The following is a 56313-nucleotide window of genomic DNA, read 5'->3' as shown; positions in this document are numbered from 1 at the left end:
GAAGGCGCGGTTGACGGCACTGATGCGCTGGTCGATGTCGGTAATCAGCACGCCTTCGGCGGTGTTCTCGAATACGGTGGCGGCCAGCTGCAGTTTTTCCTGCATCAGGTGCCGCTCGGTGATGTCGCGGGCGATGGTCAGCATACAGTCGACGCCGGTAATCGGCAGGGGGCGGGCGGACAGCTCGCACAGGCGGATTTGCCCGTCGCTGCGGCGGATATGGCAAGTGAAGTCGCGAACAAAGCCGTCGCGGTTGAGCTGGTCGACCAGGCGCTTGCGCTCGTTGAGGTCGACCCAGATGCCCAGGTCCAGCGAGGTCTGGTCGATGGTCGGGTTGAGGTCGTAGCCGGTGAGGCGGCAGAAGCCTTCGTTCACTTCCAGCAGCAAGCCGTCGCTCTGGCGCGAAAGCAGCAGGCCGTCGGGCGAGGCATGAAAGGCTTTGGCGAATTTCTCTTCCGAGGTTTGCAGTTGCTGTTGGGTTTCCTTGAGCTGGTTGATGTCGCGTACCGCCACCACCAGCGCGGGGATGCCGTCGAGCTCGAAGGTTTCAGCCGAGGTCAGGCCAGTGAACAATTGCCCGTTGCTGCGGCGGAAGCTCATCTCCAGGTTGCGGATGCCGCCCTGGTGCAAACGCTCGAGTACCCGCGGGCCGCTGCCTTCGACGCCCCACAGGTTGAGCTCGGTGGCGGTGCGGCCAATGACCTGCTCCGGGGTCAGGCCGATCTGCTCTTCGAAGGCTTCGTTCACCTCCAGCAGGCAGCCATCGCTGTGGCGGGCGATCAGCAGGATATCCGGGCACTGCTGGAACACCGAGGCGAACTTCTGCTCGGACAGGCGCAGGGCGTCTTCGGTGCGCTTGGTTTCGCTGATGTCGATCATCAGCCCGCGCATTACCGGCTGGTGCCCGTGTTCGATCATGCTGACGATGTTGCGCACCCAGAGTGACTGGCCGTCGGCGCGGATTACCCGGTAATCCAGGCTGTGGTCGCGCCCGGCGGCGGCTTCGCTGTCACAGTAGGCCTGGGCCCAGAGTGCGTCTTCCGGGTGCAGGATGCTGCGCCAGAAACCGGGCCTTAGCCAGTCGGTCAATGGGTAGCCAAGCAGGTCTTCGGCATGCGGTGACACGTAGCTGTAGGTGTAGTCGTTGGCGTCGGCCTCCCAGGCGATGGCTGACAGGCTCTCGACCAGGCCACGGTAATGGTATTCGCTGCTGCGCAGCTCCTGCTCCAGGGCGATGCGCCGGGAAATTTCCGAACTAAGCCGGCGGTTGATGCGAATGACCACGGCCAGCACGGCCATCAGCACCAGCACCGCTGGCAGGCCATACACCAGCAGGTCGGACCAGAACAGCCGCTGGTCGACCACATTGCCCACCCAGCGCTGCTGGATCTGGCTGACCTCGCTGCTGCTCATGTCGGCCATCACTTTGTCGAGAATGCCGACCAGTACCTGGTTGTTGCGCGGAACGGCCATGGCCAGCTGGTAGCGGTAGGGTGTTTCGCCGCTGACGTAGAGGCCGTCGAGCTTGAGCTGGCGCAGGCTCCAGATGCTGGAGGCCAGGTCACCGACTACGGCGTCCACCTGGTCGGTAGCCAGGGCCTGCAGCGTTGAGCTGACATTGGGCAGAGCCACCAGGTTGAGGTCGGGATGGTGGGTGCGCAGCAACTCGTGTGGGGCGTAGTTTTCTACCACCGCGATTTTCAGGCCGTACAGGTCATCCAGGTTGCGCGGCTGTGCGCCGCCTTTATGGGCGAGGATAACGATGGGGAAGTCGAGGTATGGGCGGGTGAACGCCAGGTAGGCCTGGCGTTCGGGGGTGGACATGATGCCGGGCAGCAGGTCGATACGGTTTTCCCGCACCTGCGCCAGTACCTCGGTCCAGCTGCTGGGCTCGACCGGTTTCAGCGTTACGCCCAAGCGTTGCTGGATCGCGGCAATGTAATCGGCGGCCAATCCCTGGTAGCGGCCCTCCTGGTCGCGAAACTCGAACGGTGGCCAAGAGGCGTCCACGCCCAGCTTTAGCTGCGGGTGGGCAGCCAGCCAGGCGTTCTCCTCGTCTGTCAGGGTCAGGGCGCCGGCCGTTGTGTTCCACAAAATCAGGAGCAGCAACAGGATGGCCGGCTTCAAGGACATGGCGGCCTCGCTTTCAGGGGGTCTGAAGTCGAGTGTAGACTGGCATTGCTGCAGGTGTGCTGTGGAAGGTGGGGTCTTTTGTCAGATACAACAGGGCCTTGCGCAAATTCCGGGGCGGCGTGGTGGAGGGCACCGGCTTTGCCGGTGTTCGCGGCTGAAGCCGCTCCTACATGGGATTGCGCCTGCCTCCAGATATGTGTGGCTCAGAAGGCAGAAAAGAAAAACCCCGGCCTGGGCCGGGGTTTTGTCATCACTCGTCGAGGAAGCTGCGCAAGTGCTCGCTGCGCGTTGGGTGGCGCAGTTTGCGCAACGCCTTCGCTTCGATCTGACGGATCCGCTCACGCGTTACGTCAAACTGCTTGCCCACCTCTTCGAGGGTGTGGTCGGTGTTCATGTCGATACCGAAACGCATGCGCAGCACTTTGGCTTCGCGTGCGGTAAGGCCCGAGAGCACGTCGCGGGTGGCTTCTTTCAGGCTTTCGACCGTGGCCACGTCAATCGGGGACTGCATGGTCGAGTCCTCAATGAAGTCGCCCAGGTGCGAATCTTCGTCGTCACCGATCGGGGTTTCCATGGAGATCGGCTCTTTGGCGATCTTCAGTACCTTGCGGATCTTGTCCTCAGGCATTTCCATGCGCTCGCCCAGCTCTTCCGGGGTCGGTTCACGACCCATTTCCTGCAGCATCTGCCGGGAAATACGGTTGAGCTTGTTGATCGTTTCGATCATGTGCACCGGAATACGGATGGTGCGTGCCTGGTCGGCGATCGAACGGGTGATTGCCTGACGGATCCACCAGGTGGCATAGGTCGAGAACTTGTAACCGCGACGGTATTCGAACTTGTCCACCGCTTTCATCAAGCCGATGTTGCCTTCCTGGATCAGATCGAGGAACTGCAGGCCACGGTTGGTGTACTTCTTGGCGATGGAGATCACCAGACGCAGGTTCGCCTCGACCATTTCTTTCTTGGCGCGGCGGGCCTTGGCTTCACCGATCGACATGCGACGGTTGATTTCCTTGATCTCGGCAACGGTCAGGCCGGTTTCGGTCTCAAGGTCGATCAGCTTCTGTTGGCAAGCGACAATGGCAGCGTCCTTTTCACCCAGGGCAGCCGCCCATTTGGTGTTGCGCTTGGCCAGGTCACCGCTCCAGGTCTGGTCGGTTTCGTTGCTCGGGAACATGCGCAGGAAGTCGGCGCGTGGCATGCGGGCGTCACGGACGCACAGTTGCATGATGGCGCGTTCTTGCTGGCGCAGACGGCTCAGAGCGTCACGTACACGCTCGACCAGTACTTCGAATTGCTTCGGTACCAGTTTGATCGGCATGAACAGGTCAGCCAGGGCCTGCAGGGCCTCGATGCTTTCCTTATGGGCGCGACCGTTTTTCTTCAGAACCTTGTTGGTGGCCTGAAGCTGATCGTTGACCGCACCGAAACGCTGGGCTGCAACCACAGGGTCGGGACCGCTTTCGGCCTCTTCCTCGTCGTCACTGCCTTCACTTTCTTCGTCTTCGTCGTCCGACTCTTCCTTGGCCGCAGGGGCCTTGGCACCAGGGACCGGTACTTCTTCGGTCGGTGCGGCGATGTTGTCATCAGGGTCGATGTAACCGCTGAGAACATCGGACAGACGGCCACCTTCGGCGGTGACGCGGTCATATTCGCCGAGAATGTAGTCGACAGTACCCGGGAAGTGGGCGATAGCGCCCATCACTTCACGGATGCCTTCCTCGATACGCTTGGCGATTTCGATCTCGCCTTCGCGGGTCAGCAGCTCGACAGTACCCATTTCGCGCATGTACATGCGCACCGGGTCGGTCGTGCGGCCGATATCGGTTTCAACTGCCGCCAACGCAGCAGCGGCTTCTTCGGCCGCGGCTTCGTCGGTGTCGGCTTCCGCCAACAGAAGGGCATCCGCATCCGGAGCACTCTCGAATACGTTGATCCCCATGTCGTTGATCATGCGGATGATGTCTTCCACCTGTTCCGGATCTGAAATATCCTCAGGCAGGTGGTCGTTGACCTCCGCGTAAGTCAGGTAGCCCTGCTCACGACCGCGGGTGATCAACTCTTTGATACGAGACTGCTGTTGCGCTTTTCCGGACATAACACCCTATCCACTGAAGGTCTTGGCGGGCAAAAAACAAGCCGAGGATTATACCCGAGCATGGGCCTCACGCGCCAGATGAGGTCGGCGTTTGTGCGGGAACATTCCGGCTCAGCAGGGCGAGGAGCTGGGTTTTTTCCTCGCTGGTCAATTCGCTTTGACGTGATTTCCTGAGCAGTTGTTCCAGGCTGCGCTCGCGTTGGCGGGCGGACAAGCTAGTTATAGTGTCGAAAAACTGTTGTTCAAGGTTGTCGGCCACGATCAGCCATTCCTTTTCTGCCAGGGCCCGTAGCAGGCGGCCCTGTTCGGTACCATGCCAACGTGCGATCAACTGCATTGAGCTTAGCCCAGGATTTTTCTGTGCGGCTTCGATCAATGCCACCAACAGCTGGCTGTACAGGTGTTCTTCGTCGGCGAAGTGGCTGGCGTCTTCCACCTTGCCGGCCAGCAGCGGGTGGTGCAGCAGGGTTCGCAGGGCCGCCAGGGTAGGCGGTTCGACCGGTGCCGGCACGCGCGGCGGCGCTTCGTCACGTTGCTGCCAGGGTTTGCCGCCCTTGCGGTTCTTGTCCCACGGCTTGTCGCTCCACGGCTTTTTGCCGCCGCCCTTGTTCGGCTTCCACGCCTGCTCCTGCTGCACCGGCGCAAAGTCGTGCTGCGGCATGTCGCCGTAGTCGGGGGTGTAGCTGGCCATGGCGTCGTAGTCGTAGCCCGGGTCGTAATCCGGCACGCTGCTGGCCGCTGGCGCCTGCTGCGCCAGTTGTTCGACCTGCTGTGGGTCGAGGCCGGTGATTTCCTTCAGGCGGTTGCGCATCAACTGGCGCAGGTTGGCGCCGGGGATCTTTTCGATCAACGGTGCAGCCAGGGTTGCCATGTGCGCCTTGCCTTCCAGCGAGCGCGGGTCGGCTTCGACGCCCAGTTGCTCGAAGAAGTAGTCGGCCAGCGGTTGGGCGTGCTGGTTGATGCGGGCCATGAAAGCATCGGTGCCTTCGGCGCGCACCAGGCTGTCCGGGTCTTCGCCTTCGGGCAGGAACAGGAAGCGGGCGCGGCGGCCGTCCTGCAGGTTCGACAGGGTCGATTCCAGTGCGCGCCAGGCCGCCTTGCGCCCGGCCTGGTCGCCGTCGAAGCAGAACAGCACGCTGGGCACCACGCGGAACAGGCGCTTCAGGTGCTCTTCGCTGGTGGCGGTGCCAAGGGTGGCCACGGCATTGCGCAGGCCTTGCTGGGCCAGGGCGATGACGTCCATGTAGCCCTCGACCACGATGATTTCGTCGAGGTTGCGGTTGTGCTTGCGCGCCTCGTACAGCCCGTACAGCTCCTGGCCTTTGTGGAACACCGGGGTTTCCGGGGAGTTCAGGTACTTGGGCTTGTCGTCGCCGAGCACCCGGCCACCGAAGGCGATGATGCGCCCGCGGCTGTCGCGGATCGGGAACATCACCCGGTCGCGGAAGCGGTCGTAGCGCTTGCCGCTTTCGGCGTTCTCGATCAGCAGGCCGGCATCGATCATCACTTTCTGCTGCAGGGTATCGGCACCCAGGTGCTTGAGCAGGTTGTCCCAGCCAGGCGGAGCGAAGCCCAGGCCGAAGTCACGGGCGATTTCCCCGGACAGGCCGCGGCCCTTGAGGTAGTCCACCGCCGCCTTGCGGGTCGGGTGGCTGCGCAGGGCCTGGCGGTAGAACTCCGAGGCGGCATCCAGCAGCGGGTACAGCGGCGAGTCGGTAGGCTGGCGCGGCTTGTTGTCGCGGCGGCCTTGTTCGCGGGGCACTTCCATGCCAGCGGCGCGGGCCAGTTCCTCGACAGCCTGGGGGAAGTCCAGGTTGTCGTGGTCCATGACAAAGCCCAGGGCGTTGCCACCGGCGCCGCAGCCGAAGCAGTAGTAGAACTGCTTGTCGGGGCTGACCGTGAAGGAAGGGGTCTTTTCCTTGTGGAACGGGCAGCAGGCGGAGTAGTTCTTGCCGGTCTTTTTCAGCTGGACGCGCGAACTCACCACGTCGACGATGTCGAGGCGGTTGATCAGGTCGTCAATGAAGCTCTGGGGAATCAGCCCGGCCATGGCGGTCTCGTCATCTGGCAACTGGCAAGTCTAATCGCTCGCGCGCCGAATGGGGCGGGTGCCGCTTGGGGAGTTGCGAGGAAATGTGTGCTCGTCGCCAGCCCCTAAGGGCCCGTCAGTCTGACGTGCACATCTGGTCATACAGCAAGAAGGACCAGCTCTGACGTTTCAGGCAGGTTGCCCATGTGCAGTTCGCGTGAAGCTTGTGCAGGGCCTTGGGCTAGCTGCCCAAGTTTGAAACGACCACTGCCATCGCCCGGCGGTTAGCCGGGCAGGGCAGAAGCTTTGCGTTGAACGCCTGTATTAGTACAGACGAACGGCGCGGCGCTGTTCGCGCTGAACTTTCTTGGCGTGACGCTTAACAGCTGCAGCTGCTTTGCGCTTACGCTCTGCGGTCGGCTTCTCGTAAAACTCGCGGCTACGAACTTCAGCCAGTACACCGGCTTTTTCGCAGGAGCGCTTGAAACGACGCAGAGCTACGTCGAAGGGTTCGTTCTCTTTAACTTTGACGGCTGGCATCCAGGGCTACCTTAATTCATTACCGGGGTAGACGTGCTCCTGGCAAAACAAAGGTGTGCTGGAGAACGTCGGTTTTCAAGGGTTGCGGATGTTAACCCTTAGCAAGCCGGAATGCAAAGCCTCTGATCGAAAACCGCTGGTCGGCATCCGACACGGGGACTATCATGCGCGGCTTCGAATTCAGCCCCCACAAGGGACGAACCCATGCTAGTACTGGGATTGGAAACATCCTGCGACGAAACTGGCGTCGCATTATACGACAGTGAACGCGGTCTGCTGGCCGACGCATTGTTTAGCCAGATCGACCTGCACCGCGTGTTTGGTGGCGTGGTGCCCGAGCTTGCCTCGCGTGACCACGTCAAGCGCATGCTGCCACTCATCCGCCAGGTGCTGGACGAGGCTGGCTGTGTCGCCACCGAAATCGACGCCATTGCCTACACCGCGGGCCCCGGCCTGGTCGGCGCATTGCTGGTAGGGGCGTCCTGCGCCCAGGCGCTGGCCTTTGCCTGGGACATCCCGGCGATTGGCGTGCACCACATGGAGGGCCACCTGCTGGCGCCCATGCTGGAAGAAAACCCGCCCGAGTTTCCGTTCGTCGCTTTGTTGGTTTCCGGCGGCCACACCCAGCTGGTTCGGGTTGATGGCATCGGCCAGTACGAACTGCTGGGCGAGAGCCTGGATGACGCCGCTGGCGAGGCGTTCGACAAGACTGCCAAGCTGATTGGCCTGAATTACCCGGGCGGCCCGGAAATTGCGCGCCTGGCAGAGCAGGGCGTGCCTGGCCGCTTTGTATTCCCGCGGCCGATGACCGATCGCCCAGGCCTGGAATTCAGCTTCAGCGGCCTGAAGACCTTTGCCCTGAACACCTGGCAGCAATGCAAGAATGCTGGCGACGACGGTGAGCAAACCCGTTGCGACGTGTCCCTGGCATTCCAGCAGGCGGTGGTGGAGACTTTGACCATCAAGTGCAAGCGTGCCCTCAAGCAGACGGGCCTCAAGCGCCTGGTCATCGCCGGTGGCGTGAGTGCCAACAAGGCGTTGCGCGCCTCGCTGGAAGACATGCTGGCTAGCATCAAGGGCAACGTGTACTACGCGCGCCCGCAGTTCTGCACCGACAACGGCGCCATGATCGCCTATGCCGGTTGCCAGCGCCTGTTGGCCGGGCAGCAGCAGGACCTGGCGATCAGCGTGCAGGCACGCTGGCCGATGGAGCAGTTGCCGCCTCTGTAAGGGCGGCAGCGCAAGCTTTGGCCGTAAGGTTCAGAAGTGGCGCTCGCGCCCGGCGAACAGGTCGCGCAGGTTGCTGCGGTGGCTCCACACGATCAGTGCGGTAAGCACGGTGATCGGCAGCAGGGCTTCTGGCTCGCGCCAGGCCAGCAGTGGCAGGGTCAGCGGCGTGGCGATCAGTGCGGCCAGCGAGCTGGTGCGGGTGAGGTAGAAGATCAGCAGCCAGGCGCCAATGGCCAGCAGTGCGGCCGGGAAGTACAGGGCCATGAGCATGCCGGCGGCCGTCGCCACGCCCTTGCCGCCCTGGAAACGGAAGTACAGCGGGAACAGGTGGCCCAGCACCGCGCACACGCCAACCCAGGCCTGTTCGTGCAGGTCCAGCCCGGCAAGGCGGGCGAGCAATACGGGCAACAGGCCCTTGCACAGGTCGCCAAGCAGGGTCAGGATCGCCATCTTGCGGCCTGCCAGGCGTAGCATGTTGGTGGCGCCTGCATTGCCTGAACCGCTGGAACGCGGGTCCGGGCTGCCCGAAAGGCGGCTAAGGACAATGGCGAAGGACAGCGAGCCGAGCAGGTAGGCGAGCAACGCCAGTAACCAAAACATGCTAACTATTCCGGGCGAGGACGCCCTGATTCTAACGGCGCCAGTCGCCCTTGTCGTGCTGTGGAGAGAAGTGCTTGGACAGAGTGTTCATCGAAGGCCTGGAAGTCGATACCGTCATCGGTGCCTATGACTGGGAGCGGGATATTCGCCAGTGCTTGCGCCTGGACCTGAGCTTTGCCTGGGACAACCGCCCGGCGGCAGCGGGTGATGACCTGAACCTGGCGCTGGACTACGCCAGCGTGTCAGCGCGTATCCAGGCGTTTGCCGAGCAGGCCCGTTTTGAATTGGTGGAAACCTTTGCCGAACGCCTGGTGGCAGCCTTGATGGAAGAGTTCCACATCCCGTGGGTGCGGTTGAAGCTGACCAAGCCCGGTGCGGTACCGGCGGCCCGTGGCGGTGTAGGCGTGGAGATCGAGCGCGGATGTCTCTGAGCACGGTTTACCTGGGCCTTGGCAGCAACATCGACCGTGAGGCGCACCTGTGCGCCGGGCTTGACGCATTGGCCGGCATCCTCACCGACATGCGCTGTTCACCGGTTTTCGAAAGCCAGGCGGTGGGGATCAAGAGCGGGCCGTTCATCAACTTCGTGGTGACCGGGCAAACCGCGTTGCCGGTGATCGAGCTGGACCGTCGGCTGAAGTTCATCGAAGCCGAAAATGGCCGCTATGCACCTGATCGCAAAGGGTTGCCGCTGGATATCGACGTGCTGATGTACGACGACCTGCATGGCACCTTCGATGGGCTGGTGCTGCCCCGGGCCGAGATCTTGAAGAACGCCTTCGTGTTGTGGCCGCTGTCACTGCTGGCACCGGAGCTGGTGCATCCGGGGGCGGGCAAGAGCATGGCGCAGTTGTGGCAGGAAGCGCAGATCGACCAGGTGCTGGCCCCGGTGGCCTTTGAGTGGCGTGGGTTGCAGTTGACGCCAGCGTAAGCCTGTCCCGGCCCTTTCGCGGCTGAAGCCGCTCCCACAGGTACTGCCCAGGTATCTGGCTCACGCGGTCACTGTGGGAGCGGCTTCAGCCGCGAAAGGGCCGCTAGTGCTAACCGAGCTGGTAAGCCTCAAGCGCCTTCAGTCGCTCAGCTTTGAGCGCTTCACCCAGTGCCTGGCCCGTCAGCCCGGCCTGCACCAACGGCTTCACATCAACCGCCCGCGCCGCCGCCGCTGCACCACGCAGATAATCGGCCTGTGGGTAGCCCGCTTTGCCCACGCCCAGTGCAGCCATTTCACACGCGCTGAGGAAATCCTCGAAGCGCTGCGGTCGCCGGTACACATCAAACTTCTGCAGCAGCTCCAGCACGGCCGTAGCAGGTAAAGCCAGCGCCTGATCAGCCTGCGCCAGGCACTCACCCGTCAGCAACGCCAGTTCCTGGCACTCCCGTGGCGCCTTGAGGCGCTGGTTCACCGCCTTGATCGAGGCCGGGGGCAGTGCGTGCAACAGGCAGGCCCAGCGCACGTGCAGGGGCTGTTCGCGCAGCGCAGCCTGCTCCAGCGCTGCCAGGGCGTGGGTATCGTCATCAAGCTCTGGCAGCAACTCCTGCTGCGCCCCACAGGCCCGCAGTACCTGGAAGAACACCTGCGGTTGCGCTTCCATCAGCGCCCGCTCGATTTCCTTCCAGCTGCGTTCGGCGGTCAGGGCCTGCAACTCGCCCGAGGCACTGATCTGGCGCATCAGCACCAAGGTCTCGTCGGCAACCCGGAAGCCCAGCGGCGCATAACGGGCAGCAAAGCGTGCAACACGCAGTACGCGCAAGGGATCTTCGGCGAATGCCGGAGAAACATGGCGCAACACGCGTTGATCGAGATCGACTTTGCCCTGGTAAGGGTCGTAGACCATGCCCGCTTCATCCTCGGCCATCGCATTGATGGTCAGGTCGCGCCGTATCAGGTCTTCTTCCAGGGTCACGTCGGGGCTGGCGTGGAAAGTGAACCCGCCATAACCGCGCCCGCTCTTGCGCTCGGTGCGCGCCAGCGCATATTCCTCACCGGTTCTCGGATGCAGGAATACAGGGAAATCGGCACCGACCGGGCGATAACCCTCGGCAAGCATTTCTTCGACGGTGGCGCCAACCACCAACCAGTCGATATCGCTGACGGGGCGGCCGAGCAGGCGGTCGCGCACGGCGCCGCCAACTTTGTAGATGTGCATGTGCAACCTCTCCATAACTGCCGACAGAATAACCCGTCGGCAGCCATGGCGTTGCGCTAGAGGTGGTGGATGACCGCCAGGTCCATGCGCCCGTACTCGGCGCTTTCGCCGTGTTCGCCGCGTGGTGGCATGTGGTGGGTCTTCATCACCTGCTCGCCTTGCACGGTCTCCAGGTGGATATCGAAGCCCCACAGGCGGTGCAGGTGCTTGAGTACTTCCTCGGTCGAGTCGCCCAGCGGCTTGCGGTTGTGTTGCTGGTGGCGCAGGGTCAGCGAGCGGTCACCGCGGCGGTCAACGCTCCAGATCTGCACGTTCGGCTCACGGTTGCCCAGGTTGTACTGGGCCGCCAGTTGCTCACGAATGACCCGGTAGCCGGCTTCGTCATGGATGGCGGGCACCAGCAGGTCGTCACGCTGGTCGTCATCGAGGATGCTGAACAGCTTGAGGTCGCGCATCACCTTAGGTGACAAGTACTGCAGGATAAAGCTCTCGTCCTTGAAGCTGCTCATTGCAAACTTGATGGTAGAAAGCCAGTCACTGCCGGCAATGTCGGGGAACCAGTGGCGATCTTCCTCGGTCGGGTTCTCGCACATGCGACGGATGTCGGTGTACATCGCAAAGCCCAGCGCGTAGGGGTTTATGCCGCTGTAGTAAGGGCTGTCGAAGCCGGGCTGGAACACCACACTGGTGTGCGACTGCAGGAACTCCATCATGAAGCCTTCGGTGATCAGCCCCTCGTCGTACAGGTCGTTCATCAGGGTGTAGTGCCAGAAGGTTGCCCAGCCTTCGTTCATTACCTGGGTCTGGCGCTGCGGGTAGAAATACTGGGCGATCTTGCGCACGATGCGCACCACTTCGCGCTGCCAGGGTTCAAGCAGCGGGGCGTTTTTCTCGATGAAATACAGAATGTTTTCCTGCGGTTCGGCGGGGAACCGCCCCTCATCGCGCTCGCCGCCCTTGTCGGCGCTTTTGGGAATGGTCCGCCACAGGTCGTTGATCTGCCGCTGCAGGTGCTCTTCGCGCTCCTGCTGCCTGCGCCGCTCCTCTTCGGCAGAAATCGGGTAAGGCCGCTTGTAGCGGTCGACCCCGTAGTTCATCAAGGCATGGCAGGAGTCGATCAGGTCTTCCACGGCATCGATGCCGTGGCGCTCTTCGCACTGGGCGATGTACTGCTTGGCAAACACCAGGTAGTCGATGATCGAACTGGCATCAGTCCAGGTGCGGAACAGGTAGTTGCCCTTGAAAAAACTGTTGTGCCCGTAGCAGGCATGGGCGATCACCAGTGCCTGCATGCACATGGTGTTTTCTTCCATCAGGTAGGCGATGCACGGGTCGGAGTTGATCACGATCTCGTAGGCCAGGCCCATCTGGCCGCGGCTGTACGACTTCTCGGTGCTGAGGAACTGCTTGCCGTAGGACCAGTGGTGGTAGCCCAGCGGCATGCCGACCGAGGCGTAGGCATCCATCATCTGCTCGGCCGTGATTACCTCGATCTGGTTGGGGTAGGTGTCCAGGGCGTAACGCTCGGCCAGGCGGCTGATTTCCCGGTCGTAGGTCTGGATCAGTTCGAACGTCCACTCGGACCCGGTGGAAATGGGTTGGCGTCTCTGTGCTCTGGCGGTCATGTGGCTAACCTGCGCTGGAAGAGTTCACGGAAGACCGGGTAGATGTCGCCGGCCGATACCAGCTGCTGTTGGGCGAACGTGTCGGGGTAGGCTTCGCCGATGCGTTCGTACTCGTACCACAGCGCCTGGTGCTCACGGGGGGTGATCTCGACGTAAGTGTAGTACTGCACATGGGGCATGATCTGCTTTGACAGGATTTCGCGGCAGATCGGCGAGTCGTCGTTCCAGTTGTCGCCGTCGGAGGCCTGGGCGGCATAGATGTTCCAGTCGCTGGCCGGGTAGCGTTCGGCCATGATCTCCTGCATCAGCTTCAGTGCGCTGGAGACGATGGTGCCGCCGGTTTCCCGCGAGTAGAAGAACTCTTCTTCGTCGACTTCCCGGGCACTGGTGTGGTGGCGGATGAATACGACTTCGATGCGGTCGTAGTTACGCTTGAGGAACAGGTACAGCAGTATGAAGAAGCGCTTGGCGATGTCCTTGGTAGCCTGGGTCATCGAGCCGGAGACGTCCATCAGGCAGAACATCACCGCCTTGGAGCTTGGGTTGGGCTGCTTGACCAGCAGGTTGTACTTGAGGTCGAAGGTATCAAGGAAGGGCAGGCGGTTGATGCGCGCCTTCAGGCGCTCTATTTCCTGTTCGACTTCCTGGATGTCGGTGAAGTTATCCGGCTCTTCGACTTTCAGCCGGGCCAGTTCTTTCTGCGCCTCGCGCAGCAGCGCGCGGCTGCTGCCGGTCAGGGCGATACGCCGGGCATGGGCCGAACGCAGGGTACGCACGATGTTGATACGCGACGGGTTGCCCTCGTTGGCGATACCGGCACGTACGGTCTTGAAGGTGTCGGCACCGGTCAGGTGACGCTTGACCAGGTTGGGCAGTTCGAGGTCTTCGAACATGAATTCGAGGAATTCTTCCTGGGTGATCTGGAAGACGAACTCGTCCATGCCTTCGCCGGAGTTGCCGGCCTTGCCTCGGCCACCGCCACCACCGCCGCCACCTTGCGGGCGGGGGATGTGTTCACCGGCGGTGAATTCCTTGTTGCCTGGGTGCACGATGGTCTGTTTGCCCCCGCGACCATGGTGCAGCACCGGTTCGTCGATGTCGCGCCCGGGAATGCTGATCTGTTCGCCGTGTTCCATGTCCATGATGGAGCGGCGGCTTACCGCCTCTTCGACGGCTTTCTTGATGTGTTCGCGGTACCGCCGCAGGAAGCGCTGGCGGTTGACCGTGCTCTTGTTCTTGCCGTTCAGGCGGCGGTCGATAACGTAGCTCATGGTCCCTCCGGTAGCTGGGAGCAGCTGCAAGCCACAAGCCATAAGCTCCAAGCGGCAAGCTGCAAGTAAAAGCAGCCATCACTGCCGCAGATGTTGGCGCCTGACTTGCGCCGGCGCCAAACAGCTTGTGGCTTGCAGCTTGTAGCTTGTCACTAGGCAGCTTGTCGCTTTATTGCGATTTCCTGACCCGCAGGTACCATTCCGACAGCAAGCGCACCTGCTTGTCGGTATAACCACGCTCCACCATCCGGGTGACGAAGTCGTTGTGCTTCTTCTGGTCCTCTTTGCTGGCCTTGGCGTTGAAGCTGATGACAGGCAGCAGGTCTTCGGTGTTGGAGAACATTTTCTTCTCGATCACCACCCGCAGCTTTTCATAGCTGAGCCAGCTTGGGTTCTTGCCGTTGTTGTTGGCGCGTGCGCGCAGTACGAAGTTGACGATCTCGTTGCGGAAGTCTTTCGGGTTGCTGATGCCGGCCGGCTTCTCGATCTTCTCCAGCTCTTCGTTGAGGGCGATGCGGTTGAGGATCTCGCCGGTTTCCGGGTCGCGGTATTCCTGGTCCTGGATCCAGAAATCGGCGTACAGCACATACCGGTCGAAGATGTTTTGCCCGTATTCGCTGTAGGACTCCAGGTAGGCCGTCTGGATTTCCTTGCCGATGAACTCGATATAGCGCGGCGCCAGGTATTCCTTCAGGTAGCGCAGGTAGCGTTCACGCACCTCGGCCGGGAACTGTTCCTGCTCGATCTGCTGCTCCAGCACGTACAGCAGGTGCACCGGGTTGGCGGCGATTTCATGTGGGTCGAAGTTGAACACCTTTGACAGGATCTTGAAGGCGAAACGGGTCGACAGGCCGTTCATGCCTTCGTCGACACCGGCCGAATCGCGGTATTCCTGGATCGACTTGGCCTTCGGATCGGTATCCTTGAGGTTCTCCCCGTCGTACACGCGCATCTTCGAATAGATGTTGGAGTTTTCGGGCTCCTTGAGGCGTGAAAGCACAGTGAACTGGGCCAGCATCTTCAGTGTGTCCGGCGCGCAATGGGCCTTGGACAGCGAACTGTTGACCAGCAGTTTGTCGTAGATCTTGATCTCATCGCTGACACGCAGGCAGTACGGCACCTTGACGATGTAGATCCGGTCGATGAACGCCTCGTTGTTCTTGTTGTTGCGGAAGGTGTGCCACTCCGATTCGTTGGAGTGGGCCAGCAGGATACCGGTATAGGGAATTGCCCCAAGGCCTTCGGTACTGTTGTAGTTGCCTTCCTGGGTGGCGGTGAGCAAGGGGTGCAGGACCTTGATCGGCGCCTTGAACATTTCGACGAATTCCATCAGGCCCTGGTTGGCCCGGCACAGTGCGCCCGAGTAGCTGTAAGCGTCGGCGTCGTTTTGCGGGAATTCTTCAAGCTTGCGGATATCGACCTTACCGACCAGGGCGGAGATGTCCTGGTTGTTCTCGTCGCCGGGTTCGGTCTTGGCGATGGCGATCTGGTTGAGAATCGAGGGGTAGAGTTTCACCACCGTGAACTTGGAGATATCACCGCCAAACTCTTGCAGGCGCTTGGTGGCCCATGGCGACATGATGGTGTTCAGGTAGCGCCGTGAGATCCCATACTCTTCCTCGAGGATGGCCCCATCTTCGGTAGCGTTGAACAAGCCCAAAGGCGATTCGAATACCGGCGAACCCTTGATGGCGTAGAACGGTACCTTTTCCATCAGTTGCTTGAGCTTTTCGGCCAGCGACGACTTACCGCCACCTACCGGGCCCAGCAAATAGAGGATCTGTTTCTTCTCTTCCAGGCCTTGGGCGGCGTGGCGGAAGTACGACACGATCTGGTCGATGCACTCTTCCATGCCATGGAAGTCGGCAAAGGCCGGATAGCGGCGGATAACCTTGTTGGAAAAGATGCGCGACAGCCTGGAGTTGGTAGAGGTGTCGATCAGCTCTGGCTCACCGATTGCCAGCAACAGCCGTTCGGCCGCAGATGCGTAGGCGCTCTTATCTTGCTTGCATAGGTCAAGATACTCCTGCAGCGAGAGTTCTTCCTGGCGCGTAGACTCGAAACGTTGTTGGAAGTGGCTAAAAATACTCATGACGTCACCTCGCTCGATACGTGGAGACGACGCCGGATCAGTCAGCTGATGCTGGCATGCAACCGGGTTCGCCGATTGCTGTATACCCCCCAGAACACCCTGTAACGCTACCGATGACCCGCACGCCGGTGTACCGGCTCTCCCCTTTTTTGGATGGCCTGAGCTTAAGCGTAGTTGGTTATCTGCAAGGTCAAGGGGCGAGGTGGGTAGAAGTTACGAACGACCGTTCGTCAGATAAGCCGCAAGCCCGCACGTGGCGCGGGCTGCAGTAAAAATGAAAAAATTATTCGGCGTTGCCTTGGGCTGTCTCGGCCGGGTAGGTGGCGCGCCACAGTTCAAAGCCGCCGTCGACGCTGTAGACGTCGGAGAAACCCTGGTTGACCAGGTAGGCGGCTGCGCTCTGGCTGGAGTTGCCGTGGTAGCACACCACCAGGGTCGGGGCATCGAGGTCGGCATTGCGGATGAACTCGGCCACCGAATGGTTATCCAGATGCTGGGCGCCGGTGATATGGCCGGCAGCGAAGGCTTGCGGGTCGCGAATGTCGACGACTACCGCACCTTGCGCGCGCAGGGCCAGGGCCTGTTCGGGAGGGATGCGCTTGAATTCGCTCATGGGTACGGTTCTCTTCGGAGTAAGTCAGGGTTGGTCGTTCAGTGTAGTGGGTTGAGCCGGCGGGCGAACGGTGCCGTCGTCGGCGCAGTCGCAGCGGTGGTATTCGCCGCTGTCGACGTTGTACAGGGTCATGGCGCCGCCCCACACGCAGCCGGTGTCCAAGGCGATGACGCCAGGTTCATCGGCACGGCCTTCAAGGGCGGCCCAGTGGCCGAAGATGATCTTCACGTGGCGTGAGCGGCGGTCCTTGTGGGCAAACCAGGGCTTGTAGCCTTTAGGGGCGGTGCCAAGGCCTTCCTTGCTCTTGAGGTCGAGTTTGCCCTCGGCGGTGCAGAAGCGCATGCGCGTGAAGTAGTTGGTGATGACCCGCAGGCGCTCCACGCCGGTGAGGTTCTTGCTCCACTTGTTCGGCTCGTTGCCGTACATGCCGTCGAGGTAGGGCTTCAGACGGCCATCGTCGCGCAGCACTTGCTCCACTTCTTCTGCCAGCTTCAGCGCTTGCCCCAGCGTCCACTGCGGCGGAATGCCAGCGTGTGCCATGGCGATGCCCCTGGCCTCATCGTAATGCAGCAGCTTTTGCTGGCGCAGCCAGTCAAACAGCTGGTCGGCGTCCGGGGCTTCGATGATCTCGCGCAGGGTGTCGCTCTTTTTCAGGCGCTCGACGTTGTGCCAGGCGGCTAGCAAGTGCAGGTCGTGATTGCCCAGTACACAAACCAGCGACTGGCGGATCGAATACAGGAAGCGCAGGGTTTCCAGCGACTCGGGGCCGCGGTTTACCAGGTCACCGACCAGCCACAGGCGGTCGACGGCCGGGTTGAAGTTGACGCGTTCGAGCAGGCACTTGAGGGGCTGCAGGCAGCCCTGCAGGTCGCCGACGGCATAAGTGGCCATCAGTGCAGCGCCCCGGGCACCGCCAGGCGGAACGGGGCGATCTCGGCATCGAAGCGTTTACCGTCTTCGGCAAACATCTGATAGCTGCCCTGCATGGTGCCCACGCGGGTGCTGATGACCGCACCGCTGCTGTAGGTGTGGCTTTGGCCCGGGTCGATGTTGGGCTGCTGGCCGACCACGCCGGCGCCACGCACTTCTTCGACCTCGCCGTCACCGTTGGTGATCAGCCAGTGGCGTGACAGCAGCTTGGCCTTGAGCGAGCCGTTGTTCTGCACGGTGATGGTGTAGGCGAACGCGAAACGACTGTTTTCGGGGTCGGATTGTTCTTTGAGGAAGCGGGTCACGACGCTGACGTCGATTTTATAGCGGGGGTCGGACATGCAAGGGCCTTGGGCGAGCTGACGCAATAATGCAGTCTAGGCCATTGGCAGGGGGGAGGGCCAGCGGTGTAGGGCTTGGGGATATGTGTTGTCTGTGCCGGCCTATTCGCGGGTAAACCCGCTCCTACAAGGGACCGCACAGAATGTAGGAGCGGGTTTACCCGCGAAAGGGCCGGTACAGGTTAAATCAGGCGTGCTGCTGATCAGCCAGCTGGTCAGCCAGGCGCACAAAGGCTGCCAGGTCCAGCTGCTCAGGGCGCAGGCCGCCATCCACGCCCGCGGCTTCGATGGCGGCGCTGTCGAGCAGGCCTTTCATGGTATTGCGCAGGGTCTTGCGGCGCTGGTTGAACGCCTCGCGTACCACCTGCTCCAGCAATTTTGCATCCTTGGCCGGGTACGGCAGCACTTCGTGCGGCACCAGGCGGACGATCGCCGAATCCACTTTCGGTGGCGGGTTGAACGCACCTGGGCCCACGTTGAACAGGTGTTCCACGCGGCAGTGGTACTGCACCATGATCGACAAACGCCCCCAGTCGCCACCGCCAGGGCCGGCAGCCATGCGCTCGACCACTTCCTTCTGCAGCATGAAGTGCATGTCGCGGATAAGCCCGGCATGGCTGAGCAGGTGGAAGATCAGTGGGGTGGAGATGTTGTAGGGCAGGTTGCCGACCACCTTGAGGCTGCGCGCTGGCACCCCCAGCTGGTTGAAGTCGAACTTCAGGGCGTCGCCCTGGTGCAGGCGGAAATTGCCGCGGTCAGCGAACTTGTGCTGCAGGATCGGCACCAGGTCCTTGTCCAGTTCCACCACGTCCAGCTGTGCACCGCTGCCCAGCAGACCTTCGGTCAGGGCGCCCTGGCCCGGGCCGATTTCCAGCAGGTGTTCGCCGGCCTTGGCGTTGATGGCACGCAGGATGCGGTCGATGATGCCGGCGTCGTGCAGGAAGTTCTGGCCGAAGCGCTTGCGCGCCCGGTGTTGGTATTGCTCGTTCATGGTCGGTTCTCGGCCATCTGGTAGGCGGTTTCCAGCGCGACGCGCAGGCTACCGGTGTCGACCTTGCCGCTGCCGGCCAGGTCCAGGGCGGTGCCGTGGTCAACCGAGGTACGGATGATCGGCAGGCCCAGGGTCACGTTCACTGCAGCGCCAAAGCCCTTGTACTTGAGTACGGGCAGGCCCTGGTCGTGGTACATCGCCAGCACCGCGTCGCAGTGCTCCAGATATTTGGGGGTAAACAGGGTATCGGCCGGCAGCGGCCCGCGCAGGTCCATGCCTTCGGTGCGCAGGCGGGCCAGGGTCGGCTCGATGATGTCGATTTCTTCGCGGCCCAGGTGGCCGCCTTCACCCGCATGCGGGTTGAGGCCGCACACCAGGATGCGCGGGTTGGCAATGCCGAACTTGTCGCGCATGTCGGCATGCAGGATACGGGTAACGCGCTCGACGCGCTCGGCGGTGATGGCGTCGGCAATGTCACGCAGCGGCAGGTGCGTGGTCACCAGTGCCACGCGCAGGCCACGGGTGGCCAGCATCATCACCACTTGCGCGGTGTGGGTCAGTTCGGCGAGGAATTCGGTATGCCCGGAGAAGGCGATACCGCTTTCGTTGATCACGCCCTTGTGTACAGGGGCAGTGATCATCCCGGCGAAATGCCCGTCCAGGCAGCCTTGGCCGGCACGCGTCAGGGTTTCCAGCACGAACGCGGCGTTGGCTTTGTCCAGCTGGCCCGGCGTAACCGGGGCTGCCAGAGGGGTATCCCACACGTACAGGCTACCCGCTGGCGCCGGCTGCTCGGGCCATTGGCCCGGGGCTACCGGCAGCAGGTTGACGGCCAGCCCCAGCTGCGTGGCCCGCTCGGCGAGCAGGTCACGGCTGGTGATGGCAATCAGGGGGTGGGGCTGGGCGTCTGCGGCGAGCAGCAGGCACAGGTCGGGGCCTATGCCGGCCGGCTCGCCGGGGGTGACGGCGAAGCGCAGGGGCTTCACTGGGCGGCCTGGTCAGCGCCAGGCAGCTTGATTTCAACGTAGGCTTCGTCGCGAATCTGGCGCAGCCAGGTTTGCAGCTCTTCGTCGTACTTGCGGTTACGCAGCACGCTCAGGGCCTGCTGTTCGCGCGCCTGCTCGGTGCTGTCGGTGGCGCGGCGGCCCAGCACTTCCAGTACGTGCCAGCCGTACTGGGTCTTGAACGGCTTGGTCACTTCGCCTTGCTGGGCGTTGGCCATCTGCTCGCGGAACTCCGGTACCAGGCTGTTCGGGTCTACCCAGTTGAGGTCGCCGCCGTTAAGCGCCGAACCCGGGTCTTCCGAGAAGCTCTTCGCCAGCTCGCCGAAGTCTTCGCCGTTCTTGATGCGGTCGTACAGGCGCTCGGCCAGTTGCTCGGTGGCCGCCTCGCTGCGGATCTCGCTTGGCTTGATCAGGATGTGGCGCACGTGCACTTCATCACGCAGCACGTTCTCGCTGCCACCGCGCTTCTCTTCCAGCTTGAGGATGATGAAACCGTTGGGGATGCGGATCGGCTGGGTGATTTCACCCACCGGCATGCTGCTGAGCATCTTGGCGAAGTCGGGTGGTAGCTGGGCGGCTTTACGCCAGCCCATCTCGCCGCCTTCCAGGGCGTTCTCACTGGCCGAGTTGGCAATCGCCATCTGGCCGAAGTCCGCACCTTGCTTGAGCTGCTGGTAGACATCGCCGACCTTGCGCGCAGCCTTCTGGATGTCGTCCGAGTTGGCCGCTTCCGGTGTCGGGATGAGGATGTTGGCCAGGCGGTATTCTTCCGACATCTGCATCTTGCCCATGTCGGAGTTGAGGAAGTTCTTCACTTCCTGCTCCGACACCTGGATGCGCTCGGCCACGCGGCGCTGGCGCACGCGGCTGATGATCATCTCGCGCTTGACCTGGTCGCGGGCGTCGTCGAACGACAGGCCGTCGTGGGCCAGGGCGGCGCGGAACTGGTCCAGCGACATGCCATTGCGCTGGGCAATGGTGCCGATGGCCTGGTTCAGCTCTTCGTCAGTGATGCGGATGCCCGAGCGCTCGCCGATCTGCAGCTGCAGATTCTCGACGATCAGGCGTTCCAGCACCTGCTGTTCCAGGGCGCCGGCGGGCGGCACGCCGCCGCCACGCTTGGCGATGGTTTGCTGCACTTCGTGGACGCGCTGGTCCAGCTGGCTTTGCATGACCACGTCGTTATCGACGATGGCCACCACGCGATCAAGCGGTTGTACCGCGGCATGTACCGCGCCACTCAGCAAAGCGACGCCCAGCAGCACTGGGCGCAGTCGATCAATAAGCTTGGTCTTCACGTTCACGATAACCTTGAATGCCTTGGTCGAGGAAAGATTCGACCTTGTTGCCCACTACACCACCGAGACCTTTCAGGACGATCTGAAGGAAGACACCGTGGTCGCCTTTTTCGTTCTGTGGAAGGGCCTGGCTGAAATCGTCGTAGTCGATCCAGTAACGGTTGACCAGACGCAGCTTCCAGCAGCAGTTGTCGTATTCGAAACCACCCATGGCTTCCAGGGTGCGGTTGCGGTTGTAGTCATGCTGCCAACGGGCAATCACGCTCCACTGCGGCACGATCGGCCAGATGACCGAGAAGTCGTGCTGCTGGATCTTGTAGTAATCCTTGATGAAGTTAGGCTGCCCTTCAACGCCATAGTCGCCGCCACCCACTTTCCAGGTACCGGTCGTGGAATCGTACGAAATGGTGTCGTTACGGTAGCGATAACCCAGGTTGACGATCTTGTTCGGGTTGTCTTCAGGCTGGTAGTGGAACATCGCGCTGCCCGAGCGGGTGCTGCGGCTGTCCGGGTCCCAGTTGAAGTCCGAATTGAAGCGCCAGTCGCGGTTGAAGAAGTAGGCGTACTTGAGCGCATACGGCGACACATCGGACTGCGCATCTTTACGGGTGCTGTAGTCGATGCCTGGCAGCTGGACCTTGCGGTCCTTGAAGTAGTAAGCCTGGCCGATGCTGAAGTTCTGGCGTTCGAAGCCGTTGTCTTCGATCCAGCGGGTGGTCACGCCCAGCGACAGCTTGTTCTCGTCGCCGATGCGGTCGGTGCCGCTGAAGCGGTTGTCGTAGAACAGCGAGTCATAGTTGAACAGTGTCTCGCTCGAGTCGAACAGCGGGATGTCCTTCTGGTCCTTGTACGGGACATAGAGGTAGAACAGGCGCGGCTCGAGGGTCTGCCGGTAGTTGGTACCGAACATCGAGGTGTTGCGGTCGAAGTACAGGCCGCTGTCGACACTGAAGATCGGGACATCGCGGTCCAGCGAGCTGTTGTAGCTTCCGTAGCCAGGCAGCGACGATTGTGCGATCGCTTCGGCTTTGCCCTTGCTGTCCAGATCCAGATCGTAATGGGTGTAAGCGTACTTCAGCTTCGGCGTGACGTAGCCGTAGCTGGCTTGCATCGGCAGGCTGATCGACGGGGCCACATTCAGGCGAGTACCGTTGGCGCGGGCAATGCCGCTGACGTTCTCATCCAGGCGGCGACCTGCTGCCCCGGCCGAGAAGTCCGGGTTGCCGTCTTTGTCGCGGACAAAGTCATTCTTCAGGTCACGGTCAAAGCGAACCGCTTCGGTTTCGTAACCCAGGTTCAGGCCACCGGGCTGGAATGGCAGCGTACCGTTGAGGGTCAGCTGCGGCAGGCGGTCATACGGGGTGATCTGCGAGATGGTCGCCATCTCGTAGGCATGCACGTTCAGCCGGGCAGTGTAGCCTTCGCCACGATAGGTCAGCGCACCTTGCTGGTTCAGCAGGTCGCGGCTTTCCACGCCGATCTGGTCCGACTCCAGGTCCTGGAAGTAGAACGGGTCGCTGATGTCGGTGTAGTCCACCTCGGTCATCAGGCGCTCGTCCAGGCCACCCTTGTGCTGCCAGTTGACCATCCAGCGCTGTTCTTTGTAGTCAGTCTGGTCTTTGCGGTCGTCGTCCTTGTCGTTCAGGTACGCGCCACCGAACTGGCCTTCGCTGGACTTGGTCAGGTAGCGGAATTCGCCTTCCATCAGCAAGCCGCGTTTGGTCATGTAGCGCGGGTACAACGTGGCGTCGTAGTTCGGTGCCAGGTTGAAGTAGTACGGCGTGACCAGCATGAAGCCGGTGTCGCTGCTGGTGCTGAACGAAGGCGGCAGGAAGCCGGACTGGCGACGGTCGTCGATCGGGAAGTAGATGTACGGTGTGTAGAACACCGGGAAATCCTTGACCCGCAGGGTGACGTTGGTCGCCGTACCGAAGCCGGTAGCCGGGTTCAGGGTGATGTTGTTGCCCTTCAGCTGCCAGGCGTTGCTGCCCGGTTCGCAGGTGGTGTACGTACCGTCCTTGAGACGGATGATGGCGTTTTCGCCACGCTTGGCGTACAGGGCGTTGCCGCGGATGTGCGACTTGTGCATCACGTATTCGGCGTTGTCGACCTGGGCTTCGCCCGTGTCGAGCTGGATTTCTGCCTGGTCACCCACTACCAGCGAGCCGTTGTCCCGGATCTTGACGTTGCCCTTGAGCTCGCCCCGGTTCTCGGCCTGGTACAGGTTGGCTTCGTCGGCTTCGGCCTGCATGCTGCCCTGGCGCATGACCACGTCACCGGCGAGGGTAGCGATCTGCTGCTCCTGCTGGTACTTGGACACCTTGGCGTTGATGTAGGTCGGCGACTCGTCTTTCGGCGTGGTGTCGGCCATGCCCGGTCGGGTTGGCTCGATGTAGGCGCCACCGCAGTACGGGCCGGTTTCGGCCAGCTGTGCGGCAGTGAGCTTTTCACGCGGCACCCAGTCCAGGTGGCTGTAGTCTTCGCTGCGCGACTTCAGGCCGCGGCCCTTGGCCTCGGTGACCAGCATCGGCTTGTCCGCGGTTTCGCCTTCGCTGGCGGCCTCGGTGCCGGCGCTGACGGCAGCACCCTCGTGCACCGGGCGTGGCGGCAGGTTGCTGACCGGGGCTTTGGGCTTGCAGTCCCAGCCGCCGGCGGCGGACACTTGGCAGTCGAACTGCTCGGCTGCCACCACGTACGATGTGGCCAGAGGTTGCAGGGCCAGCAGACCGCCGGTTACCAGCAACGGAAACTTTCTACGAAACGCGGGGGATTTCAATGCCATCTTATTAGTCCGGGCTTCCTGCGTGCCATCTGCCCGCGTGTGGGGCCGCACGCCTCTCGATGGTCTGAAAAAGATGCTGGATAATAAAGCATGACCCGCTTGACGGCTAGGGCCGTCGGAGACCCTTGTAATGCCTGAACACGATGTACGCCTGCAACAACTGACGGTCTGGCTCGCTGAGCAGCTCAATGATCTATTCCGCAGCAACGCCTGGGGCGAAGTACCCGAAGGCAGCCTGACCGCCGCCAGCAGCGATGCCAGCTTCCGCCGTTACTTCCGCTGGCAGGGCGCCGGCCACAGCTTCGTGGTCATGGATGCACCACCGCCGCAGGAGAACTGCCGACCGTTCGTCGCCATTGATCAGTTGCTGGCCAGCGCCGGTGTGCATGTACCACTGATTCACGCCCAGGACCTGGAACGTGGTTTCCTGCTGCTGGGCGACCTGGGTCATCAGACATACCTGGATATCATTGATGCCGACAACGCCGATGGGCTGTTTGCCGACGCTATCGAAGCGCTGCTGAAGTTCCAGCGCCTGCCGCTGGACGGCCAGTTGCCCAGCTATGACGACGCCCTGCTGCGGCGCGAGGTCGAGCTGTTCCCCGAGTGGTATGTGGGGCGTGAGCTTGGCCTGGCCCTCGACGACAGCCAGAAAGCCACCTGGCAGCGTGTCAGCCAACTGCTGATCGACAGCGCCCTGGCCCAGCCCAAGGTGCTGGTGCACCGCGACTACATGCCGCGCAACCTGATGCAGAGCAGCCCCAACCCCGGCGTGCTGGACTTCCAGGATGCGGTGTACGGCCCGGTTACCTACGACATCACCTGCCTGTTCAAGGACGCCTTCGTCAGCTGGCCGCAGGCGCGGGTAGAAGGTTGGCTGCGCGACTACTGGCAGCAGGCGCAGGCTGCCGGCATTCCGGTGCATACGGAGTTTGAGGCCTTTCAGCGCGCCAGCGACCTGATGGGCGTGCAGCGCCACCTGAAGGTCATCGGCATCTTTGCCCGTATTTGCCACCGCGACGGCAAGCCGCGCTACCTGGGCGACGTACCACGTTTCTTCGCCTATATAGATGAAGTGATCGGTCGCCGGCCCGAATTGGCGGAGCTGGGTGCGCTGATTGCCGAGTTGCAGGCCGGAGCGCGTGCATGAAGGCAATGATCCTGGCTGCAGGTAAAGGCGAGCGCATGCGCCCGCTGACCTTGCACACCCCCAAACCGTTAATCCCGGTCGCCGGCCAGCCGCTGATCGAATACCACCTGCGCGCGCTGGCGGCAGCGGGCATTACCGAGGTGGTGATCAACCATGCCTGGCTCGGCCAGCAGATCGAAGACCACCTGGGGGATGGCAGCCGCTTCGGCCTGAGCATCCGCTACTCGCCGGAGGGCGAGCCGCTGGAAACCGGCGGCGGTATCCTCAAGGCCCTGCCACTGTTGGGCGATGGCCCCTTCCTGCTGGTGAACGGCGATGTCTGGACCGACTACGATTTCGCGAGCCTGCAGGCCCCGCTGCAAGGCCTTGCTCATCTGGTGCTGGTCGATAACCCTGGCCATCATGGCCGTGGCGATTTCCGCCTGGTGGGCGGGCAGGTCGTCGATGGCGATGATGCGCCCGGCACGCTGACCTTCAGTGGCATTTCGGTGCTGCACCCGGCGCTGTTCGACGGTTGCCAGGCCGGTGCCTTCAAGTTGGCACCGCTGTTGCGCCAGGCCATGGTGGCCGGCAAGGTCTCTGGCGAGCACTACCGCGGGTACTGGGTAGATGTCGGCACGCTCGAGCGCCTGGCCGAGGCCGAGCGCCTGATTGGCGAGCGCGCCTGACATGTGGTGGCCAGGGACACTGATTGGCGCCGGCGCCGGCTTTGCCGTGGCCAGTATTCCGGGCGCCTTGCTCGGCGTGTTGCTAGGGCAGGCCCTCGACCGCCGTTTGCGCCTGGAAGGCTGGGACGACATGCGCGAACGCCTGAGCGGGCGCCCGCCGATGCGCGATGACGAGCTGCTGTTCGTGATGCTCGGGCGCCTGGCCAAGTGCGATGGCCGGGTGGCCGAGCAGCATATCCAGCAGGCGCGCCAGGAAATGGTACGCCTGGACCTGGCCGAGCCGGCACGGTTACGCGCAATCAATGCATTCAACCGCGGCAAGGCCGGCAAGGACCGGCTTGGCGGCCACCTGCGGCGTATTCGCCAGCAGCCGCATGCGGCCGAAGGCACCTTGCGCGCCTGTTGGCGCATGGTCTGGGCCGACGGCAAGATGGGCAACAAAGAGCGTGAGCTGCTGCTGGACTGGGGTAACAAGCTGGGCATGAGCCGGCGCCAGGTGCAGGCCATGTCACTGGAATACGAGCCGCGCAAGGCCGTCAGGCCGGAAGGGGTGGCCATGACTTATGCGGCGGCGTTGCGCTTGCTGGCGGTCGAGGCGGACACCGAGGTCGACAAGGTCAAGCAGGCCTATCGCCGGTTGGTCAGCCGGCATCACCCGGACAAGCTGGCGGGCACCGGCGCCACTGAGGCGCAGGTGCGTGAAGCGACCGAGCGCACGCGGGAGTTGCATCAGGCCTATGCCATGATCCGCAAGCGGAGGGGTCTGTAAGGGCCTCTTCGCGGCTAAAGCCGCTCCCACAGGATGTCCGCAGGCCTTGATCCCTGCGCAGTACCTGTGGGAGGTCTTTTGCAGGCCTTGATCTTTGCGCAGTATGTGGGAGCGGGTTTACCCGCGAATGACCAAACGGCGTTATCCCTGCGGGCTCATCCACCCCCGCACCCGGCGGAACAACTGTTCCTGCTCGGCCGCCTTGTTACCTGGCATGGCAATCAGCGACAACTGCCGATACTGGCTGTCTTTCTGCCGTTTGCTGGCCTGCAGGCGCAACCCGGCCGCACTGCGGTCAGCACTGCGGGTGGCGTAGTAGATGTCGGCTGTCGGCACCTTCAAGGTTGGCGCCAGGCTTACCAGGTCATGCTCCACCCGCGCCGGCGTTTGCGCCGCCACCATCACCAGCTTGTGCACTTGCGGCGGTTGCTTCTCGCTCAGGTAGCGGGCAGCCCAGTACGCGCCGCTGCCGTGGCCAATCAGCACGATGCTGCGGGCGTTGTGCTGCTGGGCATACGCCACGGCGGCATCCAGGCGGGCGAAAATGCGCTCGGCATCGGCAGCGTCGCTCTGTTCGCTGGCCAGTTCGGCGTCGGTGCTCTCTGCCGTGTCGGCATCGGCCGCAGTGGCCTGGGCGACGTTGGCATTGGCGTCGGCGGGCACATCCTTGACCGGTGCGCTTTCACCCTTGGGCTTTTCCGGCTCGGCAGCGGGCTTGGCCTCGACCCGTGCCTGCGGGCTGTCGGCGAGCAGGTCGGGCAGGCTGATGCTCAGGCTGTGCCAGCCTGCATCGGGGAATTTTTGCCGCAGCGGGCCGACGGCGTTCGGCCAGTCGGCCGTTTCACCGGCACCGGGGACGATGATCACCGCCCCTTGCGGGTCGCTGTCGTTGGCGGGTTTCCACAGCGCCAGGAAGCTGTCGGCACCCGCCTGCAGGGTCTGCTGCTCGGCCTTGGGCACCAGCCGTTCAAGTGCCTGGGCATCTTCCTGGCTGCGCTCCAGTAGCGGCGGGCGCGGGGCTTCGGCAGCAGGCGCCGCGGTGGCTGCAGGTGGTTTTTCGGCATCGGCGGCCACGGCACCGAGTGGAAGGACCGAGGCCAGGCAGCACATTGCCAGCGTCGTGCGATAAAGTGTGGACATGAGTCAACCCAAGGCCAGAATGATACCGGCAGCCTAATAGTATTTGCCCGTGACGGCCATGCTGCATGGCCGCCCTTACCAAGCCGAGCGTGAAGATGAAGCGAGTGCGTCGCCTGTTGGTTATCGGCTGCTTGTGGCTGCCCTTGATGGCAATCGCCCGGCCCGAGACGCTGCCCGCCGTTGCGCTGGAACCTGCCCAGCAGCAATGGCTGGACACGCATCGCAGCCTGCGCGTCGGCCTGGTATTGCAGGCACCCTATGCCCAGTTCGACCGGCGCCTGCAGCAACTGTATGGGGCCAACGTGGAGTTGGTGAGCAGCTTGGCCCAGGTGCTGCGCCTGGACCTTACCTGGCGCAACTTCAACGACCAGGCCAGCCTTGAGCATGCCCTGCAGAGCGGCGAAATCGACTTTGCCCCAGGCCTTACCCAGACCCCGGCCAGCCTGCGCTTGTGGCTGTTCAGTGACCCGTACATGCGCGTGCCGCAACTGGTGGTGGGGCCGCGTACCGGGGCCATGGCCGTGGAGCTGGAAACGCTGGACGCCGAGCAGCGGGTAGCCGTACGCATGCCCAGCCAACTGGCAGACTACCTGCGCGGCAACTATGGCAGCCTCAACCTGCAGGGCGTGCCTAACGAACGCGAGGCCTTGCAACTGGTGGTGGGTGGCCAGGCCAGTTTCGCGGTGCTGGATGAAGCGCAGCTCAGTCGCCTGTCACGTGAAAGCGAGTTCGGCGAGCTGGCCGTGGTGGGTGATATCGGCCTGCCGCAGCTGCTGCGCATCGGTTCGCGGCGCGACTGGCCGCTGCTGGCCGACGTACTCGAGCGAGGCTTGCAGGCGTTGCCCGCCAAGGAGCTGGAGCAACTGCATCAGCGTTGGTTGCAGCCCAAGTACCCGCGTTTGAGCGAGTCGCCCGGTTTCTGGCAGAACCTGGCCTTGCTGTTTGGCATGCTGCTGTTGTGCGCGCTGGCCACCCTGGTGTGGCAACGCCGGCAACAGCGTCAACTGGAGCGCAGCCTGCTGGCCACGCGGGAAAGCCTGGTGGAGCGCCAGGTGCGTGAAGAGGCGCTGCGCCTGAGCCAGTTCGCGATCGACCAGAGCACGGTGGGTATCCTCTGGGTCAACTGGGACAGCCATGTGCGTTACGCCAACCACGCTGCCGAACGCATGCTCGGTTATGCCGAGGGCGAGCTGCTGGAACGGCCGTTCAGCGACTTCGAGCCAAGCCTGAACATGGACCGCTGGCTGGAGCTGTGGAAGGGTGCACGTACCGGGACGGGGGGTGTCGGCCAGTTCGAAACCCAGTGCCGACGGGCCGACCGCAGCCTGCTGCCGGTGGAGCTGTCGCTGAGCTTTTTGCGTTTTCGCGACTCCGAGTACCTGGTGGTCTACCTCGCCGATGTGACCGAGCGCCACCGCGCTCTGGCAGCGCTGCGCGAAAGCGAGGCACGGCTCAAGGGCATTGCCGGCAACGTACCGGGGCTGGTGTTTCGTCTGGAGCGCGACCCGGCCGAGGGCGACCTGGAGTTTCCCTACATCAGCGAGGGCAGCGAAGCCTTGGTGGGGTATGCGCCCAGCGAGATCCAGCACCCGCAGATGGGCCTGCGCAACCTGGTGCACCCCGAAGACCGCGCCGATTACCACCGGGTGCAGGACCTGGCCCTGGCCAGCGATCAGGACTGGTCCTGGCAGGGGCGCGTCCTCACCCGCCAGGGCGAACAGCGCTGGGCCGACATCAAGGCCAGTACCCGGCGCCTGGGCAACGGCCAGGTGGTGTGGGACGGCGTAGTGTGGGACATCACACAGGGCAAGCGGGCCGAGTTGGCGTTGGCCAGGTCCCAGGAGCAGCTGCGTGAGCTGTCGGCCCACCTGGAGAGCGTGCGCGAGGAAGAAAAAGCCCGTATTGCCCGGGAAGTGCATGATGAGCTTGGGCAGATGCTGACCGTGCTCAAGCTGGAAGTGTCGATGTGCGAGCTGGCCTTTGCCGAACTGGACCCAGGCCTGAACGAGCGCCTGACCAGCATGAAGCGCCTGATCGCCCAGCTGTTCCAGCTGGTGCGCGACGTGGCGACTGCCCTGCGCCCACCCATTCTTGATGCCGGTATCGCCTCGGCCATCGAGTGGCAGGCACGACGCTTTGAAGCGCGCACGCAAATCCCTTGCCTGGTACAAGTACCGGATAATCTGCCAGCATTGAGCGACGCCAAGGCTACCGGCTTGTTCCGTATCCTCCAGGAAGCGCTGACCAACGTGATGCGCCACGCCCAGGCCCACAGCGTGGAGATCGAGCTGGTGCATGAGGGCGGGCAGTTGCGCATGACGGTCAGCGATGATGGCCAGGGCTTTTGCCGCGAGCAGGCCCGGCCCACCTCGTTTGGCCTGGTAGGGGTGCGCGAGCGGGTACTGATGCTGGGCGGCAGCATGGCGCTGGACAGTCAACCGGGCGAAGGCACCAGCCTGAGCGTGGCCATTCCGTTGGAGTAGGAGAGCAAGCGTGATTCGAGTGCTGGTGGCCGAAGACCACACCATTGTCCGTGAAGGCATCAAGCAGCTGATCGGCCTGGCCAAGGACATGCAGGTGGCAGGGGAGGCCGGTAATGGTGAGCAGTTGCTCGAAACCCTGCGCCATACGCCGTGCGAGGTGGTCCTGCTGGATATCTCGATGCCGGGCGTGAACGGGCTGGAAGCGATCCCGCGGATTCGCGCGCTGCACGATGCGCCGGCGATCCTGATGCTGTCGATGCACGATGAGGCGCAGATGGCAGCGCGGGCATTGAAAGCTGGTGCGGCGGGCTACGCGACCAAGGACAGTGACCCGGCGCTGCTGCTGACGGCCATCCGCCGGGTGGCCGGTGGTGGGCGCTACATCGACCCGGCGCTGGCCGACCGCATGGTGTTCGAAGTGGGCCTGACCGAATCGCGGCCCTTGCATACGCTGCTGTCGGAGCGGGAGTTTTCGGTGTTCGAGCGCCTGGCCCAGGGCGCCAACGTCAACGACATCGCCCAGCAGCTGGCGCTGTCGAGCAAGACCATCAGCACCCACAAGGCGCGCCTGATGCAGAAGCTGAAGGTGAACTCGCTAGCGGAACTGGTGAAGTACGCGATGGAGCACAAGCTGGTCTGATTGCGACATGCGCTTCCCGCAGCCTGCACCGCCCGTTGTAGGAGCGGGTTCACCCGCGAAAGGGTCTTGCCTGCCATGTGCAGTGCCTGAACCGGCCCTTTCGCGGGTAAACCCGCTCCTACAACGGGCGGCGCAGGGCTGATGTGGGTATTCCAATCCCGCCATCCTTGTAGGGCAATCCCTACAGCAAATCTTCCATCCGGATGATGGCATTCTCTCAGCACCCCCGATTTCCGGGCGCTTGCGCCTCTTCTACTCTTTTGCCTACGCAGTCATCCAACAAGAAGGTGCAGGCATGAGCGAGGCGAAGTCGAACGCTGCAACCAGCGAAACGCTGGTCAGCTTCCGTGGTGTGCAGAAAAGCTACGACGGCGAGTCGCTGATCGTCAAAGACCTGAACCTGGATATCCGCAAGGGCGAATTCCTCACCTTGCTTGGCCCGTCCGGCTCGGGCAAGACCACCAGCCTGATGATGCTGGCTGGTTTCGAAACCCCCACCGCAGGGGAGATCCAGCTGGCCGGGCGTTCGATCAACAACGTGCCGCCGCACAAGCGCGACATCGGCATGGTGTTCCAGAACTACGCATTGTTCCCGCACATGACCGTGGCCGAGAACCTGGCCTTTCCGCTAAGCGTGCGCAACCTGAGCAAGACCGACATCAGCGAGCGGGTCAAGCGTGTGCTGAACATGGTCCAGCTCGATGCCTTCGCCAAGCGCTACCCCGGTCAACTGTCCGGTGGCCAGCAACAGCGGGTGGCGCTGGCCCGGGCATTGGTGTTCGAGCCGCAACTGGTGCTGATGGACGAACCGCTGGGTGCACTGGACAAGCAGCTGCGTGAGCACATGCAGATGGAAATCAAGCACATCCACCAGCGCCTGGGCGTGACCGTGGTGTACGTGACCCATGACCAGGGCGAAGCGCTGACCATGTCTGACCGCGTGGCGGTGTTCCACCAGGGCGAAATCCAGCAGATCGCCGACCCGCGTACGTTGTACGAAGAACCCTGCAATACCTTCGTCGCCAACTTCATCGGCGAGAACAACCGCATCAACGGCACCCTGCTGGCCAGCGATGGCAAGCGCTGCCAGGTGCAGTTGCCACGCGGCGAGCGGGTCGAGGCGCTGGCCGTGAATGTCGGCCAGGCCGGCGAGCCGGTCACCCTGTCGATCCGCCCCGAGCGTGTGCGCCTGAACGGCCACAGCGAAAGCTGCGTCAACCGCTTCTCGGGCCGCGTGGCCGAATTCATTTACCTGGGCGACCACGTGCGGGTGCGCCTGGAGGTTTGCGGCAAGGGCGACTTCTTCGTGAAACAGCCGATTGCCGAGCTCGACCCGGCCCTGGCCGTGGGCGATGTGGTACCGCTGGGCTGGGAGGTGGAGCACGCCCGCGCGCTCGATCCGATTGCCGAAGCCCATTGATGGATTGCTTCACCAACCCTGTACTGTGGAGAGAATAATAATGCGCAAGCAGTTGAAACTGACCGCCCTGGCCCTGGGGCTGTTCGCCGCCGGCCAGGCCATGGCCGCAGACCTCACCGTGATTTCGTTCGGCGGTGCCAACAAGGCTGCTCAGGTCAAGGCGTTCTACGAGCCATGGGAGAAGGCGAGCAATGGCAAGATCGTTGCCGGTGAGTACAACGGCGAAATGGCCAAGGTCAAGGCCATGGTCGACACCAAGAGCGTGTCGTGGAACCTGGTCGAGGTTGAATCCCCGGAGCTGGCGCGCGGTTGCGATGAAGGCATGTTCGAAGAGCTCGACCCCGCCCTGTTCGGCAACGAGGCCGATTACGTGCCGGGTGCCATCCAGCCTTGCGGCGTAGGCTTCTTCGTCTGGTCCACGGTCATGGCCTACAACGCCGACAAGCTCAAGACCGCACCTACCAGCTGGGCCGATTTCTGGGACACCAAGCAGTTCCCAGGCAAGCGTGGCCTGCGCAAAGGCGCCAAGTACACCATGGAATTCGCCCTGATGGCCGATGGCGTCGCGCCCAAGGACGTCTACAAAGTGCTGGCGACCAAGGAAGGTCAGGACCGTGCCTTCAAGAAACTCGATGAGCTCAAGCCCAACATCCAGTGGTGGGAAGCTGGCGCACAGCCGCCGCAGTTCCTGGCTTCGGGTGACGTGGTCATGAGCTCTGCCTACAACGGCCGTATTGCCGCAGTGCAGAAAGAGAGCAACCTGAAAGTCGTGTGGAACGGCGGCATCTACGACTTTGACGCCTGGGCGATCCCTAAAGGTGCCAAGAACGTCGAAGAGGCGAAGAAATTCATTGCCTACAGCGTCAAGCCCGAGCAGCAGAAGATCTACTCCGAGAACATCGCCTACGGCCCGGCCAACTCCAAAGCCGTGAGCCTGCTGTCGGATGAAGTGAAAAAGGACATGCCGACCACGCCTGAGAACATCGCCAACCAGGTGCAGATCGACGTGGCCTTCTGGGCCGACAACAGCGAGCAGCTGGAGCAACGCTTCAACGCCTGGGCGGCGAAGAAGTAAGCCACCTGCGTAAGGGGCCGTTATGCGGCCCCCATTTCAGTTCGTATCGCGGAGTTCGCCATGGCCATTGCAGTGCCCCTCAACGAAGGCGCCGGTCCAAGTCTCAAGCAGCGCCTCAAGCATGCCGAGCGGGTCAACCGCTGGAAGGCGCAGGCGTTGATCGCGCCGCTGGCGCTGTTCCTGTTGCTGGTGTTCCTGGTGCCGATCGCGGCCCTGTTGTACAAGAGCGTCGGCAACCCGGAAGTGGTCGGCGGCCTGCCGCGTACGGTCGAGGTCATCAGCCAGTGGGATGGCAAGAGCCTGCCGGGCGAGGATGTGTACAAGGCGCTTAGCCAGGACCTGGCCGAGTCGCGCAAGAACCAGACCCTTGGCGACCTTTCCAAACGCCTGAACATGGAACTGGCCGGCTACCGCAGCTTGTTGACCAAGACCGCCCGGGCCCTGCCGTTCAAGGCTGAACCTGCCTCCTATAAAGACGCCTTGCAGGCCGTCGACGAGCGCTGGGGCGACCCGGCCTACTGGCAGGCGATCCGCCGCAATACCAGCACGGTGACCTCGTTCTACCTGCTGGCCTCGTTAGACCACCGTATCGATGACCTTGGCGAACTGGCCAAGGCCACCCCGGACCAGGCCATTTACTTGGATATCTTTGCCCGTACCCTGTGGATGGGTGTGGTGATTACCGCCATCTGCCTGGTGCTGGCCTACCCGCTGGCCTACCTGCTGGCCAACCTGCCGACCCGGCAGAGCAACCTGTTGATGATTCTGGTGCTGCTGCCGTTCTGGACCTCGATCCTGGTACGGGTGGCGGCGTGGATCGTGCTGCTGCAATCGGGCGGCCTGATCAACAGCGCGTTGATGGCCATGGGCATCATCGACCAGCCGCTGGAACTGGTGTTCAACCGCACCGGCGTGTACATCTCGATGGTGCACATTCTGCTGCCGTTCATGATCCTGCCGCTGTACAGCGTGATGAAGGGCATTTCGCCGAGCTACATGCGTGCGGCGATTTCGCTGGGCTGCCACCCGTTCGCCAGCTTCTGGCGGGTTTACTTCCCGCAGACCTACGCTGGTGTCGGTGCGGGTTGCCTGTTGGTGTTCATCCTGGCCATCGGCTACTACATCACCCCGGCGCTGCTGGGTAGCCCGAACGACCAGATGGTCAGCTACTTCGTTGCCTTCTATACCAACACCAGCATCAACTGGGGCATGGCCACCGCACTGGGTGGGCTGTTGCTGCTGGCGACCGTGCTGCTGTACCTGATCTATAGCTGGCTGGTCGGCGCCAGCCGCCTGCGCCTGAGCTGAGGAGCCTTGTCATGCTGAGCCCTTACATGTCACCCGTGGAGCGGGTCTGGTTCTACAGCCTGCGCATCCTTTGCGGTTTGATCCTGCTGTTCCTGATCTTGCCGGTGCTGGTGATCGTGCCGCTTTCGTTCAACAGTGGCAGCTTCCTGGTGTACCCGCTGCAGGGCTTCTCGCTGCAGTGGTACCAGGACTTCTTCGGCTCGGCCGAGTGGATGCGGGCACTGAAGAACAGCATCATCGTCGCCCCGGCGGCCACGGTGCTGGCCATGGTGTTCGGTACCCTAGCGGCCATTGGCCTGACCCGTGGCGATTTCCCCGGCAAGTCGCTGGTGATGGCACTGGTGATTTCGCCGATGGTGGTGCCGGTGGTGATCATCGGCGTGGCCAGCTATCTGTTCTTTGCCCCGCTGGGCATGGGTAACAGTTTCACGTCGCTGATTCTGGTGCATGCGGTGCTGGGCGTGCCGTTTGTCATCATTACCGTGTCGGCGACGCTGCAGGGCTTCAACTACAACTTGGTGCGCGCGGCGGCCAGCCTGGGTGCTTCGCCGTTGCTGACGTTCCGCCGGGTGACCCTGCCGCTGATTGCCCCAGGGGTGATTTCCGGGGCGTTGTTCGCCTTTGCCACCTCGTTTGATGAGGTGGTGGTGACACTGTTCCTCGCCGGGCCGGAGCAGGCGACCCTGCCGCGGCAGATGTTCAGCGGAATTCGCGAGAACCTGAGCCCGACCATTGCGGCGGCGGCGACCTTGCTGATTGCCTTCTCGGTGATCTTGCTGCTGACCCTGGAGTGGTTGCGGGGGCGTAGCGAGAAGTTGAGAACCCAGCAGCCGGCCTGATGATGGGCTGTCTGTACCGGCCTCTTCGCGGCTAAAGCCGCTCCCACAGGGCGGACTGCGGTCTCTGTGGGAGCGGCTTTAGCCGCGAAAGGGCCGGCACAGGTTTTAACAACTGGTCGACACCCTTTGATACCAATCAGCCCTCATCCCTTTCCCTGAGTTACAATGCGCGCCACCGTGATTCTGCCAACAGGTGCGCCATGCAGCCCTACGCTATTGCCCCCTCCATTCTCTCTGCCGATTTCGCCCGCCTGGGCGAGGATGTCGACAAGGTATTGGCCGCGGGTGCCGACATCGTCCACTTCGATGTCATGGATAACCACTACGTCCCCAACCTCACCATCGGCCCGATGGTGTGCACCGCCCTGCGCAAGTATGGCGTCACCGCACCCATCGACGTGCACTTGATGGTCAGCCCGGTCGACCGCATCATCGGCGACTTCATCGAAGCCGGCGCGACCTACATCACCTTCCACCCGGAAGCCTCGCAGCACGTCGACCGTTCGCTGCAACTGATCAAGGACGGCGGCTGCAAGGCCGGCCTGGTGTTCAACCCGGCCACCAGCCTGGACGCCCTGAAGTACGTGATGGACAAGGTCGACATGGTGCTGCTGATGAGCGTCAACCCAGGCTTCGGCGGGCAGAAGTTCATCCCTGGCACCCTCGACAAGCTGCGCGAAGCGCGCGCGCTGATCGACGCCAGTGGCCGTGACATCCGCCTGGAAATCGACGGCGGCGTCAACGTCAACAACATCCGCGAGATCGCTGCCGCTGGCGCCGACACCTTCGTGGCCGGCTCGGCAATCTTCAACGCCCCGGACTACCAGGAAGTCATCGCCAAGATGCGCGCCGAACTGGCCCAGGCCCGCCCATGAGTGGCTTCGAGCAGCTGTTCCCGGGGACGCTGCCCAGGCTGGTGATGTTCGATCTGGACGGTACCCTGATCGATTCCGTGCCAGACCTGGCCGCCGCCGTGGACCGTATGCTGCTCGAACTGGGGCGCCCGCCTGCTGGCCTTGAGGCGGTGCGCCACTGGGTCGGCAACGGCGCCCAGGTGCTGGTGCGCCGTGCCCTGGCCGGCGGCATCGAGCATGAAGCCGTGGATGATGCGCTGGCCGAACAGGGCCTGGCGCTGTTCATGGAGGCCTATGCCGAAAGCCATGAGCTCACCGTGGTCTACCCCGGTGTGAAAGACACCCTGCGCTGGCTGCAGAAGCAGGGCGTGGAAATGGCGCTGATTACCAACAAGCCCGAGCGCTTCGTCGCCCCCTTGCTGGACCAGATGAAGATCGGCCGCTACTTCCGCTGGATCATCGGTGGTGACACGCTGCCGCAGAAAAAACCTGACCCGGCAGCCCTGCTGTTTGTCATGCAGATGGCCGGCGTTACCCCGCAGCAGTCGCTGTTCGTCGGCGACTCGCGCAGTGATGTGCTGGCGGCCAAGGCAGCCGGCGTGCAGTGCGTGGGCCTGACCTACGGCTACAACCATGGTCGGCCGATCAACGACGAGTCCCCCAGCCTGGTGATCGACGACCTGCGCGCATTGCTGCCCGGTTGCGCAGACCCGGCCACTGGGATAACGTTGGCGGACCTTCAAGCCTCAAAAGACAGAGAGTCCACCGTGGCGGTTACTGGCAAATTCTGGATGAAAGTCATCAAGGCCCTGGCCCGTTGGCGTTGGCGCGCCTGACTTCTGCTTGCCGGCGCGTGCCGGCCCGTCCGTTTGCCTGACCTATTGCTGCTTGCCACGAGGCTACTCATGAACCGCGAAGAATTCCTGCGCCTGGCCGCTGCCGGCTATAACCGCATTCCCCTGGCTTGCGAAACCCTGGCCGACTTCGACACGCCGCTGTCGATCTACCTGAAACTGGCTGACCAACCCAACTCGTACCTGCTTGAATCGGTGCAGGGCGGCGAGAAGTGGGGCCGTTACTCGATGATCGGCCTGCCGTCGCGCACCGTGATGCGTGTGCACGGCTACCACGTCAGCGTCCTGCAGGATGGCGTCGAGGTAGAAAGCCATGATGTCGAAGACCCGCTGGCCTTCGTCGAAGCCTTCAAGGACCGCTACAAGGTCGCCGATATCTCCGGCTTGCCGCGCTTCAACGGCGGCCTGGTTGGCTACTTCGGCTACGACTGTGTGCGTTATGTGGAAAAGCGCCTGGGGGCCTGCCCCAACCCGGACCCGCTGGGCGTGCCGGATATCCTGCTGATGGTGTCCGATGCGGTGGTGGTGTTCGACAACCTGGCGGGCAAGATGCACGCCATCGTGCTGGTCGACCCGGCTGAAGAGCAGGCATTCGAACAGGGCCAGGCACGCCTGCAAGGCCTGCTGGAAACCCTGCGCCAGCCGATCACCCCGCGCCGTGGCCTGGACCTGAGTGGCCCGATGGCTGCCGAGCCGGCATTCCGCTCAAGCTTTACCCAGGAAGATTACGAGCGCGCGGTCGACACCGTGAAGGAATACATCCTGGCGGGCGACTGCATGCAGGTGGTGCCTTCGCAGCGCATGTCGATCGACTTCAAGGCCGCACCCATCGACCTGTACCGTGCACTGCGCTGCTTCAACCCGACGCCGTACATGTACTTCTTCAACTTCGGCGACTTCCACGTGGTCGGCAGCTCGCCCGAGGTGCTGGTACGTGTCGAGGACAACCTGGTCACCGTGCGCCCGATTGCCGGTACCCGCCCACGCGGTGCGACCGAAGAGGCCGACCGCGCGCTGGAAGACGACCTGCTGTCGGATGACAAAGAGATCGCCGAGCACCTGATGCTGATCGACCTGGGCCGCAACGATGTGGGCCGGGTGTCGTCGACCGGCAGCGTGCGCCTGACCGAGAAGATGGTGATCGAGCGTTATTCCAACGTCATGCACATTGTGTCCAACGTCACCGGCCAACTGCGTGAAGGGTTGACGGCGATGGATGCGCTGCGGGCGATCTTGCCGGCCGGTACGCTTTCGGGTGCGCCGAAAATTCGCGCGATGGAGATTATCGACGAGTTGGAGCCGGTCAAGCGCGGGGTTTACGGCGGTGCCGTGGGTTACTTTGCCTGGAATGGCAACATGGATACCGCAATTGCCATCCGCACTGCGGTAATCAAGGATGGCGAGCTGCATGTGCAGGCGGGGGGCGGCATTGTTGCCGACTCGGTGCCGGCGCTGGAGTGGGAAGAAACCATCAACAAGCGCCGGGCGATGTTCCGTGCGGTGGCGTTGGCTGAGCAGACTTCCGCCAGATAGACCGATTGGGGCTGCTTTGCAGCCCTTCGCGGGTAAACCCGCTCCTACAATGACCGCGTAAGGTCTGAGGCTTGCGCAACCCTTGTAGGAGCGGGTTTACCCGCGAATGGGCCGCAAAGCGGCCCCAACAACCTAAAAGTCCACACTAACCCCCAGGCTAACCCCCTGCTGCGTCAGCTCATCACTCTTGCGCCAGTTGTAGTTCCCGCGCAAATGCACCCCCGCCACCACTTCATGGCTCACCCCCAGGCTGGCCCGGGTCAGGTCACTGTGCGGCGTATACCCGGTCAAGGTGAAGTCATTCGCTGCCAAGCTGGTCAGGTGCATCGTCACATCCTGCTGGTCATCCTCGAACTCATGCTCCTGCGCCACCTCGGCAAACAACCGGGTACCTGGCAGCACTTGCACGCTGCCCAGCAGCCCTACGCCCAAACGGCGTGACGTACGCTCCTGATCATCAAAGCCCAGGGCCGTCGAGCGCCCGCTCTTCTCGTCATAGCCATCCACCTTCACCCGCGCATAGTCGGCGCTGATGAACGGCGCCAACTGCCAGTTGCTGCTGTCGGCCGCCAGGTTGTAGCCCAACCGCGCGGACATCGCCCAGGCTTCACCATCGGTGTCGCCCTTTTCGCTGCGGTCGTTCACGCCAAGGGCGAAAGTACGTTTGAGGTCGCTGTAGTCCAGGTGCCCGGCAGTCAGCGCGGCATCGCCCCACCAGCGATCCTGGCGGTACTGGGCGAAGGCGCTGGCCAGGTAACTGTCGAGCTTGTAGTCCGAATCCTGTTCACCAGCTTCCAGCTTCTGCCGGTATACGCCGCCGGCCAGGCCCAGGCGCCAGGCGTCGTTCAGGCGGTAGCTGCCGCCCACGGTCAGGTTGTAGCCGCGGCCATCGCCGCTGGCCGCGCTGCCCTGGCCGTCGAAGTCCAGGTCCTGGGCGCCGCTGGCGACAAAGGCCTGCCACTGGCCAACGGCCTGCCAGGGTGTTTGCCACTGGTTGCGCAGCTCATCCTGGTGGGCGCGCAGGCTGGCGTGGGCCATTTCCGGCAGCAGGGTCAGCTCCCACGGGGCAGAGAGGATCGAGTAACCATAATCGGCGATCAGTTGCTGGCCCGCGATGGTCGGGTGCACCGAGTCGTTGAACAGCAGCTTGGTCGGGTCTGGCGTGGTGCCGTTGATGCCGTACAGCGGGTTTTCCACGCAGCCTTCGCCGCTGTAGCAGGTGCCGACCAGGTTCTGCCCGGTGGCCAGGCCGAACTGACTGGGGCTGGCCAATGCCTCGCTTAGCAGTACGGGGATGTTCAGCGGGATGATCTCGGCATCGATCTGCCCCAACTGGCTGAGCAGCGACTGGTTGAAGGCCGCTGATAGCAATGAAAGCGGGTTCTGTTGTGGTGTGCCGCTGAAATTTGGTGTCTGGCCGAGGTCGGGCAGCAGCCAGACCATGATGTAGCGTGCGCCACCTTGTTGCAGGGCCTGGGCGCTGGCGGCCAGGCGGGCACCGGCAGCCACTGCGTCGGCCGGGCTGTTGACCAGGCCTTGCAGGAAATCGTTGCCGCCGCCGGTGAGGTAGTACAGTGCATTGGGATCGGCGCGCAGGCCGTTGGCCAGGTAGCCAGGCTTTTCTCGCAGTACCAGCCCGGCACCTTCGCGCCCAGGTGGGATCACGGTTTTGGACGTGCTGGTGATCGAGTCGAGGATCTGCTGGGTGGTGTAGCCGCCGACTGCCCAGTTGTTGCCGTCGGGGATCCCCAGCGCCGGGTTGATGGGGGAGGTGGAAGGGCCAAGGGCTGTCGGGTCTACCCCCAGTCGGCCGCCGAGGATCATCGGAGACACCGGGGCATAATTGCCATCGGCATCACGGTTGGTGAAGCGTGCGCCACCAAACTGCCCGGCATCGCTGAGGCTGTCGCCAAACACGATCATGCTGGAGTAGGGCGAAGGGGCGGCGAAAGCCTGGCTGCAGGCAAATGCCAGCGAGGCGAGGGTAAAGCGCAATAACGGGGCTTTTCGCATCTGGGAACATCCTTTTCTTTGTTTTTATCAAGACAACCCGATCGACCTTAGCAAATCGTGGGGCATCGCTCCCAAGTCCATTCGTTTCCCCGTGTTTACGGGCATATTGCGCCCGCCGCCCCGGTAGGCTACTGTGCCGGGACGTATGAGCGAGACCTATCCTGTGTTGATCGTCAGTAAACTCTTGATGCGCGTAATCAAGGCCCACGCCCGTTGGCGTTGGCGCGCCTGACTTTATCCCCTGCCGGCCCGTCCGGCCCGCCCCCGTTTGCCTTCCTGTCTACCGCCCTTTAATGGCCAAGCTGCGCCTGCGGCAGGAGCAAGAAGGTTCGAATCCTGAAGTCAGTAGATTCAAGAGGTTTAATACGATGTTACTGATGATCGACAATTACGACTCATTCACTTACAACGTCGTTCAGTACCTTGGCGAGCTGGGTGCCGAGGTCAAGGTCATTCGCAATGACGAAATGACTATCGCCCAGATCGAAGCCCTCAACCCCGAGCGCATCGTCGTATCTCCAGGCCCGTGCACGCCGAGCGAGGCAGGCGTGTCCATCGAGGCCATCCTGCATTTCGCCGGCAAGCTGCCGATTCTTGGCGTGTGCCTGGGCCACCAGTCCATCGGCCAGGCCTTTGGCGGTGACGTGGTGCGTGCCCGCCAGGTGATGCACGGCAAGACCAGCCCGGTCCACCACCGTGACCTGGGTGTGTTCGCCGGCCTCAACAACCCGCTGACGGTAACCCGTTACCACTCGCTGGTGGTCAAGCGCGAAACCTTGCCTGAGTGCCTGGAAGTGACCGCCTGGACCGCCCATGCTGACGGTTCGGTCGACGAGATCATGGGCCTGCGCCACAAGACACTGAATATCGAGGGGGTGCAGTTCCACCCTGAATCGATCCTGACCGAGCAGGGCCACGAGCTGTTCGCCAATTTCCTCAAGCAGACCGGCGGCCGCCGCTAAGGATCGCACATGGATATCAAGAGCGCGTTGAGCCGTATCGTCGGCCAGCTGGACCTTTCTACCGAAGAAATGCGTGATGTGATGCGCCAGATCATGACTGGCCAGTGCAGCGAGGCGCAGATCGGCGCCTTCCTGATGGGCATGCGCATGAAAAGCGAGAGCATCGATGAAATTGTCGGTGCGGTGTCGGTGATGCGCGAGCTGGCCGACAAGGTTGAACTGCAGAGCCTTGATGGCGTGGTCGATATCGTCGGTACTGGCGGTGATGGCGCCAACATCTTCAACGTTTCCACCGCGTCGTCGTTCGTCCTCGCGGCAGCGGGCTGCACCGTGGCCAAGCACGGCAACCGCGCCGTGTCGGGCAAGAGCGGCAGTGCCGATTTGCTGGAAGCTGCCGGCATTTATCTGAACCTGACGCCGGTCCAGGTTGCCCGTTGCATCGATAGCCTGGGTATCGGCTTCATGTTCGCGCAAAGCCACCACTCGGCCATGAAGCATGCCGCCGGCCCGCGTCGCGACTTGGGTCTGCGTACCTTGTTCAACATGCTCGGCCCGCTTACGAATCCGGCCGGCGTAAAGCACCAGGTGGTCGGCGTGTTCGCCCAGGCCCTGTGCCGCCCGCTGGCCGAGGTGCTGCAGCGCCTGGGCAGCAAGCATGTGCTGGTGGTGCACTCGAAGGATGGCCTGGACGAGTTCAGCCTGGCCGCACCCACCTTTGTTGCCGAGCTGAAAAACGACGAAATTACTGAGTACTGGGTAGAGCCGGAAGACCTCGGCATGAAAAGCCAGAGCCTGCATGGTCTGGCCGTCGAAAACCCGCAGGCGTCGCTGGAACTGATTCGTGATGCCCTGGGCCGGCGCAAGACCGAAAACGGCCAGAAGGCAGCCGAAATGATCGTGCTCAACGCGGGCGCGGCACTGTATGCCGCCGATCATGCAATGACCCTGGCGCAAGGTGTGGAACTGGCACACGACGTGTTGCACACCGGGCTGGCCTGGGAGAAGTTGCAGGAACTGGGTGCCTTTACTGCAGTATTCAAGGTGGAGAACGAAGCATGAGTGTGCCGACAGTGCTGGAAAGGATCATTGCCCGCAAGTTTCAGGAAGTGGCCGAGCGCAGTGCGCGGGTCAGCCTTGCTGAACTGGAGCGCCTGGCCAAGGCCGCTGATGCCCCGCGCGGCTTTGCCAATGCCTTGATCGAGCAGGCCAAGCGCAAGCAGCCTGCGGTGATTGCCGAAATCAAGAAGGCTTCGCCAAGCAAGGGCGTGATCCGTGAAGACTTCGTGCCGGCGGAAATCGCTGTCAGCTACGAAAAGGGCGGTGCTACCTGCCTGTCGGTGCTGACCGATGTGGATTACTTCCAGGGGGCCGATGAGTACTTGCAACAGGCTCGCGCGGCGGTTTCGCTGCCGGTGATCCGCAAGGATTTCATGGTCGACCCGTACCAGATCGTCGAGGCCCGGGCCTTGGGTGCAGATTGTGTGCTGCTGATCGTGTCGGCGCTGGATGACGTGAAGATGGCCGAACTGGCCGCCACCGCCAAGGACGTCGGCCTCGATGTATTGGTAGAAGTGCACGATGGCGATGAGCTGGAGCGTGCGTTGAAAACGCTGGATACGCCGCTGGTGGGCGTGAACAACCGCAACCTGCACACCTTTGAAGTCAGCCTGGAGACCACCCTTGACCTGCTGCCGCGCATACCGCGTGATCGCCTGGCGATTACTGAAAGCGGTATCTTGAACCGGGCCGATGTCGAGCTGATGGCGATCAACGAGGTTTACTCGTTCCTGGTCGGTGAGGCGTTCATGCGCGCCGAGCAACCTGGGCTGGAGCTGCAGCGGTTGTTCTTCCCGGACCAGGTGAAGAAGACTGTTCAGCAACTGGACTGATTGAAATGAAGCCGGCGTGATTGCCGGCTTTTTTGTATGCCTGTAATGGCCCTTTCGCGGGTGAACCCGCTCCCACAGGTTCTCCACCACCCTCGGGCTTGTGGTGTCCTTGTGGGAGCGGGTTTACCCGCGAATAGGCCCTTGAAAATAACACCAAAGGTGGATCAATGACCGATCAACCCCTGGCCCTGACCGTCGAACAGGGCCTGCACGCCGAACAGGAACTGCTGGCTGCCGTCTGCCGTGGCGAACGCGAGAGTGGCGTGCTGTTCTGGCGCCCCACCGACCATGCCTTGGTCATGCCCCGGCGCATGAGCCGCCTGGACAACTTCGAAGCCGCCTGCGCAGAGCTGGCCATTGCCGGCTGGCCAGTGCTGTTGCGCGAAACCGGCGGCGAGCCGGTGCCGCAATCGCATTCCACTGTAAACGTTGCGCTGGTTTACGCAGCACCACGCAGCGAAGGTGATCACGGCCGTATAGAGAACGCCTACGAGCGCCTGTGCCTGCCGCTGTGCGATGTGCTGCGCGAGTGGGGCGGGGTGGCGTCGGTGGGGGAAATCGACGGAGCCTTCTGCGATGGCCGCTACAACGTCAACCTTAACGGTCGCAAGCTGGTCGGCACTGCCCAGCGCTGGCGCCAGGGCCTGGGTGGCAAGCGCCCGGTGGTTCTGGTGCACGGTGCGCTGCTGCTGGATAACGAGCGTGAGTCGATGGTGGCGGCAGTCAACCGTTTCAACGAGTGCTGCGAGCTTGAGCAACGTTGCCGCGCTGATGCGCACATTGCATTGCACGAAGTGGCGCCGGCGGCGCCCTGGTTCGAGCGCCTGTCCCAGGCCTATGCCAAGGTATTGGCCGAGCTGCCCAAAGACTAGCGGGTACCGTAGACCACCATGGTCTTGCCCTTGACCTGTACCAGGCTGCGTTCTTCGAGGTCTTTGAGGACGCGGCCGACCATTTCCCGCGAGCAACCGACGATGCGGCCGATTTCCTGACGGGTAATCTTGATCTGCATGCCGTCGGGGTGGGTCATGGCGTCGGGTTGTTTGCACAGTTCCAGCAGGCAACGGGCAACCCGCCCGGTTACGTCGAAGAAGGCCAGGTCACCGACCTTGCGCGTGGTGTTGCGCAGGCGCTGGGCCATCTGGCTGCCCAGGGCGTAGAGGATTTCCGGGTCCTGGCGCGCCAGTTCGCGAAACTTCTCGTAGCTGATTTCCGCCACTTCGCATTCGGTCTTGGCGCGCACCCAGGCGCTGCGCTGCTGTTCACCGTCAACTGGCTCGAACAGGCCCAATTCGCCAAAGAAATCGCCATTGTTGAGGTAGGCGATGATCATTTCGTGGCCGTCGTCGTCCTCGATGATGATGGTTACCGAACCCTTGATGATGAACGACAGTGTCTCGGCCCGGTCGCCGGCGCAGATGATGTTACTTTTGGCGGTGTAGCGGCGGCGCTGGCAGTGCACCAGCAATTTGTCGATGTTCTTGATCTTTGCGGGTAAGGCGGAGGCAACCATCACGAAATCCTGTTCGATACGAGGCATAGGCTTTTTTTAGAGGTTGGCTGACGGCAAGCGCCAGTCATTTGGCGCCAGCTTATCAGACGCCAAAGGATGTTTCGGTACTAAACCGACACGTCTCGTACTTTTCCCACAGCCACACAAGGTCTAAGCTGACACCCTTTTCCGAAAATCAGGAGTCCAGGTAGATGAAGGCACGTATCCAGTGGGCCGGTGAGGCAATGTTCCTCGGCGAATCGGGGAGCGGCCATGTCGTCGTGATGGACGGCCCGCCCGAGGCCGGCGGCCGCAACCTGGGTGTGCGCCCGATGGAAATGCTGCTGCTGGGTCTGGGTGGCTGCAGCAGCTTTGACGTGGTCAGCATCCTGAAGAAGTCGCGCCAGGCGGTGGAGAGCTGCGAGGCGTTCCTGGAAGCCGAGCGCGCCAGCGAAGACCCGAAGGTGTTTACCAAGATCCACATGAATTTTGTGGTGAAGGGGCGGGGGCTAAAAGAAGCGCAGGTCAAGCGTGCTGTGGAGCTGTCGGCGGAGAAGTATTGCTCGGCGTCGATCATGCTGGAGCGTGCCGGGGTTGAGATTACCCACGGCTATGAAATTGTAGAGCTGGGTTAAGGCCTCGATTTCTTGGGCTGCTTTGCAGCCCTGTGGGAGCGGGTTTACCCGCGAAGAAGCCGACGCGGTGGATGGCACCGGCTTCGCCGGTGTTCGCGGGTAAACCCGCTCCCACAGGATCAGCTGCGAAGCGCCGGCAGTGCAGCTAGCACCCATTCCGGTAAGCAACCCCGCATCACCTGGCTCAACCGCTCCCGCCGCTTCTGGTAAACCAGCCCCAGCCAGATAACCCCAAGCCCGATCAAGGTCACCACCACCGGGAACAACAACGACTCGGCAAACACCTCATACGACAGGTATCCCAGGTAAGCCGCCACCCCAAGGGCCCCGAACACCATGAACACCGGCCGGCGCAGCAGCACCGCCATGCCCATCAGCGCAACGTTGATCAGGCAATACAGGGCCTTGCCCAACTCGCTGCCATTGTCCACAAGCGTCAAGCCGCCCCAGAACGCCGCCAGCCCGGCCAGGTAACCCCAATGGGCATAATCCTCGCGCGTGCGGCCGTCCACTACCAGGAAGACCACCAGCATCCCCAGCCCGAACCACAGCGAAACTTCTCGGCGCTGTTCCCAACTGAATGGCGAGCCGAAGAACCATTCGCTCAGGTCCATGGACATGAACCACAGCGCCACGGCTATGGGCATGACGATGAACGGGTAAGGGATCAGCCGCAGCATCAGCAACCCGGCCAGTACCGTGGCCAGTTCCATCGCCAGCCAGCCGCTCTGCACGTAGGTGTAGTAATGGTGGTAGTTCGCTTGCGTGTCGTTCACGGGCCACCAGCCGACCAGCCGCTCGATGGCGAATACGGCCAGAGGCACGATGCTGACCGCGACGGCTGCCAGCACCCCGGCAGCGACGGGCTGGGCGCGGCGCTGCAGCTTCAGGGCAAACAAGGTGATCAGCAGGATGTACAGGCTGGCGATGACCAGCAGTGCGCCGTCGCCGATGCTCATCCAGGCCTCGGTGAGCAACCAGCCCATGGCCGCCATGATCAGCATGGCGCCAAAGTAGAAGGCAACATGGGCCAGCTGGAAGCTGCCGCGAGCTGCCGGTTGCTGGCGCAGGAAGGCCAGCAGGGCCTGGTCCTGGCCCGGCTGGAGAACGCCGGCTTGCACGGCGCGCGCCAGGTCCTTGGCGTCGAATCGGTCCGTCATGGGGGGCCTTCAGATACGGTAGGTGCTCTTGGTCATGACCTTGGCCAGCAAGCTCATGCCAAAGCGGACAGGGGCAGGGAAGCGGTAGCCACCGGCCTCCAGGGCAGACTCGGCGTGTTGCTCTTCGTCGATGCGCATCTGCTCGAGAATGGCCCGGGACTTTTCGTCTTCGTGCGGGATCTGCTCCAGGTGCTCGTCGAGGTGTTTGCACACCTGGTGTTCGGTGGCGGCGACGAAGCCCAGGCTGACCTTGTCGCTGACCAGCCCGGCGAGTGCACCGATGCCGAACGACATACCGTAGAACAATGGGTTGAGTACGCTGGGGTGGCTGTTCAGCTGGCGAATACGCTGCTCGCACCAGGCAAGGTGGTCGATTTCTTCCTCGGCGGCATGCTCCATGGCCTTGCGCACTTCGGGCAGCTTGGCGGTCAGGGCCTGGCCCTGGTACAGCGCCTGGGCGCAGACTTCACCGGTGTGGTTGATGCGCATCAGCCCGGCAATATGGCGGGACTGCTGTTCGTCCAGGTCGGCGTCTGGCTGGATGATGGCCGGCGATGGCCGGGCGGGTTGGCCGCTGAAGGGCAGCAAGGTGCGCATGGCGGTATCGGCCTGCAGCAACAAGCGGTCGAGCGGCGAGTAGTGACGTTCGGTAGCCATCGGGCACCTCCGCAAGAATGTGCCCGACAGTTTACCGCAATAGCGGCGGGGTCGCTTGCCGTGGATCAGCCCGGTGGCCAGTTCATCTGGCGCTGCCCAAGCACGTGCATATGGATGTGGTAGACGGTCTGGCCGCCTTTCGGGTTGCAGTTCATGACCACACGGAAGCCTTCTTCGCAGCCTTGCTCGACAGCCAGGCGCTGGGCGGTGAACAGGATGTGGCCAGCCAGGGCCTTGTCCTCTTCGGTCAGGTCATTGAGCGTACGGATGTGCTTTTTCGGGATGACCAGAAAATGTACCGGCGCTGCGGGTGCAATGTCCTTGAAGGCCAGGATCTGGTCGTCTTCGTAGATGATATCCGCCGGGATTTCCCGGTTGATGATTTTGAGGAATAGATCGTCCACAGCACTTGCTCCATGGTGAGGGTCGGGCCGAGTGTACTCAGCCGGGCGCCGCTCGCCCAGTGGCTATTCCATGCCGGCCGGGCAATAGCGGCGGTGAATGGCCCCGGCCAGCTTGCGCAGCAGCCAGCGTGGCAGCAGGCGCGGGGCGAATGCCAGCCAGCGGTTGCGCCGGCCGGGCATGATCAGGGCGCGGCTCTTGTTCAGCGCGCGTACGGTGTACAGCGCCACTTCCTCGGGGCTGAGGCAGCGCGGCTTGCCATCCAGGCGGGCAATGCGCCGGCGTGCAGAGCGCACCGGGCCGGGGCACAGTACCGAGACCTTGATGCCGGCGGGCTTGAGCTCTTCGCGCAGGGCCTGGGAAAAGCTCAACACGTAGGCTTTGCTGGCGGCATAGGCGGCCATCCACGGGCCAGGCGCTACGCCAGCCAGGCCGGCAACGTTGAGAATCTGCCCGCCACCCTGCACCGCCATCAGGTTACCGATGGCGTGGCACAGGCGGCTCAGGGCCAGTACGTTGACCTCCAGCAGGTCTTGCTCGTCGGCCCACTCATGGGCCAGGAACGGCCCGTAGGTGCGCTGGCCGGCACAGTTGACCAGCAGGTCGATACGCCGCTCGCCTTCCTCCAGCTCCAGTACGAAGCCTGAAAGGCGCAGCGGCTGGCTAAGGTCGCAGGCGCGGAACAGTACCTCGACACCAAAGCGCTGGGTCAGCTCGATGGCCACCGGTTCCAGCGTTTCGCGCTGGCGTGCCACCAGGATCAGGTTGCGCCCGCGCCGTGCCAGTGCTTCCGCCAGGGCCAGGCCCAGGCCGCTGGAAGCACCAGTAATCATGGCGTAACGGGTCATGCAAGGCTCCTGGGGGCGGAAGAGGGCGCCTAGTGTACAGCTTGGCCGGGCAAGGTGTTGCCTTTTGCTACAAGGCCTGAACCCGCAGCGCCTGGCAGCGCTGCAGGGCTTGCTGGTACTCGCTGTGCAGGCGTGCGATCAGTGCGCTGGCGCTGGGCAGGTCGTCGATACCGCCAACGCCCTGGCCTGCCGACCAGACGGTCTTCCACGCCTTGGCTTCGTCGTCTATCGGCTTGAGTTTGCCTTGCTCATGACCGCCCTTGAGGGCATTCATGTCGTAGCCCGCTTGTTCCAGGCTCGGGCGCAGGAAGCTGGCGGGAATGCCGGATACCGCCGGTGTGTGGACGATGTCAGCGGCGTGGGCCTGCAGCAGCATCTGTTTGTAGGCGCTCTGGGCCTGGCTTTCTGCCGTGGCGATAAAGCGCGTGCCCATGTATGCCAGGTCCGCCCCCAGCAGTTGTGCGGCGAGGATCTCATGGCCGTGGTTGATGCAGCCCGCCAACAGCAGGGTCTTGTCGAAGAACTGGCGAATTTCCGCTGCCAGGGCGAACGGGCTCCAGGTGCCGGCATGGCCGCCTGCGCCTGCAGCAACGGCAATCAGCCCATCGACACCCGCTTCGGCGGCCTTCTCGGCATGGCGGCGCGTGGTCACATCATGAAACACCAGGCCGCCATAGCCATGCACGGCATCGACCACTTCCTTTACCGCACCCAGGCTGGTGATGACGATCGGCACCCGGTGCTCGACGCACAAGGCCAGGTCGGCCTGCAGGCGAGGGTTGGTCGGGTGCACGATCAGGTTCACCGCATAGGGCGCGGGCGCCTGCAACTGTGCCAGGCCGGCCTCAATCTCCTCCAGCCAGGCCTTGAAGCCGGCGCTGTCACGCTGGTTCAGGGCCGGGAAACTGCCAACCACGCCGTTGGCGCAGCAAGCCAGCACCAGGCCGGGGTTGGAAATCAGGAACATCGGTGCGGCAACCACAGGCAGGCGCAGGCGTTGTTCGAGCGAGGCGGGTAGCGACATGGCAAGGCTCCTTGGCGGGGTGGCAATGTCAGAACGGTTTGACCACCACCAGAATTACGATGCCCAGCAGGAACAGCACGGGCACTTCGTTGAACCAGCGATAGTAGACGTGGCTGCGGGTGTTGGTGCCACTGGCGAAGCGTTTGCGCTGGGCACCGCACACGTGATGGTAGCCGGTCAGCAGGATCACCAGCGTCAACTTGGCATGCAGCCAGCCCTGGCTCAGCCAGCCTGGGGTGAGATAGAGCATCCAGGCGCCGAATACGTAGGTGGCGATCATCGCCGGGTTCATGATGCCGCGGTACAACTTGCGTTCCATGGTCACGAAGCGGTCCTGGCTGATGCTGTCCTGGCTCTGGGCGTGGTAGACGAACAGCCGCGGCAGGTAGAACAGGCCGGCGAACCAGCAGACCACGCTGACGATATGCAGCGCTTTGATCCATAGGTAAAGCATGGAGGGAGTTCCTTCAGGTAATCACGGTCGTCAGATAGTAGTGGTCAAGCGCCTGAAGGGTCACCCGAAGAGTTGTTACAGGCGCCTTGCGCCCCTATTATCGTGCGCTTTCCAGACGGCTCGTTGATAAGGGGCAAGCGTTATGATCAAGGTCGGTATCGTCGGCGGCACGGGTTACACCGGCGTCGAACTGTTGCGTCTGCTGGCACAGCATCCACAGGCCGAAGTGGCGGTCATCACTTCGCGCTCCGAAGCGGGCGTGGCAGTGGCAGACATGTACCCGAACCTGCGCGGCCACTATGACGGGCTGGCGTTCAGTGTGCCGGACAGCAAGACCCTGGCGGCTTGCGATGTGGTGTTTTTCGCCACCCCGCACGGTGTTGCCCACGCCCTGGCCGGCGAGCTGCTGGCTGCCGGCACCAAGGTGATCGACCTGTCGGCAGACTTCCGCCTGCAGGACGCCACCGAGTGGGGCAAGTGGTATGGCCAGCCGCACGGCGCGCCAGAGCTGCTCAAGGATGCGGTGTACGGCTTGCCCGAAGTGAACCGCGAGAAGATCCGCCAGGCGCGCCTGATCGCTGTGCCGGGTTGCTACCCGACCGCCACCCAGCTGGGCTTCCTGCCGCTGCTGGAAGCAGGCCTGGCCGACCCGTCGCGCCTGATCGCCGACTGCAAGTCGGGTGTCAGCGGCGCTGGCCGTGGCGCAGCGGTGGGTTCGCTGTTCTGCGAAGCCGGCGAAAGCATGAAGGCCTATGCGGTCAAGGGCCATCGCCACCTGCCGGAAATCAGCCAGGGCCTGCGTATGGCCGCTGGCAAGGATATCGGCTTGACCTTCGTACCGCACCTGACGCCGATGATTCGTGGCATCCACGCCACCCTGTACGCGAACGTGGTCGATACCTCGGTCGATTTGCAGGCGCTGTTCGAGAAGCGCTACGCCGATGAACCGTTCGTCGATGTGATGCCGGCGGGCAGCCACCCGGAAACCCGTAGCGTGCGCGGCGCCAACGTCTGCCGCATTGCCGTTCATCGCCCGCAGGGTGGTGACTTGGTGGTGGTGCTGTCGGTAATCGACAACCTGGTCAAGGGTGCCTCCGGCCAGGCGGTGCAGAACCTCAACATCCTGTTCGGCCTGGATGAGCGCATGGGCTTGTCCCACGCCGGCTTGCTGCCGTAAGCCGTCAGCAGTGAACAAGGCCCGCGTCGTGCGGGCCTTTTTGCAGGTCGCGACTAAAGCCGCACAATTCTTGACCGATTTTCTCGGGAAAGCGGATAATGCGCGTCATCGAGTTTTATGGCGGCTACCGCGCCGGGAGAATCAACATGAGCGTCGAAACCTTCACCCCTACTGGTCTGGAATTTACCCATGGGGCAGCCCAGAAGGTGAAGAACCTGGTCAATGAGGAAGGCAATGAACGTCTGAAGCTGCGGGTGTTCGTGACCGGTGGTGGTTGCTCGGGCTTCCAGTACGGCTTCACTTTCGATGAAGACGTGGCCGAAGACGACACCATCGTCGAGCGCGAAGGCGTGTCGCTGGTGGTCGACCCAATGAGCTTCCAGTACCTGGCGGGTGCCGAAGTGGACTATCAGGAAGGCCTGGAAGGCTCGCGCTTCGTGATCAAAAACCCGAATGCCGCCACCACCTGTGGTTGCGGGTCGTCGTTCTCGATCTGAAGCCTGGTCCGGAACGAAAACGCCGCGCAATTGCGCGGCGTTTTGCTTTCTGACGTAGCGGTTATGCCGGGTAGATTGCGCCCAGAACGCGCAGGCCCTTGGCTGCAGTGACGCTTGGGCGGTTGGCGGCGATGTCTTCCAGGCAGCAATGGGCCAGCCAGGCGAAGGCCATGGCTTCCACCCAGTCCGGATCTACGCCATGGGCGCCAGTGCTGGCGACCTGCGCATCGGGCAGCAACTGGCCGAGGCGGGCCATCAGCGCGCCGTTGCGGGCGCCACCACCACACACCAGCAGCGCTTCGGTGCCTTGTTGGGCGCTGCCCAGCGAGTCGATGATGCTGCGTGCGGTCAGTTCCAGCAGTGTCGCCTGTACATCTTCGTCGCGATAAGCGGGCAAGCGGGCGAGGTGGTCATCCAGCCACGGTAAGTTGAACACCTCGCGGCCGGTACTCTTCGGGCCGCTGCCGGCGAAGAACGGGTCGGCCAGCAGTGTGCCGAGCAAGTCGGCCTGCACCACACCCGAGGCTGCCCAGGCACCGTCGGCGTCGTAGGCCAGGCCGCGCACGCGCTCGATCCACGCATCCAGCAGCACATTCCCCGGGCCACAATCAAAGCCGTGGACCGGCTTGTCCTGCTCGATCAGGCTGAGGTTGCTGAAACCACCCACATTGAGGATTGCCAGGCGCTGGCCAAGGTGGCTGAACAGGGTTTCATGGAAGGCGGGAACCAGCGGCGCGCCTTGGCCGCCTGCAGCCACATCGCGGCGACGGAAATCGGCGACCACGCTGATACCCGTCAGCTCGGCGAGCAGTGCCGGGTTGCCAATTTGCACGGTAAAGCCGCGTGCCGGTTCGTGGCGGATGGTCTGGCCGTGGCTGCCAATGGCGCGTATGTCGTTGGCCTGCAGGCCCTGGCGGGCCAGCAGTTGGCGGATACCTTCGCCTGCCAGGCTGGCCCAGCGGTTTTCCGCCAGCGCCGCACGGGCGATCTCGTCAGGGCCGCTGCTGCACAGGGCCAGCAGGTCCTGGCGCAGCTCGGCAGGCATCGGCAGGTAGTGGGTAGCGAGCAGCTCAAGCTGCTCGCCCTGTTCGACCAGGGCGATGTCCAGGCCATCGAGGCTGGTGCCGGACATCACCCCCAGGTAGAGCGCCATGGCTTAGCGCTTGTTCGCTGCGAGCAGGGTGGCCTTTTCCTGATCCATGCGGGCGATCAGTGGCTGGCTCTGCTGCAGGAAGCGCTGGCGCTCGTTCTTGGCGATCGGGTCGGCCATCGGCACCTTCTGGCTCAGTGGGTCGACGTGTACACCGTTGACCTGGAACTCGTAGTGCAGGTGCGGCCCGGTGGACAGGCCGGTGGTACCGATGTAGCCAATGATCTGGCCCTGCTTGACCGAGCTGCCGGTCTTGATGCCTTTGGCAAAGCCCTGCATGTGGCCGTAGAGCGTCTTGTAGCGGTTGCCGTGCTGGATGATCACGGTATTGCCGTAACCACCGCGGCGCCCGGCCAGTTCGATGCGGCCGTCGCCGGCTGCCTTGATTGGCGTACCGCGCGGGGCAGCGTAGTCGACGCCCTTGTGGGCACGGATCTTGTTCAGGATCGGGTGCTTGCGACCGGCGGAAAAGCGCGAGCTGATGCGGGCAAAGTCCACCGGAGTGCGGATGAAGGCCTTGCGCAGGCTGTTGCCGTCGGCAGTGTAGTAGGTAGTGTTGCCCTGCTTGTTGGTGTAGCGCACGGCGGTGTAGGTTTTGCCACGGTTAGTGAAGCGCGCGGAGAGGATGTTGCCAGTACCGACGACCTTGCCGTCCATCACCTTCTGCTCGTAGACCACATCGAACTCATCGCCAGGGCGAATATCCTGGGCAAAGTCGATGTCATAACCCAGCACACGGGCCATGTCCATGGTCATGCTGTGCGACAGGCCGGCACGCTGGGCGGAGGCCGACAGCGAGCTCTTGATCACGCCGTGGGCGTAGGCGGTTCGCACTACCGGCTTGCTGATTTCACGGTTGAAGGTGTAGCCCTTGGCGGACTTGGTCAGGCGAATGGTTTCAAGGTTGCTGACCTTGCTGTGCAGGCTGGCCAGTTGGCCATCCTTGTCGAGTTCGAACTGCAGTACCTGGCCGTGCTTGAGTTGGCTGAACTGCTTGGCCTGCTTGTTGCTGGCCAGCAGGTCGTGCACCGCATTGGCCGGCAGGCCAACCTTGGCGAACAGGGTGGACAGGGTATCGCCACGCGCGACGGTGACTTCTCGATGGCCTGGTTCCTTGGCGGCTTCGGCGACCGGTTTGGCTTCCGGAGCTTGCTGCTCGGCTTTCTGGGTTTCGGGGGCGGCGTCTTCGATCTGGGCGAATGGCGAGCCTTGCTCACCTTGTGCCTGCACCAGCGGCGCAGCACGGGCGTCGTCTTTCAGTTGCTCGGCAGGGCTTTCCAGCTCGAGGTTGAGGGTGGTTTTCTTGGCTTCCACTTCGCTGGAGGGAAACACCAGCAAAGCCAGGCTGAGCAGGGCGGCGATGCCGCTGGCGGCCAACAGATGGCTTTTCGGATAAAGCTTGGGCGCTTTAGGCGGTTCGTTGGTCATGAGTAAGGTGACTTTGAAAAAGGTGAAATGGAAAAGATGAATGACATGATGAAGATGAAATAACTGTATAAAATATAACCAAATCCATTTTCACGCAAGGGCGCGTAGACGCCGCAAACCCGTGTTCGGGTCACATTCCTTTGCGAAACTTGTAATTGACGGCCGATCTTGTATGGTTGGCTCCCCCTGAATCTGAGCCTTGCGGGTTTGTCTATGAAGTCGGTTGAAGAGCAGCTGGCGCTTATCAAGCGCGGTGCGGAAGAAGTACTGGTCGAGTCGGAACTGGTGGAGAAGCTCAAGCGCGGCCAACCTCTGCGCATCAAGGCCGGCTTCGACCCGACCGCCCCGGACCTGCACCTGGGTCACACGGTGTTGATCAACAAGCTGCGCCAGTTCCAGGAGCTGGGCCATCAGGTCATCTTCCTGATCGGTGACTTCACCGGCATGATCGGCGACCCGAGTGGCAAGAGCGCTACGCGCCCGCCGCTGACCCGTGAGCAGGTGCTGGACAACGCCGAGACCTACAAGCAGCAGGTGTTCAAGATTCTCGACCCGGCCAAGACCGAAGTCGCGTTCAATTCCACCTGGATGGACACGCTGACCCCAGCCGACTTCATTCGCCTGGCGTCGCAGTACACCGTAGCGCGCATGCTCGAGCGTGATGACTTCGACAAGCGCTACACCACCAATCAGCCTATTGCCATCCACGAGTTCCTCTACCCGCTGGTGCAGGGCTATGACTCGGTGGCACTGAAGGCGGACGTCGAGTTGGGCGGTACCGACCAGAAGTTCAACCTGCTGATGGGCCGCGAGCTGCAGCGAGCCTATGGCCAGGAAGCACAGAACATCGTGACCATGCCGCTGCTTGAAGGGCTTGATGGCGTGAAGAAGATGTCCAAGTCGTTGGGCAACTATGTTGGTATCCAGGAAGCGCCAGGGGTGATGTACAGCAAGCTGGTATCGATCCCGGATACCTTGATGTGGCGTTACTTCGAGTTGCTTAGCTTCCGTTCGATGGAAGAGATCGACCAGTTCCGCGCTGATGTCGCCAATGGCGCCAACCCGCGTGACATCAAGATCAAGCTGGCGGAAGAGATTGTGGCGCGCTTCCATGGTGAAGAGGCTGCGGCCAATGCTCATCGTGCTGCGGGTAACCGTATGAAGGAAGGCGAGCTGCCGGAAGACCTGCCGGAAATCGAGGTGGCTGCGGCGGTAGACCTGCCGATTGCTGCCGTGCTTAACCGTGCTGGCCTGGTGAAGAACTCGGCGCAGGCGCGGGACTTGCTGAGTGGCGGTGCGGTGAAGGTTGATGGTGCGGTGGTCGACAAGGACTTCATGTTTGTCCTGGGTGCTACTCATGTGTGCCAGGCGGGCAAGAAGTCGTTTGGCCGGGTTACGCTCAAGGCTGAGTGATCGGCTGGGGTGTAGCTATATAGAAGCGGGGAGGCCGAGAGGTCTCCCCGTTTTGTTTTTGGGGGTTGGGTGTTGTGGTGGGGGGCTGGGGGTGATGGGCCTGGCTATAGATAGTGTTGGGTTTGGGAGGTGTCCGCCACAACCCTTTCAGCGCCTGTGAGGTCGAGCGCCGCAGGTGTTCGACACAACACATGCAGCGCCTATAAGATCGAGCGCCGCGCGGGCGGCGCTCGATCTCTCAGGCGCTGAAAATGTTGCGGCGGACACCCGCGGCGCTTGATTTCACAGCCGATACATGTGTTGGGGCGGGCATCTGGCGGCCTCGAAACGGTCTTTTCCCCTATATTTCAATTTAATGAAATTAAAGGTTGACGCCCTCTCGAATCCCCTTATAATGCGCCCCACTTCCAGCGACAACGGAACGACAAACTCCTTGAAATTCAATGAGTTAGCCGATTCAAAAGGCGCTGGAAGGGCTACGATCAACTGATCGCCAGCGGTTGAGGAGAAGGTTGACAGCGGTTTTAAACGCTGTAGAATTCGCCTCCCGCTACGAGAGATCGCGGCGAGCCAAGTGTTTGAAGCTAAACGAGTTTCTCGCAAAAAACTTCAAAATAAACGCTTGACAGGCTCTGAGGAAAGCGTAGAATGC

General features: G+C 62.6%; 50 protein-coding genes (1 of these 50 only partly in view). 23 read left to right on the top strand and 27 right to left on the bottom strand.

What is annotated here, in order from left to right:
• The 4 genes from IAE39_RS11525 to rpsU all read right to left on the bottom strand — a co-directional run.
• Positions 1 to 2133 carry the 5' portion of a bifunctional diguanylate cyclase/phosphodiesterase gene (locus IAE39_RS11525; protein ID WP_201202360.1) on the bottom strand. 1611 nt of this gene lie to the left of the window's left edge, so 2133 of the gene's 3744 nt are visible here — the first part of the coding sequence; the start codon lies at positions 2131 to 2133; its stop codon lies off the left edge, out of view.
• Positions 2134 to 2383: 250 nt separating this feature from the next.
• Positions 2384 to 4234 (bottom strand): RNA polymerase sigma factor RpoD, encoded by a 1851-nt coding sequence (rpoD, locus tag IAE39_RS11520; RefSeq protein WP_201202358.1) that lies wholly within the window; start codon positions 4232 to 4234, stop codon positions 2384 to 2386.
• Between the two features lie 67 nt (positions 4235 to 4301).
• On the bottom strand, positions 4302 to 6284 hold the full coding sequence (gene dnaG / locus IAE39_RS11515; protein ID WP_201202356.1) for a DNA primase: 1983 nt from the start codon (positions 6282 to 6284) through the stop codon (positions 4302 to 4304).
• Between the two features lie 303 nt (positions 6285 to 6587).
• A complete protein-coding gene (gene rpsU, locus IAE39_RS11510; RefSeq protein WP_003255575.1) occupies positions 6588 to 6803 on the bottom strand; it encodes a 30S ribosomal protein S21 in 216 nt (71 codons plus the stop codon).
• A 204-nt stretch (positions 6804 to 7007) separates the two neighbouring features.
• On the opposite strand from rpsU, the gene tsaD reads away from it, so the two are divergent.
• Entirely contained in the window at positions 7008 to 8033 is a 1026-nt protein-coding gene (tsaD, locus tag IAE39_RS11505; RefSeq protein ID WP_201202354.1) for a tRNA (adenosine(37)-N6)-threonylcarbamoyltransferase complex transferase subunit TsaD, read from the top strand.
• Positions 8034 to 8063: 30 nt separating this feature from the next.
• Here tsaD and plsY read toward each other — a convergent pair whose 3' ends face one another.
• Positions 8064 to 8633 carry a glycerol-3-phosphate 1-O-acyltransferase PlsY gene (plsY, locus tag IAE39_RS11500; RefSeq protein WP_201202350.1) on the bottom strand — a complete coding sequence of 190 codons (570 nt, stop codon included), beginning with the start codon at positions 8631 to 8633 and terminating at the stop codon, positions 8064 to 8066.
• 74 nt (positions 8634 to 8707) lie between these two features.
• Here plsY and folB point away from each other — a divergent pair, with 74 nt between their 5' ends.
• Both folB and folK read left to right on the top strand, forming a co-directional pair.
• Positions 8708 to 9064, top strand: coding sequence for a dihydroneopterin aldolase (gene folB, locus IAE39_RS11495; RefSeq protein WP_009682799.1), 357 nt, complete (start codon positions 8708 to 8710; stop codon positions 9062 to 9064).
• Positions 9055 to 9564 (top strand): 2-amino-4-hydroxy-6-hydroxymethyldihydropteridine diphosphokinase, encoded by a 510-nt coding sequence (gene folK, locus IAE39_RS11490; RefSeq protein WP_201202348.1) that lies wholly within the window; start codon positions 9055 to 9057, stop codon positions 9562 to 9564. The genes folB and folK overlap by 10 nt, the downstream gene beginning before the upstream one ends.
• 109 nt (positions 9565 to 9673) lie before the next feature.
• On the opposite strand, the gene IAE39_RS11485 is transcribed toward folK, so the two are convergent.
• From IAE39_RS11485 to IAE39_RS11435, 11 genes are all read right to left on the bottom strand, one after another.
• Entirely contained in the window at positions 9674 to 10780 is a 1107-nt protein-coding gene (locus IAE39_RS11485) for a multifunctional CCA tRNA nucleotidyl transferase/2'3'-cyclic phosphodiesterase/2'nucleotidase/phosphatase (RefSeq protein ID WP_201202347.1), read from the bottom strand.
• A 56-nt stretch (positions 10781 to 10836) separates the two neighbouring features.
• Complete coding sequence (locus tag IAE39_RS11480; RefSeq protein WP_201202345.1) at positions 10837 to 12405, bottom strand: SpoVR family protein; 1569 nt, start codon at positions 12403 to 12405, stop codon at positions 10837 to 10839.
• Entirely contained in the window at positions 12402 to 13676 is a 1275-nt protein-coding gene (locus IAE39_RS11475; RefSeq protein WP_201202344.1) for a YeaH/YhbH family protein, read from the bottom strand. The genes IAE39_RS11480 and IAE39_RS11475 overlap by 4 nt, the downstream gene beginning before the upstream one ends.
• Positions 13677 to 13845: 169 nt before the next feature.
• Positions 13846 to 15768: a PrkA family serine protein kinase gene (locus IAE39_RS11470; RefSeq protein ID WP_201202343.1), complete on the bottom strand. Its 1923-nt coding sequence runs from the start codon at positions 15766 to 15768 to the stop codon at positions 13846 to 13848.
• A 283-nt stretch (positions 15769 to 16051) separates the two neighbouring features.
• Complete coding sequence (gene glpE / locus IAE39_RS11465; RefSeq protein WP_201202342.1) at positions 16052 to 16381, bottom strand: thiosulfate sulfurtransferase GlpE; 330 nt, start codon at positions 16379 to 16381, stop codon at positions 16052 to 16054.
• Positions 16382 to 16405: 24 nt separating this feature from the next.
• Positions 16406 to 17272 (bottom strand): symmetrical bis(5'-nucleosyl)-tetraphosphatase, encoded by an 867-nt coding sequence (locus IAE39_RS11460; protein ID WP_201202336.1) that lies wholly within the window; start codon positions 17270 to 17272, stop codon positions 16406 to 16408.
• Positions 17272 to 17652, bottom strand: a complete 381-nt coding sequence (gene apaG / locus IAE39_RS11455) for a Co2+/Mg2+ efflux protein ApaG (RefSeq protein ID WP_201202334.1) — start codon at positions 17650 to 17652, stop codon at positions 17272 to 17274. Before apaG ends, IAE39_RS11460 begins: the two co-directional genes overlap by 1 nt.
• Before the next feature lie 187 nt (positions 17653 to 17839).
• Positions 17840 to 18643: a 16S rRNA (adenine(1518)-N(6)/adenine(1519)-N(6))-dimethyltransferase RsmA gene (gene rsmA, locus IAE39_RS11450; protein WP_201202324.1), complete on the bottom strand. Its 804-nt coding sequence runs from the start codon at positions 18641 to 18643 to the stop codon at positions 17840 to 17842.
• Positions 18640 to 19629 carry a 4-hydroxythreonine-4-phosphate dehydrogenase PdxA gene (gene pdxA / locus IAE39_RS11445; RefSeq protein ID WP_201202322.1) on the bottom strand — a complete coding sequence of 330 codons (990 nt, stop codon included), beginning with the start codon at positions 19627 to 19629 and terminating at the stop codon, positions 18640 to 18642. Before pdxA ends, rsmA begins: the two co-directional genes overlap by 4 nt.
• On the bottom strand, positions 19626 to 20945 hold the full coding sequence (gene surA / locus IAE39_RS11440; RefSeq protein ID WP_201202320.1) for a peptidylprolyl isomerase SurA: 1320 nt from the start codon (positions 20943 to 20945) through the stop codon (positions 19626 to 19628). Before surA ends, pdxA begins: the two co-directional genes overlap by 4 nt.
• Positions 20926 to 23727, bottom strand: a complete 2802-nt coding sequence (locus IAE39_RS11435) for an LPS-assembly protein LptD (RefSeq protein WP_201202319.1) — start codon at positions 23725 to 23727, stop codon at positions 20926 to 20928. Before IAE39_RS11435 ends, surA begins: the two co-directional genes overlap by 20 nt.
• Positions 23728 to 23857: 130 nt before the next feature.
• Here IAE39_RS11435 and IAE39_RS11430 point away from each other — a divergent pair, with 130 nt between their 5' ends.
• The 3 genes from IAE39_RS11430 to IAE39_RS11420 are packed head-to-tail and all read left to right on the top strand — an operon-like array spanning position 23858 to position 26314.
• The gene (locus IAE39_RS11430; protein WP_201202318.1) at positions 23858 to 24877 is read left to right on the top strand and encodes an aminoglycoside phosphotransferase family protein; all 1020 of its coding nucleotides are present in this window, start codon (positions 23858 to 23860) and stop codon (positions 24875 to 24877) included.
• Positions 24874 to 25545 (top strand): N-acetylmuramate alpha-1-phosphate uridylyltransferase MurU, encoded by a 672-nt coding sequence (murU, locus tag IAE39_RS11425; protein ID WP_201202314.1) that lies wholly within the window; start codon positions 24874 to 24876, stop codon positions 25543 to 25545. Before IAE39_RS11430 ends, murU begins: the two co-directional genes overlap by 4 nt.
• A 1-nt stretch (position 25546) precedes the next feature.
• The gene (locus IAE39_RS11420; protein ID WP_201202312.1) at positions 25547 to 26314 is read left to right on the top strand and encodes a TerB family tellurite resistance protein; all 768 of its coding nucleotides are present in this window, start codon (positions 25547 to 25549) and stop codon (positions 26312 to 26314) included.
• 141 nt (positions 26315 to 26455) lie between these two features.
• Here the strand turns inward: IAE39_RS11420 and IAE39_RS11415 are convergent, their stop codons facing one another.
• On the bottom strand, positions 26456 to 27454 hold the full coding sequence (locus tag IAE39_RS11415) for an alpha/beta hydrolase family protein (RefSeq protein ID WP_201202303.1): 999 nt from the start codon (positions 27452 to 27454) through the stop codon (positions 26456 to 26458).
• Positions 27455 to 27549: 95 nt separating this feature from the next.
• Between IAE39_RS11415 and IAE39_RS11410 the strand changes: the two genes are divergently transcribed.
• The 9 genes from IAE39_RS11410 to trpE all read left to right on the top strand — a co-directional run bounded on the left by IAE39_RS11410 (position 27550) and on the right by trpE (position 38460).
• Positions 27550 to 29937 carry a PAS domain-containing sensor histidine kinase gene (locus tag IAE39_RS11410; RefSeq protein ID WP_201202301.1) on the top strand — a complete coding sequence of 796 codons (2388 nt, stop codon included), beginning with the start codon at positions 27550 to 27552 and terminating at the stop codon, positions 29935 to 29937.
• A 10-nt stretch (positions 29938 to 29947) separates the two neighbouring features.
• Positions 29948 to 30577, top strand: a complete 630-nt coding sequence (locus tag IAE39_RS11405) for a response regulator (protein WP_201202299.1) — start codon at positions 29948 to 29950, stop codon at positions 30575 to 30577.
• 295 nt (positions 30578 to 30872) lie between these two features.
• Positions 30873 to 31997 (top strand): ABC transporter ATP-binding protein, encoded by a 1125-nt coding sequence (locus tag IAE39_RS11400; RefSeq protein WP_110747263.1) that lies wholly within the window; start codon positions 30873 to 30875, stop codon positions 31995 to 31997.
• A gap of 40 nt (positions 31998 to 32037) precedes the next feature.
• On the top strand, positions 32038 to 33072 hold the full coding sequence (locus IAE39_RS11395; protein ID WP_201202296.1) for an ABC transporter substrate-binding protein: 1035 nt from the start codon (positions 32038 to 32040) through the stop codon (positions 33070 to 33072).
• Between the two features lie 60 nt (positions 33073 to 33132).
• The gene (locus IAE39_RS11390; RefSeq protein ID WP_201202294.1) at positions 33133 to 34380 is read left to right on the top strand and encodes an ABC transporter permease; all 1248 of its coding nucleotides are present in this window, start codon (positions 33133 to 33135) and stop codon (positions 34378 to 34380) included.
• A gap of 11 nt (positions 34381 to 34391) precedes the next feature.
• On the top strand, positions 34392 to 35219 hold the full coding sequence (locus IAE39_RS11385) for an ABC transporter permease (protein WP_016715782.1): 828 nt from the start codon (positions 34392 to 34394) through the stop codon (positions 35217 to 35219).
• A gap of 200 nt (positions 35220 to 35419) precedes the next feature.
• Positions 35420 to 36094, top strand: coding sequence for a ribulose-phosphate 3-epimerase (rpe, locus tag IAE39_RS11380; RefSeq protein ID WP_043202780.1), 675 nt, complete (start codon positions 35420 to 35422; stop codon positions 36092 to 36094).
• Complete coding sequence (locus IAE39_RS11375) at positions 36091 to 36909, top strand: phosphoglycolate phosphatase (RefSeq protein WP_201202286.1); 819 nt, start codon at positions 36091 to 36093, stop codon at positions 36907 to 36909. Before rpe ends, IAE39_RS11375 begins: the two co-directional genes overlap by 4 nt.
• Before the next feature lie 69 nt (positions 36910 to 36978).
• Positions 36979 to 38460, top strand: coding sequence for an anthranilate synthase component I (trpE, locus tag IAE39_RS11370; protein ID WP_201202284.1), 1482 nt, complete (start codon positions 36979 to 36981; stop codon positions 38458 to 38460).
• 132 nt (positions 38461 to 38592) lie between these two features.
• Here trpE and estP read toward each other — a convergent pair whose 3' ends face one another.
• Positions 38593 to 40473: an esterase EstP gene (estP, locus tag IAE39_RS11365; protein WP_201202282.1), complete on the bottom strand. Its 1881-nt coding sequence runs from the start codon at positions 40471 to 40473 to the stop codon at positions 38593 to 38595.
• Between the two features lie 368 nt (positions 40474 to 40841).
• Between estP and IAE39_RS11360 the strand changes: the two genes are divergently transcribed.
• From IAE39_RS11360 to IAE39_RS11345, 4 genes are all read left to right on the top strand, one after another.
• Positions 40842 to 41435, top strand: coding sequence for an aminodeoxychorismate/anthranilate synthase component II (locus IAE39_RS11360; protein WP_003259809.1), 594 nt, complete (start codon positions 40842 to 40844; stop codon positions 41433 to 41435).
• A 9-nt stretch (positions 41436 to 41444) separates the two neighbouring features.
• Entirely contained in the window at positions 41445 to 42494 is a 1050-nt protein-coding gene (gene trpD, locus IAE39_RS11355) for an anthranilate phosphoribosyltransferase (RefSeq protein WP_201202273.1), read from the top strand.
• Positions 42491 to 43324 carry an indole-3-glycerol phosphate synthase TrpC gene (gene trpC / locus IAE39_RS11350; RefSeq protein WP_201202271.1) on the top strand — a complete coding sequence of 278 codons (834 nt, stop codon included), beginning with the start codon at positions 42491 to 42493 and terminating at the stop codon, positions 43322 to 43324. Before trpD ends, trpC begins: the two co-directional genes overlap by 4 nt.
• A 167-nt stretch (positions 43325 to 43491) precedes the next feature.
• Positions 43492 to 44196 (top strand): lipoate--protein ligase family protein, encoded by a 705-nt coding sequence (locus IAE39_RS11345; RefSeq protein WP_201202269.1) that lies wholly within the window; start codon positions 43492 to 43494, stop codon positions 44194 to 44196.
• On the opposite strand, the gene crp is transcribed toward IAE39_RS11345, so the two are convergent.
• Complete coding sequence (gene crp / locus IAE39_RS11340) at positions 44193 to 44837, bottom strand: cAMP-activated global transcriptional regulator CRP (protein ID WP_180688944.1); 645 nt, start codon at positions 44835 to 44837, stop codon at positions 44193 to 44195. The genes IAE39_RS11345 and crp overlap by 4 nt on opposite strands.
• Positions 44838 to 45028: 191 nt before the next feature.
• On the opposite strand from crp, the gene IAE39_RS11335 reads away from it, so the two are divergent.
• On the top strand, positions 45029 to 45451 hold the full coding sequence (locus IAE39_RS11335; protein ID WP_004376171.1) for an OsmC family protein: 423 nt from the start codon (positions 45029 to 45031) through the stop codon (positions 45449 to 45451).
• Positions 45452 to 45570: 119 nt separating this feature from the next.
• On the opposite strand, the gene IAE39_RS11330 is transcribed toward IAE39_RS11335, so the two are convergent.
• The 6 genes from IAE39_RS11330 to hemJ form a co-directional block, all read right to left on the bottom strand.
• Positions 45571 to 46611, bottom strand: coding sequence for a DUF2157 domain-containing protein (locus IAE39_RS11330; protein WP_201202267.1), 1041 nt, complete (start codon positions 46609 to 46611; stop codon positions 45571 to 45573).
• Positions 46612 to 46620: 9 nt separating this feature from the next.
• Positions 46621 to 47268, bottom strand: coding sequence for a 2-polyprenyl-3-methyl-6-methoxy-1,4-benzoquinone monooxygenase (coq7, locus tag IAE39_RS11325; protein ID WP_012270220.1), 648 nt, complete (start codon positions 47266 to 47268; stop codon positions 46621 to 46623).
• A gap of 65 nt (positions 47269 to 47333) precedes the next feature.
• Positions 47334 to 47672 (bottom strand): histidine triad nucleotide-binding protein, encoded by a 339-nt coding sequence (locus IAE39_RS11320; protein ID WP_003255518.1) that lies wholly within the window; start codon positions 47670 to 47672, stop codon positions 47334 to 47336.
• A 63-nt stretch (positions 47673 to 47735) separates the two neighbouring features.
• On the bottom strand, positions 47736 to 48518 hold the full coding sequence (locus IAE39_RS11315; protein WP_201202265.1) for an SDR family NAD(P)-dependent oxidoreductase: 783 nt from the start codon (positions 48516 to 48518) through the stop codon (positions 47736 to 47738).
• Positions 48519 to 48585: 67 nt separating this feature from the next.
• Positions 48586 to 49542, bottom strand: a complete 957-nt coding sequence (locus IAE39_RS11310) for an NAD(P)H-dependent flavin oxidoreductase (protein ID WP_201202263.1) — start codon at positions 49540 to 49542, stop codon at positions 48586 to 48588.
• Positions 49543 to 49570: 28 nt separating this feature from the next.
• The gene (gene hemJ, locus IAE39_RS11305; RefSeq protein ID WP_060501620.1) at positions 49571 to 49996 is read right to left on the bottom strand and encodes a protoporphyrinogen oxidase HemJ; all 426 of its coding nucleotides are present in this window, start codon (positions 49994 to 49996) and stop codon (positions 49571 to 49573) included.
• 142 nt (positions 49997 to 50138) lie between these two features.
• Here hemJ and argC point away from each other — a divergent pair, with 142 nt between their 5' ends.
• Entirely contained in the window at positions 50139 to 51173 is a 1035-nt protein-coding gene (argC, locus tag IAE39_RS11300) for an N-acetyl-gamma-glutamyl-phosphate reductase (RefSeq protein WP_201202261.1), read from the top strand.
• Between the two features lie 146 nt (positions 51174 to 51319).
• Entirely contained in the window at positions 51320 to 51670 is a 351-nt protein-coding gene (gene erpA / locus IAE39_RS11295) for an iron-sulfur cluster insertion protein ErpA (RefSeq protein WP_003255511.1), read from the top strand.
• Positions 51671 to 51731: 61 nt separating this feature from the next.
• On the opposite strand, the gene IAE39_RS11290 is transcribed toward erpA, so the two are convergent.
• Positions 51732 to 52823 carry an anhydro-N-acetylmuramic acid kinase gene (locus IAE39_RS11290; RefSeq protein ID WP_201202259.1) on the bottom strand — a complete coding sequence of 364 codons (1092 nt, stop codon included), beginning with the start codon at positions 52821 to 52823 and terminating at the stop codon, positions 51732 to 51734.
• 3 nt (positions 52824 to 52826) lie between these two features.
• Positions 52827 to 54248, bottom strand: coding sequence for a peptidoglycan DD-metalloendopeptidase family protein (locus tag IAE39_RS11285; protein ID WP_201202257.1), 1422 nt, complete (start codon positions 54246 to 54248; stop codon positions 52827 to 52829).
• Between the two features lie 213 nt (positions 54249 to 54461).
• Between IAE39_RS11285 and tyrS the strand changes: the two genes are divergently transcribed.
• Positions 54462 to 55661: a tyrosine--tRNA ligase gene (gene tyrS / locus IAE39_RS11280; RefSeq protein WP_201202255.1), complete on the top strand. Its 1200-nt coding sequence runs from the start codon at positions 54462 to 54464 to the stop codon at positions 55659 to 55661.
• Positions 55662 to 56313 lie beyond the last annotated feature (652 nt).

Source organism: Pseudomonas sp. S37, from assembly GCF_016658545.1.
Lineage (GTDB): Bacteria > Pseudomonadota > Gammaproteobacteria > Pseudomonadales > Pseudomonadaceae > Aquipseudomonas.
Note: the sequence above shows the minus strand (reverse complement) of the source record. Positions and strands in the feature narration are given on the sequence as shown.

What these genes read in the sequence shown, in the direction of transcription:
- IAE39_RS11470 (WP_201202343.1), bottom strand. Translation starts at nt 15,768, where the DNA reads ATGAGTATTTTTAGCCACTTCCAACAACGTTTCGAGTCTACGCGCCAG.
- trpE (WP_201202284.1), top strand. Translation starts at nt 36,979, where the DNA reads ATGAACCGCGAAGAATTCCTGCGCCTGGCCGCTGCCGGCTATAACCGC.
- IAE39_RS11415 (WP_201202303.1), bottom strand. Translation starts at nt 27,454, where the DNA reads ATGTCCACACTTTATCGCACGACGCTGGCAATGTGCTGCCTGGCCTCG.
- rsmA (WP_201202324.1), bottom strand. Translation starts at nt 18,643, where the DNA reads ATGAACGAGCAATACCAACACCGGGCGCGCAAGCGCTTCGGCCAGAAC.
- IAE39_RS11460 (WP_201202336.1), bottom strand. Translation starts at nt 17,272, where the DNA reads ATGGCCACTTATGCCGTCGGCGACCTGCAGGGCTGCCTGCAGCCCCTC.
- IAE39_RS11475 (WP_201202344.1), bottom strand. Translation starts at nt 13,676, where the DNA reads ATGAGCTACGTTATCGACCGCCGCCTGAACGGCAAGAACAAGAGCACG.
- apaG (WP_201202334.1), bottom strand. Translation starts at nt 17,652, where the DNA reads ATGTCCGACCCCCGCTATAAAATCGACGTCAGCGTCGTGACCCGCTTC.
- hemJ (WP_060501620.1), bottom strand. Translation starts at nt 49,996, where the DNA reads ATGCTTTACCTATGGATCAAAGCGCTGCATATCGTCAGCGTGGTCTGC.
- murU (WP_201202314.1), top strand. Translation starts at nt 24,874, where the DNA reads ATGAAGGCAATGATCCTGGCTGCAGGTAAAGGCGAGCGCATGCGCCCG.
- glpE (WP_201202342.1), bottom strand. Translation starts at nt 16,381, where the DNA reads ATGAGCGAATTCAAGCGCATCCCTCCCGAACAGGCCCTGGCCCTGCGC.
- estP (WP_201202282.1), bottom strand. Translation starts at nt 40,473, where the DNA reads ATGCGAAAAGCCCCGTTATTGCGCTTTACCCTCGCCTCGCTGGCATTT.
- coq7 (WP_012270220.1), bottom strand. Translation starts at nt 47,268, where the DNA reads ATGGCTACCGAACGTCACTACTCGCCGCTCGACCGCTTGTTGCTGCAG.
- argC (WP_201202261.1), top strand. Translation starts at nt 50,139, where the DNA reads ATGATCAAGGTCGGTATCGTCGGCGGCACGGGTTACACCGGCGTCGAA.
- IAE39_RS11395 (WP_201202296.1), top strand. Translation starts at nt 32,038, where the DNA reads ATGCGCAAGCAGTTGAAACTGACCGCCCTGGCCCTGGGGCTGTTCGCC.
- trpD (WP_201202273.1), top strand. Translation starts at nt 41,445, where the DNA reads ATGGATATCAAGAGCGCGTTGAGCCGTATCGTCGGCCAGCTGGACCTT.
- folK (WP_201202348.1), top strand. Translation starts at nt 9,055, where the DNA reads ATGTCTCTGAGCACGGTTTACCTGGGCCTTGGCAGCAACATCGACCGT.
- trpC (WP_201202271.1), top strand. Translation starts at nt 42,491, where the DNA reads ATGAGTGTGCCGACAGTGCTGGAAAGGATCATTGCCCGCAAGTTTCAG.
- IAE39_RS11485 (WP_201202347.1), bottom strand. Translation starts at nt 10,780, where the DNA reads ATGCACATCTACAAAGTTGGCGGCGCCGTGCGCGACCGCCTGCTCGGC.
- IAE39_RS11420 (WP_201202312.1), top strand. Translation starts at nt 25,547, where the DNA reads ATGTGGTGGCCAGGGACACTGATTGGCGCCGGCGCCGGCTTTGCCGTG.
- IAE39_RS11430 (WP_201202318.1), top strand. Translation starts at nt 23,858, where the DNA reads ATGCCTGAACACGATGTACGCCTGCAACAACTGACGGTCTGGCTCGCT.
- IAE39_RS11390 (WP_201202294.1), top strand. Translation starts at nt 33,133, where the DNA reads ATGGCCATTGCAGTGCCCCTCAACGAAGGCGCCGGTCCAAGTCTCAAG.
- IAE39_RS11400 (WP_110747263.1), top strand. Translation starts at nt 30,873, where the DNA reads ATGAGCGAGGCGAAGTCGAACGCTGCAACCAGCGAAACGCTGGTCAGC.
- IAE39_RS11330 (WP_201202267.1), bottom strand. Translation starts at nt 46,611, where the DNA reads ATGACGGACCGATTCGACGCCAAGGACCTGGCGCGCGCCGTGCAAGCC.
- IAE39_RS11310 (WP_201202263.1), bottom strand. Translation starts at nt 49,542, where the DNA reads ATGTCGCTACCCGCCTCGCTCGAACAACGCCTGCGCCTGCCTGTGGTT.
- dnaG (WP_201202356.1), bottom strand. Translation starts at nt 6,284, where the DNA reads ATGGCCGGGCTGATTCCCCAGAGCTTCATTGACGACCTGATCAACCGC.
- erpA (WP_003255511.1), top strand. Translation starts at nt 51,320, where the DNA reads ATGAGCGTCGAAACCTTCACCCCTACTGGTCTGGAATTTACCCATGGG.
- IAE39_RS11315 (WP_201202265.1), bottom strand. Translation starts at nt 48,518, where the DNA reads ATGACCCGTTACGCCATGATTACTGGTGCTTCCAGCGGCCTGGGCCTG.
- IAE39_RS11360 (WP_003259809.1), top strand. Translation starts at nt 40,842, where the DNA reads ATGTTACTGATGATCGACAATTACGACTCATTCACTTACAACGTCGTT.
- rpoD (WP_201202358.1), bottom strand. Translation starts at nt 4,234, where the DNA reads ATGTCCGGAAAAGCGCAACAGCAGTCTCGTATCAAAGAGTTGATCACC.
- IAE39_RS11290 (WP_201202259.1), bottom strand. Translation starts at nt 52,823, where the DNA reads ATGGCGCTCTACCTGGGGGTGATGTCCGGCACCAGCCTCGATGGCCTG.
- tyrS (WP_201202255.1), top strand. Translation starts at nt 54,462, where the DNA reads ATGAAGTCGGTTGAAGAGCAGCTGGCGCTTATCAAGCGCGGTGCGGAA.
- IAE39_RS11385 (WP_016715782.1), top strand. Translation starts at nt 34,392, where the DNA reads ATGCTGAGCCCTTACATGTCACCCGTGGAGCGGGTCTGGTTCTACAGC.
- IAE39_RS11335 (WP_004376171.1), top strand. Translation starts at nt 45,029, where the DNA reads ATGAAGGCACGTATCCAGTGGGCCGGTGAGGCAATGTTCCTCGGCGAA.
- IAE39_RS11435 (WP_201202319.1), bottom strand. Translation starts at nt 23,727, where the DNA reads ATGGCATTGAAATCCCCCGCGTTTCGTAGAAAGTTTCCGTTGCTGGTA.
- rpsU (WP_003255575.1), bottom strand. Translation starts at nt 6,803, where the DNA reads ATGCCAGCCGTCAAAGTTAAAGAGAACGAACCCTTCGACGTAGCTCTG.
- IAE39_RS11375 (WP_201202286.1), top strand. Translation starts at nt 36,091, where the DNA reads ATGAGTGGCTTCGAGCAGCTGTTCCCGGGGACGCTGCCCAGGCTGGTG.
- plsY (WP_201202350.1), bottom strand. Translation starts at nt 8,633, where the DNA reads ATGTTTTGGTTACTGGCGTTGCTCGCCTACCTGCTCGGCTCGCTGTCC.
- IAE39_RS11480 (WP_201202345.1), bottom strand. Translation starts at nt 12,405, where the DNA reads ATGACCGCCAGAGCACAGAGACGCCAACCCATTTCCACCGGGTCCGAG.
- IAE39_RS11410 (WP_201202301.1), top strand. Translation starts at nt 27,550, where the DNA reads ATGAAGCGAGTGCGTCGCCTGTTGGTTATCGGCTGCTTGTGGCTGCCC.
- IAE39_RS11285 (WP_201202257.1), bottom strand. Translation starts at nt 54,248, where the DNA reads ATGACCAACGAACCGCCTAAAGCGCCCAAGCTTTATCCGAAAAGCCAT.
- tsaD (WP_201202354.1), top strand. Translation starts at nt 7,008, where the DNA reads ATGCTAGTACTGGGATTGGAAACATCCTGCGACGAAACTGGCGTCGCA.
- IAE39_RS11345 (WP_201202269.1), top strand. Translation starts at nt 43,492, where the DNA reads ATGACCGATCAACCCCTGGCCCTGACCGTCGAACAGGGCCTGCACGCC.
- crp (WP_180688944.1), bottom strand. Translation starts at nt 44,837, where the DNA reads ATGGTTGCCTCCGCCTTACCCGCAAAGATCAAGAACATCGACAAATTG.
- rpe (WP_043202780.1), top strand. Translation starts at nt 35,420, where the DNA reads ATGCAGCCCTACGCTATTGCCCCCTCCATTCTCTCTGCCGATTTCGCC.